Genomic DNA, 55014 nt, shown 5'->3' on the forward strand with positions numbered 1-55014 from the left:
TGGTGCTGAAGGATGAGGTGGACATCAGCCGCGGCGATCTGCTGGTCGACGCCGGCGAAAGCCTGCAGGCGGCGCAGAGCGCGCTGGTGGACGTGGTATGGATGGCCGAGCAGCCGCTGGTGCCGGGCCAGAGCTACGACATCAAGATCGCCGGTAAAAAGACCCGCGCCCGCGTGGAGAGTATCCGCCATCAGGTGGAGATCAATACGCTGGCGCAGCACCCGGCAGACACGTTGCCGCTTAACGGCATCGGTCTGGTGGAGCTGACCTTCGACGAGCCGCTGGTGCTGGACAGCTATCAGAGCAATCACGACACCGGCGGGCTGATCTTCATCGATCGCATGAGCAACGTCACGGTAGGCGCCGGTCTGGTGCGCGAAACGCTGCAGGCCACCCCGGCGGCGCACGGCGAGTTCAGCGCCTTCGAGCTGGAGCTGAATGCGCTGGTGCGTAAGCACTTCCCGCACTGGGGCGCACGTGATCTGCTCGGTGGTCGATAAGGTGGCCGCTGAACTGAGGGCGACCGGGCCGGACGATGAGAACGTGGTTTGGCATCCGCACGCCGTGACGCGCGCGGATCGCGAAGCGCGCAACGGCCATCGCGGCGTGGTGCTGTGGTTTACCGGGCTGTCCGGCTCGGGCAAATCCACCGTCGCCGGCGCGCTGGAGCAGGCGCTGCACGGGCTCGGCGTCAGCACCTATCTGCTGGACGGCGATAACGTGCGCCACGGCCTGTGCCGCGATCTCGGCTTCTCTGACGAGGATCGGCGCGAGAACATCCGCCGGGTGGGGGAAGTGGCCAAACTGATGGTGGATGCCGGGCTGGTGGTGCTGACCGCGTTCATTTCGCCGCACCGCGCCGAGCGGCAGATGGTGCGCGAAATGCTCGGCGCCGATCGCTTTATCGAAGTGTTCGTCGACACGCCGTTGGCGATCTGCGAGGCGCGCGATCCGAAGGGATTGTATAGAAAAGCGCGCGCCGGCGAACTGCGCAATTTCACCGGTATCGACGCGGTTTACGAGGCGCCGCAGCAGCCGGAAATCCACCTTGATGGCCAACAATTGGTAACAAATTTGATTGCGCAATTGTTAGACGTGTTGCGTGGTCAGGCTATTATCAAACCCTGAATTCAAAAAAAGCGTGTGGCGTTTTTCGCCATGCGCTTTTTACTCTAAGCCGCCGCAGAGCGAGCCGAATAACCAGGGATCACTATGCAAAATGTCACGCCTATCTTGATCGACTCCAAGCAGTCAAAACAGGAGAGAGAGGAGCCTTCTTATTCTTTCCTGGGCGGCGTCAGCGGCTTTGTTTTCTACTGGCTGGCGTTCGCGTTGCCGTTCCTGGTTTACGGTTCCAACACGCTGTTTTTCCTGCTCTATACCTGGCCGTTCTTCCTGGCGCTGATGCCGCTGTCGGTGCTGATCGGCATCACCCTCAGCATGCTGTTGCGCGGCCGTCTGATCCTGACGCTGCTGCTGACCGGCGCCATCGTGCTGTGCCTGTTCTGGCTGGTGTTTAGCTTCTTGACCGGGTGGTGAGAGAGCGGGCGCCGATGCCGGCGCCCGAAGGATTGCAAAGCGGTGCCGAAGGTTACAAAACTTTGCTCAGAAACGCCTGTGTGCGCGGATTAGCCGGATGGCTGAAGATCTGCTGCGGCGCGCCTTCCTCCTGAATGATCCCCTGATCGATAAACAGCACTCGATCGGCCACCTCGCGGGCAAAGCCCATCTCATGCGTGACCACCACCATGGTCATGCCCTCGTGTGCCAGCGATTTCATCACCGCCAACACTTCGCCCACCAGCTCCGGATCGAGCGCGGAGGTGGGTTCGTCAAACAGCATGATCTTCGGCTCCATCGCCAGCGCGCGGGCGATCGCTACCCGCTGCTGCTGGCCGCCGGAGAGGCTGTTGGGGTAGGCGTCTATCTTGTCGAGCAGCCCGACCTTGTGCAGCAGCTGCTCGGCTTGCGCGATGGCTTCGGCGCGCGGCCGTTTCTTCACGCTCACCGGTGCCATGATGATGTTTTCCAACACCGTCATGTGCGGGAACAGGTTGAAGCGCTGGAACACCATACCCACGCTTTCACGCATCTTGTTCAGGTCGGTTTTTTGATCGTGGACGGCGAAGCCGTTGACCTCGATCTCGCCGCCGGAGAGCGTTTCCAGCGCGTTGATGCAGCGCAGGAAGGTGCTCTTCCCGGAGCCGGAAGGGCCGATGACGCACACCACTTCGTTGGCGGCGATCCGGCAGGAAATGCCGCGCAGCACGTGGCTCTCGCCGAACTGTTTTTGCAGGTTATGTACGCGAATCACTTTTACCGAACCTCTTTTCCATGTGTTGCACCAGCAGCGAGAGCAGGAAGGTGATGACCCAATAGACCAGCGAAATGGTCAGGTAGGGCTCCCAATAGGTGGCGTAGGCGCCGGAGACGGTGCGGGCGGCATAGGCCAGATCCGCCAGGCCGATGGCGGAGGCCAGCGACGAATCCTTGACGATGGCGATGGCGTTGTTGCCCAGCGGCGGCAGCATGCGGCGGAAGGCCTGCGGCAGGATCACCTGGCGCATGGTCTTGCCGTAGCTCATGCCCAGCGAGCGCGAGGCCTCCATCTGGCCGCGGTCAATCGACTGGATCCCGGCGCGGAAGATCTCCGACACATAGGCGCCGGCGTTGAGCGTGATCGCCACTACGCAGGAGAGAAAGGCACCGTAGTCGGCGCGCAGCGCGCGGGCAAAATCGACGCTCATCAGGCCGCTGGTGACCAGCAGGCCGTCGCGCGGGTTGATGAACAGCGGCACCAGCGCGAAGTGTACCACCATGATCTGCACGAACAGCGGCGTGCCGCGAAAGGCGCTGATGTAAATGCGCACCGGCCACTGAACGCCGTAATGCAGGATGGGTTTCCAGATGCCGTGCGGCGCCTGCGCCAAACGGCCCAGACCGAGGATCAATCCCCAGGTGGTGCCCAGCAGCACGCAGATGATGGTGCATTTGATGGTCATCCAGGCACCTTCCATAAACAGCGGCGCGTATTCCTGGATGATCTCCCAGCGGAAGTTCAAAAGGTATTCCTTCTTGGTAGGCTGAAACGGTGGTGCGCCGACGGCCTGGTGGGCGCCGGCGACAGGGCATTATTCCGCCGGCAGCGTCGGTACGTTGCTGTCGAACCAGGTTTGGTAAATCTTGGCGTAGGTGCCGTCGGCGACGATTTTCTTCAGGCCGGCGTTGATCTTGTTGCGCAGTTCGTCGTTGCCTTTGGCGACGGCGATGCCGAAATACTGGCGCTCGAACTTGGCGTCGGGCACCAGCTTGAAGGCTTTCTCAGGGTGGGTTTTGATATAGAACTTGGCCACGCCGACGTCGCCGACCGCCGCGCCGATGCCGTCTTCATACAGCTCCTGCAGCATCAGCGGGGTATTGTCGAAGCGCTTGATGGCGGTGCTGTTTTTGCCCAGCACGTCGGACACCACGATGTCGCCGGTGCTGGAGTTCACCACGCCGACCTTCAGCGCTTTCAGCGCGGCGATGGAGTCTACCGTCGAGTCCTGCGGCACCACGATAGCCTGCTCGGCCGGGAAGTAAGGCGCCGAGAAATCAACCATTTGTTTGCGCTTGTCGGTGATGGTGATGCCGGAAATGATGATGTCGCGATCGCCGGAATTCAACGTGGCGAAGATCCCTTCCCACGGCGTATTGATCAGTTTGATCTGGAAGCCTTCGGCCTTGGCCACCGCTTTGATGATGTCGATGTCGAAACCTTCCAGCTGTTTTTGGCTGTTTTCAAATTCGAACGGCCGATAGGTGCCGCCGGAACCGACGACGTAGGTAGGTTCAGCCGCCAACGCGGCGGTGGAGAAGGTGGCGGCCAGGCAGGCGCCGATCAGAACTAAACGTTTTAACATCGCGATCCCCGATAATGAAAGGTTATATATTGGAATTATTTATGCACTAGTAGTGCATAAAAATAAGCTTCAATGAATGAAAGTACAACCCCTGCATAAGGATTATTCTTTCTATGGTGGTAAATATTCACTTTTTGCATTGTGGCGGAGTAAGCGATGGGGCAGAAAGCGGCGGTGCAGTGGTTCTTGCTGCATAATGGGTGAAGGGCAGTGTGTGCCTCATTGGAAAACGCGTCGTGCGCATCCGGTGTAAGGGGCTTTTTTTGCCGCTTTCGCCGCGGAATTGGGCGATAAACTCGGGAACCCTTCATCCGTATTCTGAATTTGGCGTTGAAATGCCGCTCTCAGTGTGGAGTCCAACGAAAAGTTGTGGGATGATTGGTCGGTTTTTCAGGGGGCGGAGATGGGAAAACTTACGCTGCTATTGCTGGCATTGCTCGGTTGGTTACAGTATTCACTGTGGCTGGGCAAAAATGGTATTCACGATTACGTGCGAGTCAATGAAGACGTTGCGGTCCAACAGGGCAACAACGCCAAGTTGAAAGCGCGTAACGATCAGCTGTTTGCCGAAATCGATGATTTGAACGGCGGTCAGGAAGCGATCGAAGAGCGAGCGCGTAATGAGCTGGGCATGATCAAGCCCGGTGAGACTTTCTATCGTCTGGTTCCTGACCAATCCAGACGCAACGCGGCGTCTTCCTCGCAAAATAACGCACAAAAATAACGCATGAATCACTCCGCAGGCACCTTTCCCTCGGTGATTGCCGTCCTGCCCGCTGCCGGTATCGGCAGCCGCATGCAGGCGGAATGCCCGAAGCAATATTTAACCATCGGCCGGCACAGCATCGTCGAGCACGCCATCCATGCCCTGTTGCGTCATCCACGCATCGAGCGGGTGATCGTGGCGATCGGTCCGGAAGATCGCCAGTTCGAACAGTTGCCGATCGCCCAGGATCCGCGGGTGATCGTCACCGAGGGCGGCAGGCAGCGCGCCGATTCGGTGATGGCCGGGCTGAAGCTGGCGGGCGATGCGGACTGGGTACTGGTGCACGACGCTGCACGTCCCTGCCTGCACGCCGACGATCTCGAGCGCCTGCTGGCGATCACCGCACACAGCAAGGTCGGCGGCATTCTCGCCGCCCCGGTGCGCGACACCATGAAACGCGCCGAACCCGGCCGCGAAACCATCGCCCACACCGTCGAACGCCAGGATCTGTGGCACGCGCTGACGCCGCAGCTGTTTCCGCTGCCGCTGCTCAAGCAGTGCCTGCAGCGCGCGCTGGATGAAGGTGCGAACGTCACCGACGAAGCCTCGGCGCTGGAGCATTGCGGTTATCATCCGCAGCTGATCGCCGGCCGGGCGGACAACATTAAAGTAACGCGGCCGGAGGATTTGGCGCTGGCGGCGTTCTATTTGACTCAGTTGGACAATTAAGGAGCGCATCATGCGTATCGGTCACGGTTTTGACGTACATAAATTCGGCGGCGAAGGCCCGCTGGTGATCGGTGGCGTTCGCATCCCTTACGACAAAGGTTTGCTGGCCCACTCCGACGGCGACGTCGCGCTGCATGCCGCGACCGACGCCCTGCTGGGCGCGGCGGCGCTGGGCGATATCGGCAAGCTGTTCCCCGATACCGATCCGGCGTTCAAAGGCGCCGACAGCCGCGAACTGCTGCGCGAAGCCTGGAAACGCATCCGCGCCAAAGGGTACCGCCTCGGCAACCTCGATATCACCATCATCGCTCAGGCGCCGAAAATGGCGCCGCACATCCCGCAGATGCGCGTCTTCCTGGCGGAAGATCTGCAGTGCCATATGGATGACGTCAACGTGAAGGCCACCACCACCGAGCAGCTCGGTTTCACCGGGCGCGGCGAGGGCATCGCCTGCGAAGCGGTCGCCTTGCTGATCAAGGAATAACCGCATGAATATGGCGAATCTGACCTGGCTGCATGGCCGGCCGCAGAGCACCGGGGTGTTGAAAGCCAATCCGGAAGATTTCGTGGTGGTGGAAGACCTGGGCTTTGCGCCGGACGGTGAAGGCGAGCACGTACTGGTGAACATCCGTAAAAACGGCTGCAATACCCAGTTCGTGGCCGATTATCTGGCGCGCTTCGCCGGTATTCACGCCCGTTCCGTCAGCTATGCCGGCTTGAAGGATCGCCACGCGGTGACCGAGCAGTGGTTCTGCCTGCATATGCCGGGTAAGGACACGCCGGATTTCTCCCGGTTTACGCTGGAAGGCTGCGAGGTGCTCTCGTACGCCCGCCATCTGCGTAAAATGCGCATTGGCAACCTGAAGGGCAACCACTTTACGTTGGTGCTGCGCCAGATTTCCGACCGGCAGGACGTGGAACGCCGCCTGCAGGCCATCGCCGCGCAGGGCGTGCCGAATTACTTCGGCAGCCAGCGTTTCGGCCGCGGCGGCAACAACCTGGTGATGGCGCGCCGCTGGGCGAATGACGAAATTCGCGTCAAAGAGCGCAGCAAGCGTAGTTTCTACCTGTCCGCCAGCCGCAGCGCGCTGTTTAATCAGGTCGCGAGCAGGCGCCTGGCCGACGGCCTGCAGCGCACCGTGCTGGAAGGTGACGCCCTGCAGCTGAGCGGCCGCGGCAGCTGGTTTGTCGCCAAAGCTGATGAACTGGAGACGCTGCAACAGCGCTTGGATGCCGGCGAGCTGGTTGTCACCGCGACGTTGCCGGGCGACGGCGAGCCGGGTACTGCCGGCGATGCGTTGGCATTTGAACAACAATGCTTGGCGGAGCAGCCGGAATTGCTTACGCTTTTAAAGCGCGAGCGTGTCGAACCCGCTCGTCGGGCCCTGCTGCTGCAGCCGCAAAATATGCTGTGGAACTGGTGGGATGACGTTACCGTGGAACTGCGCTTCTGGCTGCCGGCAGGCAGCTTCGCCACCAGCGTAGTTCGCGAGATCATGCAGCAGGATGACAGTGATGCGGATATCAGCGAGTAACGGAGAATAGCCGTTCGGGTTTTGACGGAGCCCGAAAAGCCCCGGCCAATCAGGCTGGGGCTTTTGCGTTTTATGCCAGCGCTTCCAACTGCGGTGGCGTCACGCCGCTCAGCTCGATAGACGGCGAGTTGTAGTGCATGTCCGCCACCGTTTGTTGCAGATCGCGGTTACCTAACGAGAAGACGATATCCTGGCTGTCAAAGCCGTGGTTGCCATTACTGTCGATGATGATATACAGCGCATTGCCCAACTTTATGGCACCGACTTCTGCCAGCGCATGTTCGCTGGCGCCACCGGTGGCTGTACTGAGCGCTGCGCTGAACAGGGATTGCGCATCTGCAGCGCCACCCAATGTGGAGAACAAGGCATTCAAATTGCTCGTATTGCCGTAGTCGCCATAGGAAACCAGTGATTTGCCGCCGGCCGCTGAGAACGTCCATTGTTGTGTGGTGTCGCCTGCATTGATCCGGTCGTTGGCCGCATGATAGTCGGTGATCTTGACCTGGCTGGAAATGGAGCTGTGCGCGAAGTTGATCGTGTCGCCGTGGAAACCCGAACCGTGTCCGGTGATGGTTGTGTTGCCGATGACGCTGAAGCTGTCGTCTTGCGAAGCGCCTTCTACCTCCAATTGCTTGCCGGCCAGCGTGTTGATGATGGCGCTGAACTGCCCGCTATTTTGCAGGCTACCCAGCGTATTATAAAAGTCGCCGCCGCCGGTGCCGCCGATCTCGCTGTGAATGTCCACGCTGATAGGCGCGAGATTGCCGTTCGGGTTGCTCAGTTCGCCCACGGCGATGCGGGCCAGCGAATCGGTAAAGCCCGCTTTGACATTGAGCTTCAGCACATAATTATTCGCACCGCCCAGGGCGAATCCGTTGAGGCTGATATCCGTGATGTGATTGCTTCCACCGGATAACGTTAATTCAGAATGGGTAAAGTTTGCGGTGATATTTAATATTTCCTTTGCCGGGGTGTTCGTGTAATGGCTGGTGACGGCGAAGGTGCCACCGTTGATTTTCTGGTTGCTATAGGCGGGGGGCGTATCGGTATAAGGGTTAAACTCTTTACCAATATCAATATTTAAATCTGTCGTGACATTTTTTCCCTGAACTTTCGCCAGCTCGACATGTAACTTACTGGCGGCCGTTGCGTCATCAAATATACGAATGGTTGTGGGAATATATTGCCCGGCCGAGTAAGAGGCGTTAGCATTAATTAAATGGACGTTGTCTGCAAATCCGCTAAGGGAAAAAGCGAGTGGCGCGCTGGGGAAGTAGGGAGATTGCGCGATGTTGCTGACATCAGCATAAGCGGTGTTGTTGATGATGGCGTTGCCGAAGATAATGCCGGCGTCAAAGGTGTGGGCGCCCTCGGTCGCTACGGTTTGTCCGTCAAGATGTATGCTGCCGGTGCCGACATAGCCTGCGAGATCGATGTAGCTGAATTGGTCGAAGTTGCCAATGTTACTGTTGATGATTGCGGATTTCGTGCCATTGGCGGCGGTCGCGATCAGGATATCTTTGGTGATGAAGTTGGCGGATAGAATCGTCGTGTTATTTGTGCCGAACTCAGCGCTGCCATTGGCGCGGAAATTGGCGCTGATAATGTTTGGTCCGCCGTTGGTCGAATTACCGGCCCAGCTCAGCATATTAAAACCGCTGCCTATCTTTATATGAGCTTTGGAAATGGTTAAGTCTGATGTTGGAGAGATAATTACATTGGTGTTGTTGATGTTGGTGAACGAAAGGTTTTCTGTTTCCGGTGTCAGTTCAACCGGATAATCCGTCATTGATAAGGTGGTCATAATGGCTTTTTCCTCAGTGAAGAATGGGCTTGAGTAATTAAATTTCAAGCCAATAAAATATAGATGGCAAACAGCAAACTAGCTAAGAAAGTTCTTTGGGTTTTGTTTTGTTTGGTTATTATTTAAATTTTATTTATTCTTTATGGACTGTATTGGGCGCGACAGGGTTCCCTCATGTTGTGCAGGTGTTGGCGAATGTAGACGCGTTTTATCGCCGCAGTGCTACAGACGCCGTTTCTGCAACGAGTTCGGATGCCGTCGGCATGAGTTCGACGCGCTAGTAACACAAGCAAGTTCGGTTATAATTCGGGGCAAAGTGAACCAGGGTGATCCAATGAATCCGCAACCGGACAATAACCGGATAACAAGAGTGCGGTTTTAAGTTTGCTTGTTATGACAACTAGGGGTTGAGTCTACAATGCGGATATTGTTGAGTAACGATGACGGCGTCAGCGCTCCGGGCATTCAGGTGCTGGCGGCGGCGCTGCGGGAATTCGCCGAGGTGCAGGTCGTGGCGCCGGATCGTAACCGCAGCGGCTCTTCCAATGCGCTGACGCTGGAATCGCCGCTGCGCACGCAGACGCTGGCCAACGGCGATATTGCGGTGCTGCAGGGGACGCCGACCGACTGTGTCTATCTTGGTGTCAACGCACTGATGTACCCGGCACCGGATATCGTGGTCTCTGGCATCAACGCCGGGCCGAATTTGGGCGACGATGTCATCTATTCCGGCACCGTCGCAGCGGCGATGGAGGGCCGGCATTTGGGGCTGCCCGCATTGGCGGTGTCGTTGAACGGCCACCAGCACTATGCGACTGCCGCTGCCATTACTTGCCGTATCCTGCGCGCGTTGCAGCGTGAGCCGTTGCGTACCGGAAAAATCCTGAATATCAACGTACCGGATCTGCCCCTGGCGGAGATTAGAGGCCTGCGCGTTACCCGCTGCGGCAGCCGCCATCCCGCCGACAAGGTGTTCTGCCAGCAGGATCCGCGCGGACAAAATCTCTACTGGATCGGGCCGCCTGGTGATAAATTTGATGTCGGGCCGGATACCGACTTTGCGGCGGTGGAACAAGGCTATGTGGCGATCACGCCGCTGCAGGTGGATTTGACCGCCTACGCGGCGCAGGAAGTCGTGAAAACATGGTTAACCAAGGCAGAGGTTAGCGGGGAATGGTGAACAAGCGTATGCAAACATTGCTGACGCAGCTGCGGCAGCAGGGGATCCGGGACGAAAAGCTGCTACGGGCGATCGAAGCGGTGCCGCGCGAGCGTTTTGTCGACGAAGCGCTGGATCATAAGGCCTACGAAAACACCGCGCTGCCGATCGGCTCCGGCCAGACCATTTCCCAGCCTTATATGGTGGCGCGGATGACCGAGCTGCTGAATTTGAAGCCCACTTCACGGGTGCTGGAGATCGGCACCGGTTCCGGTTATCAGACCGCTATCCTGGCACATCTGGTGCAACACGTTTGTTCCGTCGAGCGCATCAAGGGGCTGCAGTGGCAGGCCAAGCGCCGCCTGAAGCAGCTCGATCTTCATAATGTATCCACCCGCCACGGCGACGGCTGGCAGGGCTGGGCATCGCGCGGTCCGTTCGATGCGATCATCGTCACCGCCGCGCCGCCGGAGATCCCGCAGGCGCTGGTGGAACAATTGGACGACGGCGGCATTTTGGTGCTGCCGGTGGGCGAGCAGGCCCAAACCCTCAAACGCATTCAACGCCATGGCAACGAGTTCGTTGTCGATGCGGTGGAAGCGGTGCGCTTTGTCCCGCTGGTGAAAGGCGAATTGGCCTAGCGATTGTCTGATTTTTCGACCGTCTGCAAAATCTGTTGCACTTTCATCACGTCCGGATAAGGTTTTCTCGTTCCAATCAGGCTAATTTTCACTAGAATTGGCCTTTCTACGTAGTTGTCTTATGGTGCGGCAACGCCAATGTGGTTAGCATTGGCGCGCGTTTTGATGCTCCGGCGGGAGATGACCTGGCGTTCAGGGATCGGCCGGCGGCGCCTTTACATCGCAGGGACTGGGAAGTGGCAAAAGCTCGGCTACGATGTAAAGGGTATTTTGGATATATCACTGATATTGCTGTCATGGGGGAAGCATGAGCACGGGAAGCCCAATGATTACGTTACGCCGGGTAGCGGTGTGTACGATGGTAAGTTTGTGGTTGGCGGGTTGTACGAACAATGCCTCGACGTCGGCCCCTATCAGCAGCGTGGGTGGCGGCGGTGCCGTTCCATCCGGCAATAATAATGGCGGGGCGCAGCAGGTCAGCCCCGAGGGCCGCATTGTCTATAACCGCAGTTATAACGCTATCCCTAAAGGGAGCTACAGCGGCGGTGAAACCTACACGGTCAAGCGCGGCGACACGCTGTTTTATATCGCCTGGATCACCGGCAACGATTTCCGCGACCTGGCGCAGCGCAACAATATTCCCGAGCCATACAGCCTGAATGTTGGCCAAACCATTCAGCTTGGTAATGGTTCTGCCAACGGCGGCGGCGGCATGCTGGCGACGACAGATGCAACCAAAGGCGGCGTTCCGAAGCCACCTTCCAGCTCCCAGATCCAGACGGCAACGGTTGATTCTCAATCAACTAACGCGTATTCTGAAAACTCGGGTAAACAGAATGTAGGTAAGATGTTACCTGCAGCAGGTGCCGCAGCGGTTGGGACCGCGACTGCGCCTGTTACCGCACCGGAAGCCGCTCCACCCGTGAGCAGCACCGTCAGCAACAGTTCTCCGGTCAGTACCTGGAGATGGCCGACTGACGGTAAGATTATTGATAACTTTTCCTCATCAGAAGGTGGGAATAAGGGCGTCGATATCGCCGGTTCCCGTGGGCAGCCTATCTTCGCTACCGCCGATGGCCGCGTAGTGTATGCCGGCAACGCTTTACGGGGTTACGGTAATCTAATCATCATCAAACACAATGATGATTACCTGAGCGCCTACGCTCATAACGACACAATGCTGGTCCGGGAACAACAAGAAGTGAAGGCGGGTCAAAAAATAGCCACCATGGGTAGCACCGGTACCAGTTCAGTACGTTTGCATTTTGAAATTCGTTACAAGGGGAAATCCGTAAACCCGCTGCGTTATCTTCCGCAGCGATAGATTGGGCAGAATACGCTGAGATTCTGCTCGCGGTATCACGGGTAGGAGCAGCATATGAGCCAAAATACGCTGAAAGTTAACGAGTTACATGATGATGCGGATTTCGACGAGAATGGAGCTGAGGCTGAGTCGTTTGATGAAAAAGCGCTGGTAGAAGAAGAGACCAGCGAGAACGATTTAGCGGAAGAAGAGCTGTTGTCTCAAGGCGTTACGCAACGCGTATTGGATGCGACGCAGCTCTATCTGGGTGAGATCGGTTATTCACCTCTGCTGACCGCAGAGGAAGAAGTCTATTTTGCGCGGCGTGCTCTGCGCGGTGACGTGCCGTCCCGCCGCCGCATGATTGAAAGCAACCTGCGGCTGGTGGTGAAAATCGCCCGCCGCTACAGCAACCGCGGTCTGGCGCTGCTGGATCTGATCGAAGAGGGTAACCTCGGTCTGATTCGCGCAGTGGAAAAATTCGACCCGGAACGCGGTTTCCGCTTCTCCACTTACGCAACCTGGTGGATCCGTCAGACGATTGAACGGGCGATCATGAACCAAACCCGTACCATTCGTTTGCCTATCCATATCGTCAAAGAACTGAATGTCTATCTGCGCACCGCGCGCGAGCTTTCCCACAAGCTGGATCATGAACCGAGCGCTGAAGAGATTGCCGAGCAACTCGACAAGCCGGTGGATGACGTCAGCCGCATGCTGCGTCTGAATGAGCGCATCACCTCGGTGGATACGCCGCTGGGCGGGGATTCGGAGAAAGCGCTGCTGGACATTCTGGCCGACGAGAAGGACAACGGGCCTGAAGACACCACGCAAGACGACGATATGAAGCAAAGCATCGTCAAATGGTTGTTCGAACTGAACGCCAAACAGCGTGAAGTGTTGGCGCGTCGTTTCGGCCTGCTGGGCTATGAAGCGGCGACGCTGGAAGACGTAGGCCGGGAGATTGGCCTGACGCGTGAGCGCGTTCGTCAGATTCAGGTTGAAGGCCTGCGCCGCCTGCGTGAGATTCTGCAGATGCAGGGCCTGAGCATTGAGGCGCTGTTCCGCGAATAACGCCGGTTGTTGAACCGCATCAAATAAAAACGGTGAGCATGATGCTCACCGTTTTTTTATGCCCGCGTTTGGCGCCAGACTACACCATATTTTTCAGCCGGTAGATCCATTCCAGCGCCTGGCGTGGCGACAGGGAATCCGGATCCAGCGCCTCCAGGGCTTCTACCGCCGGCGAGGTCTCTTCCTGCAGCAGCGTCATCTGGGTGGCATCGACGCTGCCCGAGGCGGTGTGGCTGGAGATAGACTCCAGCTCGCGCAGCTTCTGACGGGCGCGCTTGATGACGTCGCGCGGCACGCCGGCCAGCGCGGCGACCGCCAGGCCATAGCTTTTGCTGGCAGCCCCGTCCTGCACGCTGTGCATGAAGGCGATGGTATCGCCATGTTCGAGCGCGTCCAGATGCACGTTGACCACGCCTTCCATTTTCTCCGGTAGCGTCGTCAGCTCGAAGTAGTGGGTGGCGAACAGCGTCATCGCCTTGATGCGGTTGGCCAGGTTCTCGGCGCAGGCCCAGGCCAGCGACAGGCCGTCGTAAGTGGAGGTGCCGCGGCCGATTTCATCCATCAACACCAGGCTGTGCTCGGTGGCGTTGTGCAGGATGTTGGCGGTTTCGGTCATCTCCACCATGAAGGTAGAGCGGCCGGAAGCCAGATCGTCCGCCGCGCCGACGCGGGTGAAGATGCGATCCACCGGGCCGATAGTGGCCTTGGTGGCCGGCACGTAACTGCCGATGTGCGCCATCAGCACGATCAGCGCCGTTTGCCGCATATAAGTGCTTTTACCGCCCATGTTCGGGCCGGTGATGATCAGCATGCGGCGCTGTGGCGACAGGGTGAGCGGGTTGGAGATAAACGGCTCACTCAGCACCTGCTCTACCACCGGGTGGCGGCCTTCGGTAATGCGGATCCCCGGCTGTTCACTCATGGTTGGGCAAGCGTAGTTCAGGGTATCGGCGCGCTCGGCCAGGTTGGCCAGCACGTCCAGCTCGGCCAGTGCGGCGGCGCTTTGCTGCAGTTCCGCCAGGTGCGGCAGCAGCAGATCAAACAGCTCGTCGTACAGGCTTTTCTCGATCGCCAGCGCCTTACCCTTGGAGGTGAGCACTTTGTCTTCGTACTCTTTCAATTCCGGGATGATGTAGCGCTCGGCGTTTTTCAGCGTCTGGCGGCGCACATAGTGGATCGGCACCAGGTGGCTTTGGCCACGACTGACCTGAATGTAGTAGCCGTGTACGCCGTTAAAACCGACCTTGAGCGTATCCAGCCCCAGTTTTTCACGCTCGCGGATCTCCAGCCGATCGAGGTAGTCGCTGGCGCCGTCGGCCAGTGCGCGCCACTCGTCCAGTTCGCTGTTGTACCCGGGGGCGATCACGCCGCCGTCGCGCACCAGCACCGGCGGCGATTCAATGACCGCGCGTTCCAGCAGCTCACGCAGCTCGTCGAACTGGCCCACCTGTGACAGCAGCTGCTGCACGTGCGGGGTGTCCACGTCTTGCAGCAGCGCGCGGATGTCCGGCAGTTGCTGGAAAGCATGACGCATGCGCGCCAGATCGCGCGGCCGCGCGGTGCGCAGCGCCAGACGCGCCAAAATTCGCTCCTGATCGCCCACCTGACGCAGAGAAGGCTGCAGATCGGTGAGCAGGTCCTGCAATGCGCCGATCGCCTGTTGGCGGGCGGTGAGAACCTTGATATCGCGGGTCGGCATGTGCAGCCAGCGTTTCAGCATGCGGCTGCCCATCGGCGTGACCGTGCGATCGAGGATCGCCGCCAGCGTGTTGTCGCTGCCGCCGGACAGGCTTTGCGTCAGCTCCAGATTGCGGCGGGTCGCGGCGTCCATGATGATGCCGTCCTGCTGGCGCTCCATGGTGAGGCCGCGAATGTGCGGCAGCGAAGTGCGCTGGGTATCTTTGACATACTGCAGCAGGCAGCCGGCGGCGCGCAGCGCCTGGTGCGCCTGCTCGACGCCAAAGCCGGTCAGATCGCGGGTGCCGAACTGCAGGTTGAGCTGCTGACGCGCGGTCTCAAGCTCGAATTCCCACAGTGGGCGGCGGCGCAGGCCGTGGCGCTGTTCTATGAGCGCCATTTGTTCGAAGGTTTCCGGGTAGAGCAACTCGGCCGGATTGGTGCGCTGCAGCTCGGCGGCCATGGTTTCCAGATCCTGCGGCTCGGCGACGCGGAAGCGGCCGGAGCTGACGTCCAGCGTGGCGTAGCCGAAGCCGCGCGCGTCCTGCCAGATCGCCGCCAGCAGGTTGTCCTGGCGCTCTTGCAGCAGCGCTTCGTCGGTGATGGTGCCGGGGGTGACGATACGCACCACTTTGCGTTCGACCGGCCCTTTGCTGGTGGCCGGATCGCCGATCTGCTCGCAGATGGCGACGGACTCGCCGAGCTGCACCAGCTTGGCCAGGTAGTTCTCCACCGCGTGGTGCGGCACGCCGGCCATCGGGATCGGTTCACCCGCCGAGGCGCCGCGTTTGGTCAGCGAGATATCCAGCAGTTGGGAAGCGCGCTTGGCGTCGTCGTAAAACAGCTCGTAGAAATCGCCCATGCGGTAGAACAGCAGGATTTCAGGATGCTGGGCCTTGAGGCGCAGGTACTGCTGCATCATTGGCGTGTGCGAATCGAGTTTATCGGTGCTATTCATGCGATTATTTTTCCAATCCATTGAATGTAAAGGTCACTGTGATTTTCATTGTCATCATTCGCTATCACATTGTTTCAGCAGGCGCCGCCCCATTTAGCGCTTGCCGGGCGGCGCAAATCAAATCATCAAAACGCCAGACGGCGCGCTCAAACCCGAGGTTTGCACAGACGCTTATACTAGCCTAGCGGGCAATCGGCTGTCACAGGTAAAAATGGGAAGCGCTGCGCAAGGCCGGTTTGTAACGCAGCGAGATTGTTGTTCGCCTGCGGGCAACAACGCAAGTCGCCGCCCGCAGTGGTGGTGGAAAGGTTATTGCGCGGCGGTGAGAGGCAAAGGCAGTTGATAGAGGCGGAAGCTGTCGGGCACTTCGGTTTCATGGCCGGGCAGCAGGCGGTGGCGGATGCGCGATTCGCTGACGAAGGCGCAGCCTTGTGGCGTGATAGTCAGGTTGACCGGCGATTCCATGCCTTCGCGCAAGATCTCAATCCGGTGCATGCCTGCCGCCTTGGGGGAAGGGATCCGCAGGATCCGCCCCTGGCCGCTCTGGATCCCGTTTTCCAGCACGATCAGCGCGCCGTCCGGTGCCAACCCCATCCCGTCCGGGTTTTCGATGAGGCGCGGCAGCTGCATTTCCGTCAGCTGCGGCTTTGGATCGTTATAGCTGAGGGCGTAGAGCTTACCGGTGCCGAAATTGGCGACTGCCATCAGCCGGTCGTCGAGCAGCACGATCCCGGCGGCCCCCAACCCGCTGGGAGCCGCCAATTGCGGATCCCGATACAGCGTACTGAATGCCGTTTCGCCCGGCCGCAGGCGCAGGATGCCGCCGCCGCGGGTTTCCGTCACGTACACCGTGCCGTCTGCGCCAAGCACGATATCGTTGCCCATTTCCCCCGCCGGCAGCGCCAGGCTGCGGTTGAGGGTGCCATCCGCGACGTTCAGCGCATAGATGCGGTTGGCGCGCGTTTTGCCGCCGGAGAGAAAGTCTGGCGAGTTCCCCCACAGCAGCCCGCGCCGTTCGTCCAGCCGCAGCGCGTTTGAGGCGAACACCGTGTCAGCACCGGGGAAGAAGGTTTCCCACGCCTGCCCCGGCCGTTTGCGCAGCACGTTGCCGCTGGTGATCAGCCCGACATACAGCGTACCGTCCGCCGCGCGGGCGATGCCGTTGGGGTAACGTGCGCCGGGCGGCAGCGTTATGCTGCTTTCCGTGCAGTCTGCGCTGACGGCGGCCTGCGCCGGCGCGCTAAGGGTGAATGCGGCAGCGAGGGTGAACAACGCCGCTCGCGCGGTAACAGCGTATGACATGTTTCTCTCCGGGAATGAGGGAAAGGGGGCTACCAGCGCTCGGGGCGGGCAGCGTGTGCCATTGGCGCCTCCAGCGCGGCCACGTCTTCCGGCGATAGCCTGAGGTCGAGCGCCGCCAGCGCATCCTGCAGATGGTGTGGCTTGGACATGCCCACCAGCGGCGACGCTACGCCGGGTTTGGCCAACAGCCAGGCCAGCGCGATCTGCGCCGGTGGAACGCTGTGCACGGCCGCCACCTCCGCTACGGCAGCGACGGTGCATTCCACCTCGTTTCTGCCGCCGTACCAACGGGGCGCCTGTTCGTCGGTGGCGGCGCGCAGCGTGCCGCCACTGGCGGAGCCGGCCAACACGCCGCGGGCCAGCGGCGACCAGGGCGTCAGGCCAAGACCTTCCTCCAGGCACAGCGGGATCAATTCTTCTTCGTCTTCACGCGTCACCAGGTTGTATTGGCTTTGCAACGAAATAAACGGCGCCAGGCGGTGCTGACGTTGAAAGGCCAGCATTTTCATCAGGCGCCAGGCGTGCAGTGAAGACGCGCCGAGATAGCGGATCTTGCCCGCCCGCACCAGGCCGTCGAGGGTGTCGGCAGTTTCTTCGATCGGCGTTTCGGTGTCGAAGCGGTGCAGGACGAACAAATCGAGGTAATCCGTTCCCAGCCGCTGCAAGGAGGCGTCGACGCTGTGCAGCAGGTGCTTGCGCGACAGCCCGCGGCTGTTCGGCTGCGCGTCCATCGGAAAGTAGGCTTTGGTGGCGATCACCACGTCTTCACGACGGGCGAACGCCTTCAGCGCGCGGCCGAGAATGCGCTCGCTTTCTCCGCCGGAGTAAATGTTGGCGGTATCGAAAAAGTTGATGCCCGCCTCCAGCGCCTCGCGGATAAAGGGGCGCGCTTGCTCTTCTTTCAGCACCCAGGGCCGCCAGGCCGGATCGCCGTAGGTCATGCCGCCCAGACAAAGGCGGGACACCTGCAGGCCGCTGTCGCCAAGCCGAACGTAGTTCATGGCGTCGCCCCCTCAGCGCATGCCGGCGATGGTGTAGCCGCCGTCCACCAGCAGGCTTTGGCCGGTGATGAAGCGGGCTTCGTCCGTCGCCAGCCACAGTGCCACATCGCCGATGTCTTCCGATTCGCCCAGGCGGCCGGCGGGCGTGTGGGCGATAAAGGGCGCAAACGCCGCGCTGTCGGCCACGCTGCCGCGCGCCATCGGCGTGTCGATGATGCCGGGGTTGATGTTGTTGACGCGGATGCCCTGGCCGCTGTATTCGAGCGCCACCGCGCGGATCATCGCATCGAGCGCGCCTTTGCTGGCGGAATAGCTGGATGAGCCGGCGAGCGCGCCGTGGGTCAGCCAGGAGGAGGTGTTAATGATCACGCCGCCTGAATGTTGCGCCAGGAAGGTTTCAATCTCGTATTTCATCGCCAGCCAGACGCCACGGAGGTTAATGGCGATCACGCGGTCAAAATCCTCGCTGCTCTGTTCGGTGATGGGGGCGAAGTTGCCGATGATGCCGGCGTTGTTGAAGGCGACGTCGAGCCGGCCGTAGTGGGCGGTCACCGTGGCGAGCAGCCTGCGGATGTCGTTTTCCTGGGAGACGTCGGCCACGATGGGCAGGGCGTCGCCGCCGGCGAGCGCGATGTCGCGCGCCGTGGCTTCAATTTCCGCCGCACGCCGGCCGGCCAGCGCCACTTTTGCGCCTTCGCGGGCATAGGCCAGCGCGGCTGCGCGGCCGATACCGGTGCCGCCGCCGCTTACCAGCACGACTTTGTCAGCCAGACGGCGCGGCGTTTCATGAGTTGGGGCTGTAGTATTAATCATCGCATCGATACCTGGTAATGGGTTCGATCGCAATGCTATGTTGTTAGATGACGGATAACTATCCGCTAAAAATTCATCTCACTATTAGATAATTTATATTAATAGCATGAAGAAACCCGAATTGTCCGGCCTGGCGGCCTTCGTGGCTATCGCCAGTGAACGCAGCTTCCGCCGCGCCGCCGCCCGACTGGGCGTGACGCCGCCGACGCTGACCCACACCCTGCGCGAACTGGAAGCGCAGGTGGGCATTCGCCTGTTGAACCGCACCACCCGCAACGTCTCGCCGACGGAGGCCGGTGAGCATCTGTTGGCACAGCTGGTGCCGGCCTTTACCGACATCGACGCCGCGCTGGAGAGCCTGAATGCGTTTCGCGAAGGGCCACGCGGCCTGGTGCGCATCAACGCGCCGCGTTCGGCGATCGATCTCGCCATCGTACCGCATCTGGGGCGGTTGGCCAGCGAGTACCCCGGCATTACGCTGGAGGTAGTGGCGGACGAAGGGTTTGCCAACATCGTCGAGCAAGGCTTTGACGCCGGTATTCGGCTCGGCGAGGATCTGCACAACGATATGCGTGCGGTGCGCCTGACGCCGGATCTGCGTTTTGCCATCGTCGCCACGCCGGACTATTTTCAACGGCACGGCGAACCGACGCATCCACAGGATTTGCTGCAGCACCGCTGCATCGGTTGGCGCAAGGCCTCTTCGGGCGAGCGCTACAAATGGGCATTTCAGCAGGGCGAGCAGCGATTTTCCGTGGCGGTCAACAGCCCGCTTATCGTGGATGACGCCAGGCTGTTGCTGCAGGCGGCGTTGGCGCACGTCGGCATCGCTTTCGCCATCGAACAGGAGGTGGAAGAACACCTCGCTAGTGGGCGGCTGCGGCGGGTGTTGGCCGACTGGTGCGCGCCGTTTCCCGGTTTTTACCTCTATTATCCCAACCGCAGGAATCATTCCGTGGCGCTGACCACGGTGATCGAGTTGCTGCGTCTGCCCACCTAATCTTCTTTACCGGCCATCGCGTTCGGATGGCAAGTAAGCGAATCAAGCTTGAACTATTTTTATTCCCTCTTCGTTTGTTCGGGCGCAAATAATCCCTTAAATTCCCGGCGAGTTTATAACTGGCTGTTTATAATTGTTATTTGAGTATTAATTGCGAATATTCCGAGTTTTTATCGGTTATTTGAGAGCCCGGTCACACTATTTTTTTATGTGAAATGTGAAGGGGGTCAAGCCAGCTGGTCAAGGAGAGACGGTTATTATCCCCGCTGGCTTACCGATCCGTTTTTCATGCTCCGTATACTGTCTGCAACCAGGGCAACGTGACGGAAATTTTCATAAGGAATGTGCGTGAAGCAATCGTGATTGCATCTGGCATACAAATAACACGGGGTTTTTTTGATTATCTGAGGTGCTTGGTATGGAAAAGAAAAAAATCTATCTGTTTTGTTCTGCCGGTATGTCCACTTCCCTGTTGGTATCAAAAATGAAGGCGCAGGCCGAGAAATACGAAGTACCGGTGATCATCGCCGCCTATCCGGAGGCGCTGGCCGCGGAGAAAGGCATTGAAGCGGATCTGATCCTGCTGGGGCCGCAGATCGCCTACACCTTGCCGGAAGTGCAAAAACAGCTGCCCAACAAACCTGTTGAAGTCATCGATCCGCTGCTGTACGGCAAGGTCGATGGGCTGGGGGTGCTGAAGGCCGCGGTGGCCGCCATCAAGAAAGCCAATCAATAACAGGAGGCCGCCGTGAATACCCTCATTGCCTCGCTCGAGAAGGTTATCCTGCCTTTCGCCGTAAAAATCGGTAAGCAGCCCCACGTCAACGCCATCAAGAACGGCTTTATTCGCCTGATGCCGCTGACCTTGACCGGGGCGATGTTCGTGTTGATCAACAACGTGTTCCTGAGCTTTGGCGAAGGATCGTTCTTCTATTCGCTGGGCGTGCGCCTGGATGCCTCCACCATCGAGACGCTGAACGGGCTGAAGAGCATCGGCGGCAGCGTTTACAACGGTACGCTGGGGATCATGTCCCTGATGACGCCGTTCTTTATCAGCATGGCGTTGGCCGAAGAGCGCAAGGTCGATCCGCTGGCTTCGGCGCTGCTGGCGGTGGCGGCCTTTATGACCGTCACGCCGTTCAACGTCGGCGAAGCCTATGCGGTGGGCGCTAACTGGCTGGGCGGCGCCAACATCATTTCCGGTATGGTGATCGGGCTGGCGGTGGCCGAGATGTTTGCTTTCATCGTGCGGCGCAACTGGGTGATCAGCCTGCCGGACAGCGTGCCGGCTTCGGTGTCGCGCTCCTTCTCGGCGCTGATCCCCGGTTTCATCATCCTCTCCATCATGGGGTTGGTGGCGTTCGCGCTGGCGCACTGGGGCACCAACTTCCACCAGATCATCATGGACGGCATTTCGGCGCCGCTGGCCAAGATGGGCAGCGTGGTGGGCTGGGTGTACGTGCTGTTCTCTTCGCTGCTGTGGTTCTTTGGGGTGCACGGCTCCATGGCGCTGGCGGCGCTGGACAGCGGCATCATGACGCCGTTCGCGCTGGAAAACGTGGAGCTGTATAACAAATACGGTTCGGTCGAAGCGGCGGTGGCTGCGGGGAAAGAGTTCCACATGTGGGCGAAGCCGTTCGTCGACTCCTACATTTACCTCGGCGGCACCGGTTCGACGCTGGGCCTGATCATCGCCATCTTCATCGCCTCGCGCCGCGAAGATTACCGCCAGGTCGCCAAGCTGGCGACGCCGTCCGGCATCTTCCAGATCAACGAACCGATTCTGTTCGGCCTGCCGGTTATCATGAACCCGGTGATGTTCATTCCGTTCATCCTGGTGCAGCCGGTGCTGACCATCATCACCTCGCTGGCTTATTACTCCGGGCTGATCCCGCCTATCACCAACATCGCGCCCTGGACCATGCCGGTCGGCCTGGGGGCGTTCTTCAACACCAACGGCAGCATCATGGCCCTGTTGCTGAGCCTGTTCAACCTGGCGGTCGCCACCGTGATTTATCTGCCGTTCGTGGCGATCTCCAACAAGGCGCAGAGCCAGATCGACGCGGCGACGGAAAGCGAAGAAGACATCGCCAAGGCGCTGAAATTCTAACAGTGGAACGGGGCGGCGTGGCCGCCCCGCGAGGGACGCGAGTATGGAATATCAATTTGCCGACGGGTTCTGGTGGGGCAGCGCCACCTCCGCGCCGCAGTCTGAAGGGGCGGCCGCACGGGACGGCAAGAGCCGCAACATCTTCGACTATTGGTACGAGATCGCGCCCGAGCGCTTTCACGATCGGGTGGGGCCGGGCGAGGCCTCAACCTTTTACGACCATTTCCGTACCGATATCGGGCTGCTCAAAACGTTGGGCCACAATACCTTTAGAACGTCGATCTCGTGGTCGCGGCTGATCCCGGACGGCGACGGCGAGGTGAACCCGCAGGCGGTGGCTTTCTATAACGCGATGATCGACGAACTGCTGGTGCAGGGCATCACCCCGTTTATCAATCTCTACCACTTCGATATGCCGCTGTGCATGCAGCAGCGCGGCGGCTGGGAAAGCCGGGCGGTGGTCGAAGCCTATGCGCGTTACGCCGATACCTGTTTCGGTCTGTTTGGCGATCGGGTCACCCACTGGTTCACCTTCAACGAGCCGATCGTGCCGGTGGAGGCCGGCTACCTGAATGACCTGCACTACCCTTGTGTAGTGGACTTCAAACGGGCGGTCACCGTGGCGTATCACAGCGTACTGGCGCATGCCATGGCGGTGCAGCGTTTCAGAGCGCGGGAGCTGCCGGGCAATATCGGCATTATTTTGAACCTGAGTCCGACCTATTCGCGTTCCGATGCGCTGGAGGATCGGCAGGCCGCGCACGATGCCGATCTGCTGCTCAACCGCAGTTTCCTCGATCCGGTCGCCAAAGGGCGTTATCCGGCGGCGTTGCTGCAGCTGCTGGAGCGGCATGGGCTGATGCCCCACTGCGAGCCGCAGGATGCGCAGCTGATTGAAGACGGCGTGGTGGACATCCTCGGCGTCAACTATTACCAACCGCGCAGGGTGCAGGCGAAAGAGGGGCGCCGTGCCGAGGGGCCGATCGCATCGCCGGAGGATTTGTTCAGTTACTATGCAATGCCGGGCCGCAAAATCAATCCGCACCGCGGCTGGGAGATCTACGAAAAGGGGCTGTACGACATCCTGATGGATCTGAAAGAGAACTACGGCAATCTGCCTTGTTATATTTCGGAAAACGGCATGGGCGTTGAAGGCGAAGAGGCGTTTATCGGCGTCGATGGGCGGGTGGAGGACGATTACCGCATCGACTTTATTCGCGAGCACCTGAAATGGCTGCACCGCGCGCTGGCGGAAGGCTCGCAGTGCAAAGGCTATCATCTGTGGACCTTTATCGACTGCTGGTCCTGGCTGAACGCCTACAAGAATCGTTATGGGCTGGTGCGGCTGGATCGGGCGGATCAGCGCCGCACCATCAAGAAAAGCGGCTACTGGTTTGCCGAGGCGGCCAGACGCAACGGATTTGACTAACGGGAGGCCGGCGCCGTGTCCGACAACCGAATTTCGCTGAGTGCGAACGACGTGAAGCTGATTCGCGAGCAGGATTTTTTTAACTGCAAAGATTTTCACCTGTTTATCTACAACAAGGTGGAAAGCGCCACCGGGCTGCATCAGCACGACTATTACGAGTTCACCATCGTACTGAGCGGCAAGTGCTACCAGGAGATCAACGGCAAGCGGGTGCTGCTGGAACGCGGGGATTTCGTCTTTATCCCTATCGGCTCCTACCACCAGAGCTTTTACGAGTTCGGCGCGACGAAAATCTTCAACGTGGCGGTCAGCAAAGCGTTCTTTGAAGAGCACTATTTGCAGCAGCTGCCGCGCTGTTTCGTCGCCTCGCAGGCCTACAGCCTGAGGAGCGAGTTTTTGGCCTATATCGAATCGGTGGTGAGTTCGCCGCAGTTTCGCGAGGATGATTTCGCCGAATTTCTCGAAACGCTGACTTTCTATGTGATCAGCCGCATTCGTCACTATAAGGAAGAAAACGACGGCGGCGATGATATCCCGCAGTGGCTGAAGAACACCCTGGCCGGCATGCATGACAAGGCGATGTTCGGCGAAAGGGCGTTGGCGAACATGGTGGCGCTGTCGGGGAAGACCCAGGAGTATCTGACCCGGGCGATGCGGCGTTACTACCATAAGACGCCGATGCAGGTGATCAATGAGATCCGTATCAATTTCGCCAAGACGCAGCTGGAGGTCACCAACTCTTCGGTTTCCGATATCGCCTTTGATTCCGGCTATGGCGATGTCAGCCTGTTCATTAAGAACTTCAAGCGGCTCACCGACGTGACCCCAGGCAACTACCGAAAAAAGTGCTACGGCCCTCTTTAGGGCCGCTCCCGATCAGTATCAACGCCGATATGCCGATGAGCTTCAGGCCGCCGGCCGGTTAATCATTCGATTTTTACCTTAGCGAAGGGGAATGCCGCGTCGGTCGGTCGGGCTTCCCTTGCCAAAAATCCATCTCGCGGGAGCCATTATGGAAAAACTACTGATCGTGAATGCCGACGACTTCGGCCTGAGCAAGGGGCAAAACTACGGCGTCATCGAGGCGTATCAGCATGGCGTGGTTTCCTCTACCACGGCGATGGTGAACGGCGGCGGCGCCCAGCACGCGGCGGCGCTCAGCCGGCAATATCCGGGGCTGCCGATCGGGCTGCATTTCGTTTTGACCCATGGCAGGCCGCTGGGCGCCATGCCTTCGCTGGTCAACGAGCATGGCGAACTGGGTAAATGGCTGTGGTGCCGCGCCGAGGCCGGCGAGCTGCAGCTGGACGAGATTCAGGAGGAACTGCAGCGCCAGTTCGCGCGGTTTGTGACGCTGTTCGGCAGGCCGCCGACGCACATCGACAGCCACCACCATGTGCATATGCAGCCGCAGATTTACCCGCTGGTGGAGGCGTTTGCGCAGGCGCAGGGTCTGCCGCTGCGTCTCGATCGCGAAGAGGCGAAGCGGCGCGATATTACGTTGCAGACGCCCTGCAGCACCGACGCGTTTGACGCGGGATTCTACGGTGAAATGATTTCCGAAGCCTTGTTCCTGCAGCGGTTGACGCGCGCCGACGAGCAGGGCGCCGAGTCATTGGAAATGATGTGCCACCCGGCGTTCCTCGACGCGACGATCCTGCAGAGCAAATATTGTCACCCGCGCCTCGTCGAGCTGGAGGTGTTGACCGCGCCGACGCTGAAAGCGGCGATCGCCGAACGCGGTTTCATGTTGGGCTCCTTCCTGGATCTGTAGCGCTGCCGTTTACAGCATGGCGTGCGCCTTTTTCAGGCCGGTATCCTCTTGCGGATCGGCCCCCTGAGGCAGGGGCTCCGCCTCCTGTTCCTCGGGCTGCGGCTCGTCGACATCGGGCGCCGCTTCCGGCGGCGGCATGGTGTCGTGAATGATCTGCTCATCGAAGGTCGGATTGAGCGCCGGCGACAGCGGCGAACTGGTGAGGCTGTCCGGCAGCGGAATATGCGGCACCGGTGCGTCCTGCGCCAGCTGAGGTTCCTCCGCTTTCGCCGTGCGGCTGAGGGCCGCCAGCAGCACGCCGCACAGGGCGAAGAAGGCGTACAGGATATTACCGCCAAGCGGCTCGATCAGCGCGCCGACCGCCAAGGGCCCGATGCTGGCGCCGACGCCGAACGCCATCAGCAGGCAGGCGGCCAGTGAGACGCGGCGCTCCGGCTCAATCAGATCGTTGGCCAGCGCCACTACCAACGGGTAGAGCGTAAACTGCAGCATGCTGACGACAAAGCCCACCGCCAGCAGCAGCGGGAAATCGATGTGCGGCAGCAGCGCCAGCGGCAGCGCCGCCACGATCAGGAAAATAGCGTTGAGTCGCATCAGCAACGGGCGGCTATAGCGATCCGACAGCCAGCTGAGTGGGAACTGCGCCACCAGCCCGGCGAAGATGGCCAGTGCCATGAACAGGCCGGTTTGTTGAGTGGTTAAGGACTGCAGGCTGGCATAGACCGGCGCCAGGCCGTAAAACGAGCCCACCACCATGCCGATCACCAACGTGGTGGCCAGCACCTTGGGAATGGCGCCGACAAAGTAGCGCAGCTCCATCGGCGCCGGCGACATGTGGCGCGCATTGGTGCGGGTGGTGAGGGCGATGGGCACCAGACAGAGCGCGAAGCACAGCGCGATCACCAGCAGCGTGGTGATGCCCAGGTTGCTTTGCAGCATCAGCACGATCTGGCCCAGCGACATGCCGAGATAGGTCGCCGCCATATAGAAGCCGAACACCATGCCGCGCTGGTTGGATTCCGCCTGGTCGTTCAGCCAGCTTTCCAGCACCATGTACTGACACATCATGCACAGCCCGATCACCAGGCGCAGGGCGACCCAGGCGGGAATGAACTCCGTTAGGCCGTGCCCCAGCACCGCAGCGGTAATGATGCCGGCGCAGGCCACGTAGGCGCGGATATGCCCGACGCGGGCGATGAGAAAGTGGCCGACCTTGCCACCGATCACCAACCCGATGTAGTTGGCGGCGATGATGGCGCCGATCAGCGCGCTGCTGACGTGGATGGAGGCCAGCCGCAGCGAGACGTAGGTGGTGAGCAGGCCCGAGCCCAACAGCAGCAGCAGGGTGGTGGTGTACAACGGCAAGAATACGCCCAACGTTTTTTTCACGCTATCATCCTAATCTCTTCTGGTGCGCCCTGAGGCAGCCGCCGCAGCGTGCCGCCTCCGTGATGTTCCTTGTGCTGGTGCGCCGCCGCTCGCTGGGGCGCTTCTTTTGATACTAGCAGTTTGGCTGGGCGCTTAAAACCGCACCTCCTGCGAGGCGCTGCGCATTTCCACGCGTCGGCCGCCGCATCGCCTTGATAAATGCTACTATCGGGCGCATATACCTGAATTCGCGAGGGAGAGGTTATGAGTGAAAACCAACTGCGCCGGCTCAGCGTGCTGGTGGGGGAAAAACTGAAGGCACAGGGCCGCTGGATCACCTGTGCGGAATCCTGCACCGGCGGCGGTATTGCCAAGGCCATTACCGATATCGCCGGCAGCTCCGCCTATTTCGATCGCGGTTTCGTCACCTACAGCAATGCGGCGAAGCATGACCTGCTAGGGGTGAGAGAAGCCACGTTGGCGGCGCACGGCGCGGTCAGCGAAGAGGTGGTGCGTGAGATGGCGATAGGGGCGCTGCGGGCGGCGCAGGCCGATCTGGCGCTATCGGTGAGCGGCATCGCCGGCCCGGACGGCGGCAGCGCGGAAAAGCCGGTCGGTACCGTGTGGTTCGGCTTCGTCGGCAGCGATGGCCGGGGGCTGTCGCGCATGATGCAATTCGAGGGCGACCGCGACGCGGTGCGGCTGCAGGCGACGATTTTCGCGCTGCAAACCGCCATCGACGAATTTTTGTAAATTAGGCTTGATACTGTATGACCATACAGTATAATTAGTGACATTTCCTGCACAACATACATTCAGTGGCAGTGTGGGGTAACACCGGCATTGCGAAACGAAGGAGCAAAAATGGCTATTGATGAGAACAAGCAAAAGGCGTTAGCTGCGGCACTGGGCCAGATTGAGAAACAGTTCGGCAAAGGCTCCATCATGCGCCTGGGTGAAGACCGCTCCATGGACGTGGAAACGATCTCCACCGGCTCACTGTCACTCGATATCGCTCTGGGCGCCGGCGGCCTGCCGATGGGCCGCATCGTTGAAATCTACGGCCCGGAATCCTCTGGTAAAACTACCCTGACGCTGCAGGTGATCGCCGCTGCGCAGCGCGAAGGCAAAACCTGTGCGTTCATCGATGCCGAGCACGCGCTGGATCCTGTCTATGCGAAAAAGCTGGGCGTCGATATCGACAACCTGCTGTGCTCCCAGCCGGACACCGGCGAGCAGGCGCTGGAGATCTGTGATGCGCTGACCCGCTCCGGCGCGGTTGACGTCATCATCGTCGACTCCGTGGCGGCGCTGACGCCGAAGGCGGAAATCGAAGGTGAAATCGGCGATTCGCACATGGGCCTGGCGGCACGCATGATGAGCCAGGCGATGCGTAAGCTGGCCGGCAACCTGAAAAACGCCAATACCCTGCTGATCTTCATCAACCAGATCCGTATGAAAATTGGTGTGATGTTCGGCAACCCGGAAACCACGACCGGCGGTAACGCCCTGAAGTTCTACGCTTCGGTGCGTCTGGATATCCGCCGCATCGGCGCCATCAAAGAGGGCGACGAAGTGGTGGGCAGCGAAACCCGCGTGAAAGTGGTGAAGAACAAAATCGCTGCGCCGTTCAAGCAGGCTGAGTTCCAAATCATGTACGGCGAAGGCATCAACAGCCGTGGCGAGCTGGTCGATCTGGGCGTGAAGCATAAGATGATCGAAAAAGCCGGCGCCTGGTACAGCTATAATGGCGAGAAGATCGGTCAGGGCAAGGCGAATGCCTGTAACTTCCTGAAAGAAAACCCGGCTATCGCCGCTGAGCTGGATAAGAAGCTGCGTGACCTGCTGCTGCACAGCGGCGGTGAACTGGTGGCCGCTTCCGGTGACGACTTCGAAGACGACGAAGCGGAAACCAGCGAGCAGTTCTAATCGCTGAAGATATGCGCCGCCGTTCGTGTGGCGCATATCCCATAAATTCAGGCTTGAATGATGAATGACTTGCTAAGCCGCGCCATGCGCCTGCTGTCGCAACGCGATCATAGTGAAGCTGAACTGCGCCGCAAACTTGCGGCGCAGCCGTTTGTGGCGAAAGCCCGTTTTGGCGGCAAGGGGCCACATGCGCCGGCATCACCGCCGGTGGCTGAAGAGCCGGTGGATCCTGCGCTGATCGAGCAGGTTATTGCCTACTGTTACCAGCATAATTGGCTAGACGATAAGCGTTTCGCTCACAGCTACATCGGCAGCCGCAGCCGCAAAGGTTACGGTGCGCAGCGCATCCGCAGTGAGCTGATGCAAAAGGGCGTCGACAAAGCGCTGGTGCAGGACGCGTTGGCGGAATGCGACATCGACTGGTGCGAACAGGCGAAACAGGTGGCGCAGCGAAAATTTGGCGATGCGTTGCCAACCGACTGGAAAGAGAAAGCCAAAGTGCAGCGCTATCTGCTCTATCGCGGCTTCTTCCAGGAAGAAATTCAGTCAATTTACCGTGATTTTGCGCAATGAGCGCACACGGGGTTTTACTTCCCTCTGAAGAAAATTTATCTTATCCCCACTTTTTGTTCGTGAGCTGGTTGTCATCGTCGGGATGACGCGTCACCGGCTCACGTGTCGTTATTCTAGCCTTTCCAGGAAAATTATGAGCAAGAGCACCGCTGAGATCCGTCAAGCGTTTCTCGATTTCTTTCATAGTAAGGGTCACCAGGTTGTAGCGAGCAGCTCCCTGGTGCCTAACAATGATCCGACATTGCTGTTTACCAATGCCGGCATGAACCAATTTAAGGATGTTTTCCTGGGGCTGGACAAACGCGCCTATTCCCGTGCCACCACCTCGCAGCGCTGCGTGCGCGCAGGCGGCAAGCACAATGACCTGGAAAACGTCGGCTATACCGCCCGTCACCACACCTTCTTTGAAATGCTGGGCAACTTCAGCTTCGGCGATTACTTCAAGCATGACGCGATCAGCTACGCGTGGGAACTGCTGACCGGTGAAAACTGGTTCAACCTGCCGAAAGAGCGACTGTGGGTCACCGTGTATGAAACCGATGACGAAGCGTTCGACATCTGGCAGAAGCAAATCGGCGTACCGGCCGAGCGCATTATTCGCATCGGCGACAACAAGGGCGCGCCTTTCGCTTCCGACAACTTCTGGCAGATGGGCGACACCGGCCCATGCGGCCCGTGCACCGAGATTTTCTACGATCACGGCGATCACATCTGGGGCGGCCCTCCTGGCAGCCCGGAAGAAGACGGCGACCGCTACATCGAGATCTGGAACATCGTTTTCATGCAGTTCAACCGCCAGTCCGACGGCACCATGCTGCCGCTGCCGAAACCTTCGGTGGATACCGGTATGGGGCTGGAGCGCATCGCGGCGGTGTTGCAGCATGTGAACTCCAACTACGAAATCGATCTGTTCCGTACCCTGATCGCCGCCGTGGCAAAAGTGACCGGTGCAACCGATCTGGACAACAAATCCCTGCGCGTTATCGCCGACCACATCCGTTCCTGCGCCTTCCTGGTGTCGGATGGCGTGATCCCGTCTAACGAAAACCGCGGCTACGTGCTGCGCCGCATCATTCGTCGCGCGATCCGCCATGGCAACATGCTGGGCGCGAAAGACACCTTCTTCTACAAGCTGGTGGCGCCACTGATCGAAGTGATGGGCCCGGCGGCCGACGAACTGAAACGCCAGCAATCGTTGGTGGAGCAGGTGCTGAAAACCGAAGAGGAGCAGTTTGCCCGCACGCTGGAGCGTGGCCTGGCGCTGTTGGACGAAGAGCTGGCCAAGCTGCAGGGCGATACCCTGGACGGCGAAACCGCTTTCCGTTTGTACGATACCTACGGCTTCCCGGTCGATCTGACCGCTGACGTCTGCCGCGAGCGCGGTCTGAAAGTCGATGAAGCGGGCTTTGAAGAAGCGATGGAAGCGCAGCGCCGCCGTGCGCGCGAATCCAGCGGTTTCGGCGCCGATTACAACAGCCTGATCCGCGTGGACGGCAGCAGCCAGTTCAGCGGTTACGATCACGACGAGCAGCAGGCAACTGTCATCGCGCTGTTCCGCGACGGCCAGCCGGTCGATCGGATCAACGCCGGCGAAGAGGCGGTGGTGGTGCTGGATGAGACGCCGTTCTACGGTGAATCCGGCGGCCAGGTCGGCGATAAAGGCGTGCTGAAAGCCGCCGGCGTAGAGTTTGTGGTCAACGACACCCAGAAATACGGCCAGGCTATCGGCCACCAGGGCAAACTGGCGCAGGGCTCGCTGAAGCTGAACGATCGCGTGGATGCGCAGATCGACGCTGAGCGCCGCAACAGCATCCGTCTGAACCACTCCGCGACTCACTTGCTGCACGCCGCGCTGCGCCAAACGCTGGGCGACCACGTCGCGCAGAAAGGCTCGCTGGTTAACGACAAATATCTGCGTTTCGACTTCTCGCACTTCGAAGCGATGAAGCCGGAGCAAATCCGCGCGGTGGAAGATCTGGTGAACCAGCAGGTGCGTCGTAACCTGCCGGTACAGACCGAGCTGATGGCGTTGGAAGATGCCAAAGAGAAGGGCGCGATGGCGCTGTTCGGCGAGAAGTACGATGACAACGTGCGCGTACTGACCATGGGCGACTTCTCCACCGAGCTGTGTGGCGGTACTCATGCCAGCCGCACCGGCGATATTGGCCTGTTCCGCATTCTGAGCGAGTCGGGCACCGCGGCGGGCATTCGTCGTATTGAAGCGGTGACCGGCGCAGGCGCTATCGCCACGCTGCACCAGCAAAGCGATTTGTTGCAAGACGTTGCGCAGCTGGTTAAGGGCGACAGCAACACCCTGACCGATAAAGTGCGCTCGGTGCTCGATCGCACCCGCGCGCTGGAAAAAGAACTGCAGCAGTTGAAAGATCAGCAGGCGGCGCAGGAAAGCGCGTCGCTGTCCAGCCAGGCAAAAGTGGTTAACGGCGTGAAGCTGTTGGTCAGCCAGTTGGACAATGTCGAAGCCAAAATGCTGCGCACCATGGTGGATGACCTGAAAAATCAATTGGGTTCAGCCATCATCGTGTTGGCAACGACGGCTGATGACAAAGTCAGCCTGGTTGCAGGCGTGACCAAGGATCTGACTGACCGCGTGAAAGCCGGCGAGTTGATTGGCAACGTGGCGCAGCAGGTAGGCGGCAAGGGCGGTGGTCGCCCTGATATGGCGATGGCGGGGGGGACGGATATCAACGCCCTGCCAGCGGCGTTAAACAGCGTAGAAGCCTGGGTGGCCTCGAAGCTGTGAACATAAATAAATAGCACGCACAAACGCCATAATACTTTGTTGATTATGGCGTTTTCATACTGTGCTAACACAATTTAGTTACAATTGCGGGAACAAAGTTTTTCAGGTCGGCTAAACTTACCATTATCTGAGGTGGGACCAAGTCTGCTTACACTTATTGTGGGTTGCGCGGCTTACGTTTTCACCACATATGATGGATAATGACGGGGAAACTGAGAGACCCGACTCTTTTAATCTTTCAAGGAGCAAAGAATGTTAATTCTGACTCGTCGAGTTGGTGAAACCCTCATGATTGGCGATGAGGTTACGGTCACTGTGCTAGGGGTAAAAGGCAACCAGGTGCGTATTGGTGTGAACGCCCCCAAAGAGGTTTCGGTTCACCGTGAAGAAATCTATCAGCGCATTCAGGCAGAGAAGTCTCAGCAGACGACTTACTGATTCCGAAGCAGCGTCTCGTTGCCAGACGAGACGCTACTGCATCGTTTTACCCACTTCTTTCGTTCTCCCCTCTCTTTTTCGTGATTATTTTCCCGGTTAGTTTTCTGCTTTGTTGCTACAGACGCTGCGGTTGCCTGTTGATAAAACGCCCTTTTTGCCGTGAAATCGCCCATGTTGGGTGCGAATTGTGCAAACGCGCATGAGTTGGGAAAAATTGTTTGACTTAAAAGTCGGAGAAAGTAATATGTGCGCCACGCAGTGCCGATGAGCTTCTCTAAAGCAAGTTAGGCGCAATTCGAAAGAAGCGTTTGGTGAGGTGGCCGAGAGGCTGAAGGCGCTCCCCTGCTAAGGGAGTATGCGGTCAAAAGCTGCATCCGGGGTTCGAATCCCCGCCTCACCGCCATTTGCATCCGTAGCTCAGCTGGATAGAGTACTCGGCTACGAACCGAGCGGTCGGAGGTTCGAATCCTCCCGGATGCACCATTCTTTAAGTCTGGCTTCATTAGCGAAGCAGGCAAGCAGTAAAAATAGTAATGCATCCGTAGCTCAGCTGGATAGAGTACTCGGCTACGAACCGAGCGGTCGGAGGTTCGAATCCTCCCGGATGCACCATCTAAGAGAAACCCGCTTCGGCGGGTTTTTCGCTTTTCAGCATTTAGCCATTCTCTCTCCCCCGTCCTCCTTTGCGCCCGATCGGGCACAGCACATTCCGTTATGACGCAGTCAGCGACAACCCAACGGCTTTACGCTAAAGTAGTTTTCTTTCCTCAACGATCATGGAGTAACGATGTACGACCGCTATCAGGGTCTTATTTTCGACATGGACGGCACGATTCTGGACACCGAGCCAACGCACCGCAAAGCGTGGCGTGAAGTGCTGTCCCGTTATGGCATGACGTTTGATGAAGCGGCCATGGTGGCGCTGAGCGGTTCACCGACCTGGCGCATCGCCCAGGCGATTATCGCCAGCCATCAGGCCGATCTCGATCCCCATCACCTGGCCGCGGAGAAAACCCGCGCGGTGGAAGCGATGCTGTTGGACAGCGTGCGTCCATTGCCGCTGATCGAGGTGGTGAAGTCCTATCACGGCCGCCGTCCGATGGCGGTCGGTACCGGCAGCGAGCACCGCATGGCGGAAATGCTGCTGCGTCATCTCGGCCTGTTCAACTGCTTCGACGCGATCGTCGGTGCGGACGACGTGCAGCGCCACAAACCGGAGCCGGACACCTTCTTGCGCTGTGCCGAACTGATCGGCGTGCCGCCGGAAAAATGCCTGGTGTTTGAAGACGCCGATTTCGGCATTCAGGCGGCGAAAAGTGCCGGTATGGCTGTGGTAGACGTCCGTACGCTGTGAGTAGTACGCTAGCCGTAATATCGTTATTTGGCAGTAGCTTCCTCAGTGCGACGCTGCTGCCGGGAAATTCAGAAATCGTTCTGGTCGCCTTGCTGACCCAGAGTCGCGTCTCGCCGGAGTTGCTGGTGCTGGCCGCGACTCTGGGCAACACGCTGGGTGGCTTGACCAATGTCATTATCGGGCGCCTGTTACCGGCGTTGAAACCACAGCGGGGGCTGGCAACGGCGCTTGGGTGGCTGCAACGCTTCGGCCCGGCTGCGCTGCTGCTCAGCTGGGTGCCGGTGGTGGGCGATTTGTTGTGCGTGTTGGCAGGTTGGCTGCGCATGCCCTGGGGCTCTGTCGCGCTGTTTCTGTGTATCGGAAAGGCGCTGCGTTACATCGTTTTGGCTATGATAACGGTACAGGGCATCGCCTGGTGGCAGTAACCAAGTGAATATAACTCAATATTCTCTCGGGTGCGGATTCAGTATGCTTACGAGTTATTGTTTTTAGAAGCGGGAGGTCAATTTGATCCCGGACGTATCACAGGCGCTTTCTTGGTTGGAAGCCCATCCCCAGGCATTAAAAGGTATTCGTCGTGGCATCGAGCGTGAAACGCTGCGGGTCACGCCGAACGGCACCTTGGCGACCACCGGGCATCCGGAAAAGCTGGGCGCGGCATTGACGCACCACTGGATCACCACGGATTTCGCCGAAGCGCTGTTAGAGTTCATTACGCCGGTTGATGACAACATCGATCACCTGCTGACGTTCCTGCGCGATATTCATCGTTACGTGGCGCGCAATATCGGCGATGAGCGCATGTGGCCGCTCAGCATGCCGTGCTTTATCGAAGCCGAGCAGGATATCGAGCTGGCGCAGTTTGGTTCGTCGAACATCGGCCGCATGAAGACGCTGTACCGCGAAGGGCTGAAGAATCGCTACGGCGCGCTGATGCAGACCATTTCCGGCGTGCACTACAACTTCTCGCTGCCGCTGGAGTTTTGGCAGGCCTGGGCCGGGGTGCAGGACGCAGAAAGCGGTAAAGAGCAGATCTCGGCGGGGTATTTCCGCCTGATCCGCAACTATTACCGTTTCGGTTGGGTGATCCCGTATCTGTTCGGCGCATCGCCGGCCATTTGTTCTTCGTTCCTCAAAGGGCGTGAGACCAATCTGCCGTTCGAGCGCACCGAGCAGGGGATGTGCTACCTGCCGTACGCCACCTCGCTGCGTCTGAGCGACCTGGGTTACACCAACAAGTCGCAGAGCAATTTGGGTATCACCTTCAACGATCTGCACAGCTATGTGGCCGGTCTGAAGCGGGCAATTGCGACGCCTTCTGAAGAGTTCGCCAAGCTGGGCGTGAAAGAGGGCGATCGCTACCTGCAGCTGAACAGCAACGTGCTGCAAATCGAGAACGAGCTGTATGCGCCGATCCGGCCGAAGCGCGTGACCCAAAGCGGCGAGACGCCGTCGGACGCGCTGCTGCGCGGCGGCATCGAATACATCGAAGTGCGTTCGCTGGATATCAACCCGTTCTCGCCAATCGGCGTGGACGCGGTGCAGGCGCGTTTCCTGGATCTGTTCCTGGTGTGGTGCGCGCTGGCCGATGCGCCGGAGATGAGCAGCGATGAACTGCTGTGCACGCGCAAGAACTGGAACCGGGTGATTCTGGAAGGGCGTAAGCCGGGCCAGACCATCGGCATCGGCTGTGGCGCCAGCCATGAACCGCTCGAAAAAGTGGGTAAGGCGCTGTTCGCCGATCTGCGTCGGGTGGCGGAAGTGTTGGACGGCGAAGCCGGCAACCGTCAATACCAGCAGGTGTGTGATGAGCTGGTTGCCGCGTTCGACGATCCTGAGTTGACCTTCTCTGCGCGCATTCTGAAGGCGATGAAGGCGGAAGGCACCGGGCGCGTCGGGTTGCAGCTGGCGGAGCAGTATCGTCAGACGTTGCTGGAAGAGCCGTTGGAAATCCTGAACGAAGCCGAGCTGGATAAAGAGCGGGAAGCCTCGTGGCAGCGCCAACGCGACATAGAAGCCAATGATACGCTAAGCTTTGAAGCGTTCCTGAAGCAAAACGGCGGAAGCTGAAAAAGAAAAAGGCCACATCAATGTGGCCAAATATGCATCTCTGATGACAGGGATGATGATAACAAATGCGCGTCTTTCACATACTCAGACTCGCAGGGTTAGAAAAGGTTTCCCGGTTAGGAAAAAAAGTTTCGAAATAAATGCTCTTTTACGAGGAGGTAGCGAAATGCCATTGCTGGATAGCTTTACCGTCGATCATACCCGTATGGCAGCTCCGGCTGTCCGCGTTGCGAAAACCATGAAAACGCCTCATGGCGATACCATCACGGTGTTTGATCTGCGCTTTTGCCGCCCGAACCTGGAAGTGATGCCCGAGCGCGGCATTCACACGCTGGAGCACCTGTTCGCCGGCTTTATGCGTGACCACCTGAACGGCCAGGGCGTGGAGATTATCGACATCTCCCCGATGGGCTGTCGTACCGGTTTCTACATGAGCCTGATCGGCGTGCCGGAAGAGCAGCGCGTAGCCGATGCGTGGAAAGCGGCGATGGCCGACGTGCTGAAAGTGACCGACCAGCGCAAAATCCCTGAGCTGAACGAATACCAGTGCGGCACTTACCATATGCACTCGCTGGAAGAAGCGCAGGAGATCGCCAAGCACATCCTGGATAACGACGTGGTGGTTAACCACAACGACGAGCTGGCGCTGCCGAAAGAGAAGCTGCAGGAACTGCATATCTAGCCGCGAGTTTCCCGCAGAGATAAAAAAAGACGCGATTTCGCGTCTTTTTTACTTTCAGGCCGGCGGTCAGTGGTGGCCGACGCTGGATTGCAGCGAGGTGATCGGCGTGACCCGCACCTGTTTGATCATGTTGCCCTGCACGTCGAGAATGTCGATATCGTAATGGCCGATACGCACCCGGGTGCCGGTTTCAGGGATCTCTTCCAGCTCTTCGAGCAGCATGCCGTTGACGGTGCGGGCCTCGCTGGCCGGCAGGGTCCAGTTGAAGGCCTTGTTCAGTTCGCGCACGTTGGCGGTACCGTCGATCAAGACCGAGCCATCGCTCTGCGGCGTGACCTCTTCCGCCAACGTTGGTGACATCGAGGTGGTGAAGTCGCCGACGATCTCTTCGAGAATGTCTTCTACCGTGACCAGGCCCTGAATGTCGCCGTACTCGTCGACCACGATGCCGACCTTCTCTTTGTTGCGCTGGAACTTCACCAGCTGCACGTTGAGCGGCGTGCCTTCAGGCACGAAGTAGATCTCATCGGCGGCGCGCAGCAGGTTCTCTTTGTTGAACTCTTTTTTCTCGGTCATCAGGCGGTAGGCTTCGCGCACGCGCAGCATGCCGATCGCGTCGTCCAGCGAGCTGCGATACAGCACGATGCGGCCGTGCGGCGAGTGGGTCAGCTGGCGCATGATCGACTTCCAGTCGTCGTTGACGTCGATGCCGACGATCTCGGTGCGCGGCACCATGATGTCGTTAACCGTCACCTTTTCCAGATCCAGCACCGAAATCAGCATGTCCTGGTTGCGTCGGGAGATTTGCGACTGGGATTCGCGCACGATAGTGCGCAGCTCATCCTTGCTGACGGCGTCGCTGATGCGCACGTTGGTGCGGATGCCGAACAGGCGCAAGGTCAGGCTGGTGATGCCGTTGAGCAGCCAGACCAGCGGGAACATCACCTTTTGCAATGGCGCCAGCAGGACGCTGCTGGGGAAGGCAATACGTTCCGGATAGAGGGCGGCGAAGGTCTTTGGCAGCACTTCGGCGAACAGCAGCACGGCGAAGGTCAGTATGCCGGTCGCGATCGCCACGCCGAGATCGCCATACAGCCGCATGCCGACGATGGTCGCCAGCGCCGAGGCGAGGATGTTGACCAGGTTGTTGCCGATCAGCACCAGGCCGATCAGCCGATCCGGTTTTTGCAGCAGCTTCTCCACCCGACGCGCCGAGCGGTTGCCCTGTTTGGACAGGTGACGCAGGCGATAACGGTTGAGCGTCATCATGCCGGTTTCGGAAGCGGAGAAGTAAGCGGAGACCACGATCATGATCACCAGGATAATGATGAGGGTCCCCGTCGACACATGCTCCAATGCAGTATTCCTTATAGAGAGGGAGAATTGAGCCGGGCTGGCTTAGCGCACCATCACCTGCTGAATCAGACGGCTGCCGAAGTAGGCGAGCGTCAGCAGGAAAGCGCCGGCGAAGCTGAACCAGACGACGCGGCGGCCGCGCCAGCCTTCATGGTAATGGCCCCACAACAGCACGATATACACGAACCAGGCCATGATCGACAGCACGGCTTTATGCACGTTCTCTTTGCTGAACAGATTATCCATGTACAGCAAGCCGGTGCACAGGGTGAGCGTCAGCAGCACCACGCCGATCTGGGTGATATGGAACATCTTGCGCTCGATGCTCATCAGCGGCGGCATGTCGGCGCTAAAGGTCAACTTCTTGTTTTTCAGAAGGTAATCGAGCCAGGCGAGCTGCAAGGCGTAGAGCGCGGCGATGATCAGGGTAGCGTAAGAGAACAGCGCCAGGCCGATATGCACCATCAGTTCCGGGCTGGCTTCCAGGTGAGTGATGAACTCGCCGGGCATGAAGCTGGCGAAGGCCAGGTTGATCATCGCGAAGCTGTAGACGATCGGCAGCAGGAACCAGCCGCGGTCGCGCGAGGCGACGAAGGTCATCACCGAGCAGATGATCAGGCTGACGATGGAGCCAATGTTCAGCAGGCTGAGATTCTGCCCGGCGCTGACGTCAAAGATGCGCTGCTGCAGCGCGATGGCATGGCAAATCAGCGCCACCACCGCCGAGACGAGGGCAAGCCGACGGTATGCGCTGTTCTTCCGCAACAAGCTGGGAATGATCAGTCCAAGGCTGAGCAGGTAGGCCATCAAAGCCACAATGGAGAAAACTGGCATAGCGTTTAATTTTGCTTCGGCGTGGTTAATTGGAGTGTCAGTATAACGTTGCGCGCGTTTCACTCCAACCTATCTCCAACGCTGAGGCAGAGATCCGCCGCGCTTCGTGTTATCATCGGCGCAATTGTGTCGCCGGAGCGGCCTGTCATTACACGTTGAGCATGAGACGATGTTTGAAAATTTAACCGATCGATTGTCGCGCACGTTGCGCAATATCAGCGGCCGCGGGCGGCTGACCGAAGAGAATATCAAGGAAACCCTGCGTGAAGTGCGCATGGCATTGCTGGAAGCGGACGTTGCGCTGCCGGTGGTGCGCGACTTCATCAACCGCGTCAAAGAGAGCGCGGTCGGCCATGAAGTCAACAAGAGCCTGACGCCGGGGCAGGAGTTCGTCAAGATCGTCAAAGGCGAGCTGATCGCCGCGATGGGCGAAGTCAACACCGAGCTGAATCTGGCGGCCCAGCCGCCGGCGGTGGTGCTGATGGCGGGCTTGCAGGGTGCCGGTAAAACCACCAGCGTCGGTAAACTCGGCAAATTCCTGAAAGAAAAACAGAAGAAGAAAGTGTTGGTGGTTTCCGCGGACGTTTATCGCCCGGCGGCGATCAAACAGCTGGAAACGCTGGCGGAAGGCGTCGGCATCGATTTCTTCCCGTCTGACGTCAAAGAAAAACCGATCGACATCGTCAATCGCGCGCTGCAACAGGCCAAGCTGAAGTTCTACGACGTACTGATCGTCGATACCGCCGGCCGTTTGCACGTTGACGAAGCGATGATGGACGAGATCAAACAGGTGCACGCGGCGATCAAGCCGGTGGAAACCCTGTTCGTGGTCGACGCCATGACCGGCCAGGACGCCGCCAATACCGCCAAGGCGTTTAACGAAGCGCTGCCGCTGACCGGCGTGGTGCTGACCAAGGTCGACGGCGACGCGCGCGGCGGTGCCGCGCTGTCCATCCGTCATATCACCGGCAAGCCGATCAAATTCCTCGGCGTGGGCGAGAAGACCGAAGCGCTGGAGCCGTTCTACCCGGATCGCGTGGCATCGCGCATCCTGGGCATGGGCGACGTGCTGTCGCTGATCGAAGATATCGAAAGCAAGGTCGACCGCGAGCAGGCGGAGAAGTTGGCCAACAAGCTGAAGAAGGGTGACGGTTTCGATCTGACCGACTTCCTGGAGCAGCTCAAGCAGATGCGCAACATGGGCGGCATGGCCAACATGCTGAGCAAGCTGCCGGGCGCCGGCCAGCTGCCGGACAACGTCAAGTCGCAGATGGACGATAAAGTGCTGGTGCGCATGGAGGCGATCATCAACTCGATGACGCTGAAAGAGCGCGCCAAACCGGAAATCATCAAGGGCTCGCGCAAGCGCCGCATCGCGATGGGGGCCGGCATGCAGGTGCAGGACGTCAACCGCTTGCTGAAGCAGTTCGACGAAATGCAGCGTATGATGAAGAAGATGAAGAAAGGCGGTATGGCGAAGATGATGCGCGGCATGAAAGGTATGATGCCGCCGGGCTTCCCAGGCCGCTGATGGGCCTCCGCACGCCGAGTGCGGGCGCTTTCAGCATTCGCCGTTCGCGGTGAAAACCGCCCGAAATTTGACAGGCTGCAAAAGTTGTCCCCTGCGATCGACGCTTTAGATTGCTTTTTGCGCCAAAATGAGTAAAATTTTCGGGCTTTTTATATTGCAACCGGGCCCCGTCCCTCAATGGGGCCCGGCTGTTTTATTAACTAAAGAGGATGTTATGGTAACAATTCGTTTGGCACGTGGCGGCGCTAAAAAGCGTCCGTTCTATCAAGTAGTAGTGACCGACAGCCGCAACGCTCGTGATGGTCGTTTCATCGAGCGCGTAGGCTTCTTCAACCCGATCGCTTCCGGTCAGGCTGAAGCACTGCGTCTGGACCTGGACCGCATCGAGCACTGGGTTGGTCTGGGTGCAACCGTTTCTGATCGCGTTCACGCGCTGATCAAAGACGCTAAGAAAGCAGCTTAATCTGTCGCGGTGGTGGCAATGAGCAAGCAACTCAAACCGGTAGCGCCTAAGCAGCCGATTGTACTCGGTAAAATGGGGTCCGCTTACGGCATTCGTGGTTGGCTCAGAGTGTTTTCATCCACCGAGAACGCCGAAAGCATTTTTGACTATCAGCCGTGGTTTATCCAGCAGGCGGGTCAGTGGCAGCATATCGAGTTGGAAGACTGGAAGCGCCACAGTCAGGATCTGATCATCAAGGTCAAAGGCATTGACGATCGGGACGCGGCGAATCTGCTGACTAATCGCGAGATTATGGTGGATTCTGAGCAACTTCCTCCGCTGGAGGGTGACGATTACTACTGGAAAGACCTGATGGGCTGCCAGGTAGTCACCACCGCCGGCTACGAGCTGGGTAAAGTCATCGATATGATGGAAACCGGCTCGAACGATGTGATGGTTGTGAAAGCGAACCTGAAAGATGCGTTCGGCATGAAGGAGCGGTTGATTCCGTTTCTTCATGGGCAGGTTATCAAGAAAGTCGATCTCACTGCCCGCGTGATTGAGGCAGATTGGGATCCTGGTTTTTGACCCCCGGATCAAACGGTCGAAGCAAGTGGAATAACGGTAAGGGGATTGGCTTGTGTTCATCGGTATTGTAAGCCTGTTTCCTGAGATGTTCCGCGCTATCACCGATTACGGGGTGACTGGCCGGGCAGTAAAAAATGGCCTGCTGAGCGTGCAGTGTTGGAGTCCTCGCGACTTCACCTACGACCGGCATCGCACCGTGGACGATCGCCCTTATGGCGGCGGCCCGGGAATGCTGATGATGGTGCAACCTTTACGGGAAGCCATTCATGCGGCGAAAGCAGCGGCAGGCGAGGGAGCAAAGGTGATTTATCTGTCACCTCAGGGGCGCAAGCTGGATCAAACCGGCGTGTGCGAACTGGCGGCCAATCAGAAGATGATTCTGGTGTGCGGCCGTTACGAAGGGATAGACGAGCGCGTAATCCAAACCGAAATTGACGAAGAGTGGTCAATCGGCGATTACGTTCTCAGCGGCGGGGAACTGCCGGCGATGACCCTGATTGATTCAGTCGCCCGTTTCATACCGGGTGTGCTGGGCCATCAGGCCTCAGCGGAGGAAGACTCCTTCGCCGACGGATTGCTGGACTGCCCGCACTATACCCGCCCAGAGGTGTTGGAAGGGATGGAAGTACCGCCGGTTCTACTGTCGGGCAACCATGCCGAGATACGTCGCTGGCGCTTAAAGCAGTCGCTGGGCCGAACCTGGCTTAGAAGACCTGAACTTCTAGAAAGCCTAGCTCTGACTGACGAGCAAGCGGTGTTGCTGGCTGAGTTCCAACGGGAACATCAGGCCAGGCAACAGGACTATGAAGGAAACGTCTGACATCAGACGGGACCGATATATCAGTTTACCTAGGGTAAGAGACATATTATGAGCAACATTATTAAGCAACTTGAACAAGAGCAGATGAAACAAGACGTACCTGCATTCCGTCCGGGTGATTCCGTGGAAGTGAAGGTATGGGTCGTTGAAGGTAGCAAAAAACGTCTGCAGGCATTCGAGGGCGTGGTTATCGCTATCCGTAACCGCGGTCTGCACTCTGCATTCACTGTTCGTAAGATTTCCAACGGCGAAGGTGTTGAGCGCGTATTCCAGACTCACTCCCCAGTAATCGACAGCATTACTGTTAAACGTCGTGGTGCCGTTCGTAAAGCTAAACTGTACTACCTGCGTGAACGTACTGGTAAGGCTGCTCGTATCAAAGAGCGTCTGAACCGCGTTAACTAACGCTGCATCCAAAAGTTAATAGTTATCAGGGGTTGGCCTATGCCAACCCCTTTTTTTATCTGAAAATCCGGCTGCCTTGCATTTGCGAGATTTGGCCACGTTGTAGCGACATTAAAAAGCCTGCATCAGCAGGCTTTTTGCATTACAGCGCGGCGGCGCTTTGTTTATGCTGATTCTCCGGCGGGTGCGGCTGCGCCGGGACAATGTCATCGCCGGGCTTGACGATCACCCGTGCAACGGATTCGTGCGTGGCGAACGTGCAGCTGCAGTTGATGTTGCGGCATTGATGGTAACGCTCTTTGGTCGATTCGCTCAGATAGCGACTGGAGCGAGTGTGGGCCACGTGACCGCATAGTGGACAGTGCATCATAAGAACCCCCCTTGAACAAATTAAGTGAAATTGTTGTGGCATCACCACTTAGGCGAGCGAGCCCGTCATGATGAGGCAATGCCTTGCAAGCACAGTGCGCGTTCCGTGGCGCGTCGCTGTTCCAGCCCCTTGTTTTTCTTTCCGTTTACGTAAACCCAACGTGGCAACTGATCGCAAGCCTGTTGCCACTGGCGCTGTTGCAGCAGCGTGACCAGCGTGGAGTGGCAGGCGGCGCTGATGCCCACGTTGAAGGCGAAGGCGATCACCGCGTCATAGGTTTCTTGTGGGAGCGTTTGCGGCAGGCAGGCGGCCATGCCACGCTCGGTGCGGCGAACATCGTCTACCAAATCCACAGCGGCTTGCCGCTCATCGATAGCCTGGCCCGGGATGACGCCGGCGGTGTGTCCAATGCCCTGTGTCCACACTCCGGCGCTGCACTGGTAAGGCGACAGGCGGCAACCTTCGAGATCGGCGATCAGCCTGAGGCCGGCTTCTGAGGTTTGCAGCTCGCCAAATGACGGTAACAGCACGGCGATGGCCAAAACGGCGGCGACGCTGCAGCGCTTAACGATTGCACTCATCGTAAATTTTCCTCCGTGATGCCGCATTGCGCTCAATAGCCTTCAAGATCTGCAGGCTTTTACGTCGGTAGTACCAGTTCACCAGAAACGTGCCGATGCCTACCGCCGCACCGACTAAAAAGGCAATGTCCTGCGGAGAGAGCCTGCCGAGCCAGGCGAGAAACAGCGCCATGGCGTAGGTGATGAATGAGGTGATTTTCTCCATAGCTTATGCTCACTTTGTTTACAGTCTCTCGGAGCTGGGGGTTATCGATGCGTTGTTGGCCACTCGCTATCGAAATCCATCATGCCACGAGGCTGTATAATAATTACTGTATATGCATACAGTATTAAGCTATTTGCTAAAGTCGTCAATGGGCGAGATGAATATTTTTAGCAGATTGTGCAAGAGAGAGCGGCGGGTATAAAAAAAGCCCATCGATGATGGGCTTCGAGAGATTCTGGGCGGGGGGAGGTTACAGGCCGTAGACCAGCGTGACCGAGGTGGTGGTATCGGTGTTTTTCGGTGCGGAGGCCGGCGGTTTGCTGTTGTAGGTCACGGTGTAGGCCACGCGCAGTGAGAAGCGATCGTTGATCGCCACGTTCAACGCGCTTTCCGAGTTCAGCGTGGTTTCCTCGTTCGCCAGCGCGGAAACGCCCTGAATGAACTTGGTGTTGTCGGTCAGCTGATAGGAATAGTTGGCCGCACCGTAGGCCAGCCCTTTGGTCGAGCGGCCGCCGCCGTGGTATTCGTCATGGCGTACGCCGGGACCAAATTCCACCCGCAGATCGCTGAGCGGCCCGTTGAGGAGTTGGCGGCCGTAACCGCCGGTCAGCGTGGAGCGCGAGTCATAACCGTTGAAACGGTCGCTCAGCCAGCTGGCCTGGCCGAACAGGTAGTTGCGATCGGTCAGGTTATAGCGCGTACGGCCACCGGCCTGGTACTTTTCGGACGAGCGCACGTTGGAGGAGGTGGTGTTGTTGGCCGCCCCCCACAGGCTATATGCCGCGTCGGTATTGAACCAGGTCATATTGGTGTTGGCCAACAGGGTGGAGCTTTGCGAGTTGCCGGACTGGGCGTTGTAGCCCGCCTGCACGTTGCCTTCGAACGGTTTCTTGGCGGTGGCCGGATCGTCCATCGCGGTGAAAAGCGTATTGTCGGCAAGGGCTGAAACACTGGTGAAAGTCGTTAAGCAACAAATATACAGCGGAAAAGCGCGACGAGCGCGAGAAGAGAGCATCTTGGATCCAGTTGTTAAGGGTGGTTATTGTTGATGACGGTCACATTATATCGGTTCACTTCGGCGACAAAAATAGCCGCCATTAGCTTAAGTTTTTAATTTTTATTCCTCATTTATTCGCTTTTCTTCTACTTAAATTCATCGCTTTCGGCGGCATTTCGTGCTGAGCCTGACGGTATCCGCTACTGTCCGTTCGTGGGCGCCGAGACGGGCGGTGTATCTTCCCTGTAAAACTAATTGTACAAATGTGTTTACGATTGGGTGTTTTGGTTCGCAGGGTGCCTAGGCGCGTTTTGATGATCCTGTAATTTTATTATATTATTGATTTAAATGAATTTAATTGTATTTTACTGATGTTTTTATACATGTTTTTTTATAAGAAAAAGCACGGTAATTTTTTATTTACGGAAATTGGATTGAAAACTTTACATTGCGTGATAAGGTAGAGCCCTGAAACGCTCAATGTTCCATTTCAACGCATAACGCCAAACGACAGGAATAGCATCATGCAAAAAGACGCGCTCAATAACGTACACATCAGTGCAGAACAGGTTCTCATCACGCCGGAGGAGCTGAAGAACCAGTTCCCGCTTAGCGCCGACGACGAAAATGAAATCGCCACCGCGCGCAACACCATCGCCAACATTTTGCAGGGGCGCGATCATCGCCTGTTGGTGGTGTGCGGGCCTTGTTCGATCCACGATCCGGATGCGGCGCTGGACTACGCCCGTCGTTTGAAAACCCTGGCGGCTGACTTGAGCGATCAGCTGTATATCGTTATGCGCGTCTATTTTGAAAAACCCAGAACCACTGTCGGCTGGAAAGGTTTGATCAACGATCCGTACATGGACGGTTCGTTTGACGTTGAAGCAGGCTTGCATATCGCGCGTCGCCTGTTGCTGGATCTGGTGGGCATGGGCTTGCCGTTGGCTACCGAAGCGTTGGATCCGAACAGCCCGCAGTACCTGGGGGACTTATTCAGCTGGTCGGCGATCGGCGCGCGCACCACCGAATCGCAGACCCACCGCGAAATGGCTTCCGGCCTGTCGATGCCGGTCGGGTTCAAAAACGGCACCGACGGCAGTCTGGGCACCGCCATCAACGCCATGCGCGCCGCCGCTATGCCGCACCGCTTCGTCGGCATCAACCAGGCGGGCCAGGTTTGCCTGCTGCAGACGCAGGGCAACCCGGACGGGCACGTGATCCTGCGCGGCGGCAAAACCCCGAACTACAGCGCCGAGCACGTTGCGGCCTGTGAAAAACAGATGCTCGAGGCGGGACTCCATCCGTCCTTGATGATAGATTGCAGCCATGGCAACTCGAATAAAGACTATCGCCGTCAGCCGGCGGTGGCCGAGTCCGTGGTGGAGCAGATCAAAGCGGGCAACCGTTCGATCACCGGCATTATGCTGGAGAGCCATCTGCATGAGGGCAATCAGTCTTCCGAACAGCCGCGTGCAGACATGCGTTACGGTGTGTCCGTCACCGACGCCTGCATCGACTGGGAGAGCACGGAAACGCTGCTGCGTCATATGCATCAGGAACTCGGCGCTGCGCTGACGGCACGCACGGGAGAAAAGTAAGTTATGGTGGCAGAACTGACCGCGCTGCGCGATCAAATCGACGAGGTGGACAAAGCGTTGCTGGATCTGCTGGCAAAACGCCTGCATCTGGTAGCGGAAGTGGGGGAGGTGAAAAGCCGCCACGGTTTACCGGTTTATGTGCCGGAGCGCGAGGCGGCGATGCTGGCCTCGCGCCGTCAGGAGGCGGAAAACCTCGGGGTGCCGCCGGATTTGATTGAGGACGTCTTGCGCCGCGTGATGCGCGAATCATACGTCAGCGAGAACGATAAAGGCTTTAAAACTCTGTGCCCACAGCTGCGGCCGATCGTCATCATCGGCGGCAACGGCCAGATGGGCCGGCTGTTCAACCGTCTGCTGACGTTGTCGGGTTATCAGGTCAGGGTATTGGATCAGGAAGATTGGCCGCAGGCGGAACAGCTGTTGGCCGACGCCGGCATGGTGATCGTCAGCGTGCCGATTCATGTGACAGAGCAGGTGATAAGCCGCCTGCCAACGTTGCCCGACGACTGTATTCTGGTGGATTTGGCGTCGGTGAAGAACCGTCCGCTGCATGCGATGTTGGCGGTGCACAACGGCCCGGTGGTGGGGCTGCACCCGATGTTCGGCCCGGACGTGGGCAGCGTGGCGAAGCAGGTAGTGGTTTACTGCGACGGCCGCCAGCCGGAGGCTTACCAGTGGTTGCTTGAGCAGCTGCAGGTGTGGGGCGCGCGGCTGCATCGCATCAGCGCGGTCGAACACGATCAGAACATGGCGTTTATTCAGGCGCTGCGGCACTTCGCCACCTTCGCCTACGGGTTGCACCTGGCGGAAGAGAACGTGCAACTGGAGCAGTTGCTGGCGCTCTCCTCGCCGATCTACCGGCTGGAGCTGGCGATGGTTGGCCGCCTGTTTGCGCAGGATCCGCAGCTGTACGCCGACATCATCATGTCGTCGGAGGAAAATGTGGCGCTGATTAAGCGTTACTACCAGCGCTTCGGCGAGGCGATAAAGTTGTTGGAGCATGGCGACAAACAGGCGTTTATCGACAGTTTCCGCAAGGTGGAGCACTGGTTCGGCGATTACGCCCAGCGCTTCCTGGTGGAGAGCCGCACGCTGTTGCGGCAGGCTAACGACAGCCGGCAGTAAAACGCGGGTGGTAAACGTAAAGGTAAGGGGTTCGGCTTGGCCGAACCCCTTTTTTTATGGTTTCAGGATGGGTTGACCGGCACCACGGTGTCGCTCGGGTAACAGCCCAGTACCTTCAGCGAGCGGGTGATTGGTGCCAGATCGCGCAGCGCTTTTTGCATCGCGTCGGCACGCAGATTGGCCTGCACATCGATATAAAACATCTCTTCCCACGGATTGCCGTTGATCGGGCGTGACTCCAGCTTGGTCATGATGATGCCGTTGTCGCGCAGAACCAGCAGCGCTTCGACCAGTGCGCCGGATTGCTGGCCGGTCGCCATGATCAGCGTGGTTTTGGCCGGCACCTGTTCGGAGACGTCAATCGCTTTACGCGCCAGGACGATAAAGCGGGTGATGTTCTGCTGCTGGTTGGCAAGGTTGTGTTCCAGCACCTGCAGCCCGTACAGTGCGCCGCCGGCTTCGCTGCCCAGCGCCGCTACCTTCGGTGAATTCAGCTTGGCGACTTTCTCCATCGCGGCGGCGGTGCTTTCGGTGTATTCGATTTTCCAGTGCGGGAAGCGGTTCAGGAACTGGCTGCACTGCTGGAACGGCTGCGGGTGACTGTAGACGGTTTCAATCTGGCTCAAATCACTGTCGCCGGCAATCAGAACGCAGTGGTTGATCGGGTTAGTCAGCTCGCCGACGATCGACAGACTGGTGTGTTGCAGCAGATCGTACACCTCGTTAATCGAGCCGGAGCTGGTGTTCTCGATCGGCAGTATCGCGTAGTCCGCCTGGCCGGTTTCCACCTGGGTGAAGATATCCTGAAACTTCTGGCAGCCGCATTCGATCAGCTGATCGAAATGGCGGGCGGCGTATTGACGCGCCGCCAGATGTGAATAAGAGCCTTTCGGGCCGAGGAAGGCGATGCGGGCGGAGTGCTGGCTGACGGGGTTGAGCTGGTGCTGCAGCAGCGCCTGTTGGGTCAGAACGGAGTCTTCAATGATCAGTTGGAACAGGCGGGTGACGTAGAAGCCGTCCAGATCGTAAGGTTTGGCGGCGGCGATCAGCGCGTCCAGCAGGTCGCGCTCGCGTTCTTTATCGCGGATCGGGCGGTGAGAGTGCAGCTTGGTCTTGCCGACTTCGATCGCCAGCTCACGGCGTTCCGCCAGCAGGGCCAACAGTTTCAAGTCCAGTGCGCTGATGCGCTCGCGCAGCACCAATAACGGGTTGTCAGTCATAATCAGCTTCCGCCTTCAGTTCTTATTCGTTGTAAAATAGCCATAAAAAAAGCCCCCTGTTTCCAGGAGGCCTTGTTGTTCGTCTTCGCATTCTTTCTCACACGACGAAACGCCTCCCAGTCAGGGGAAGGTAAAAAAGAATGCGAAGAAAAACGGTGTGCGTGGCATGGTCTACCTAAGGTTAATGTGATCAGGTTTTAAAGTAACCGCTGGCCTTTACCCCGTCAACAAAAATACCCGACAAAAAACGCGCCCTCGGGCGCGTTTGATGCGGCAATCGCTGTCGGACGGTTATTCTTGCTCTTGCGTGACTTCCGGCACGATGTCTTTCACGCTGGCATTGCAGCGGCGCGCTTCGCCTTTGTGCTGCACCTTGTTCAGCTGGCGCTCCAGCTTGGCGATCAGCTCATTAACGGCGGTGTACATGTCATCATGTTTGGCGCTGGCGACCAGCGGGCCGTTAGGCGTGGTAATGGTAGCGTCGGCGACAAACCCCTGCGGTTCTTTAGATAAGACGATATGTGGGTTTATCAGCTGGGTCTGCCATTTTTCCAGTTTGGTGAGACGGTCTTCGACGTGATTGCGGATTGCGGGAGTGATATCCATTTGTTTGCTGGTAATGTTCAATGTCATATAACTTACCTCTCTGTCTTTCCGTCTTGGTGAATCCAGCATACCCCGCTTTTTGTTTAAATGCGTGATGTAAATCACGATTTTTTGTCACTTTTTGCAAAGTTAGTTCAATCTGTGATTCAGCATCTGAATTGGTTATCTAATGCTTGAGAGTTGCCGCCGGATGGCGCATTATCGATGAGTTGACCGGTGAGGGGCGCTAGCTAACACCGTGTTTTTACTTGTGTATTTCTCCAGTAAAAAACCGGTCCACGCCAATGAAAACGGCAGCCGAGGCTGCCGTTTTGTTTTTCTGTCGTTGCCGACACGCGGTTATTGCGGGTTGGCGGCGATCACTTTGGCCACTTTGTCAGCCTGGCCGTTCAGCTGCAGCTGCTTGTAGGCATTTTCCATCAGCGGCAACACGTCGTGCGTTGCTTTGGTATCCGGGAATTCACGCAACATCTGCTCGCCGCGATTAACGACCGCGACGTAAGCACCGCGTTTAGTGTAGTATTCCGCCACCGAAAGCTCATACTTGGCCAAACGGTCTTTCAGATACACCAAACGCTTGTTGGCGTCGGTCGCGTATTGGCTGTTCGGGTATTGCTGAATCAACTGGCTGAAGTCGCGGAACGCAGCGCGAGCGTGCTGAGGATCGCGGTCAGAACGGTCAACCCCGAAGAAGCCCTGCAGTGCGCTGTCATCGAGCGCCATGTCGGTCAGGCCGCGCATGTACATCACGTAATCGATGTTCGGGTGCGTCGGGTTCAGACGCATGAAGCGATCGATGGATGCCTGAGCCATCGGCAAGTCGGCAGCCTTATAGTAGGCGTAAATCAAATCCAGCTGGACCTGCTGGGAATACGGCCCGAAAGGATAGCGGTTATCTAACGCTTCGAGTTGCGTAATCGCGCCCTTGAAGTTACCGTCCTGCAGTTTTTGCTGCGCGGTAGCATAGATTTCCGAAGGTGGGTTGTCGGGAACCGCATCCTTGGATGTGGAGCAACCTGCCAGCGCCAGGCTCAACGTGGCTGCCGCCACCAGATATTTCATACGCGTCATGACGTTTTGATTATCCTCAGGGTGTTATTCCGGGAGACTGTCCGTTAAGCTCCCGACAAAGACCAGGTACAATAGCACATTATATTAAACGGCATCGCCGTGAAAACCCAACGTTAACGAAGAAGCTGCATATGGCACAACAAGTACAACTCACCGCAACGGTGGCCGAATCTCAACTCGGACAACGTTTAGATCAGGCTTTGGCCGAATTGTTCCCTGATTATTCACGATCTCGCATAAAAGAGTGGATCCTGGGCGATCGGGTGAAGGTCAATGGCAAAACGTCAAATAAACCGAAAGAGAAGGTGCTGGGCGGAGAGACCGTCGCCATCGATGCACAGATTGAAGAAGAGGCGCGTTGGGAGCCACAGGATATCGCGTTGGATATCGTCTATGAAGACAGCGACATCCTGGTGATCAACAAACCGCGCGATTTGGTGGTGCATCCTGGCGCCGGTAACCCGGACGGCACGGTGCTCAATGCGTTGCTGCATCATTACCCGGAAATCGCCGACGTGCCGCGTGCCGGCATCGTACACCGTCTGGATAAAGACACCACCGGCCTGATGGTGGTGGCGAAAACCGTGCCGGCGCAAACCCGGCTGGTGGAAGCGCTGCAGGTGCGTGAAATTACCCGTGAATACGAAGCGGTGGCGATCGGCACCATGACCGCCGGCGGCACGGTAGAAGAGCCTATCGCGCGTCACTCTACCAAGCGCACCCACATGGCGGTGCACCCGATGGGTAAACCGGCGGTGACGCACTACCGCATTATGGAACACTTCCGTGCGCACACCCGCCTGCGCCTGCGCCTGGAAACCGGCCGTACTCACCAGATCCGTGTACACATGGCTTACATCAGCCATCCGCTGGTGGGCGATCCGCTGTACGGCGGCCGTCCACGTCCGCCGAAAGGCGCTTCGGAAGCCTTCATCAACACGCTGCGCGGCTTTGACCGCCAGGCGCTGCACGCCACCATGCTGCGTTTGTATCATCCGATCAGCGGTATCCAGATGGAGTGGCATGCGCCGCTGCCGCAGGACATGGTCGATCTGATCAACGCGCTGAAGGCGGACACCGAAGAATTCAAAGATCAGATGGACTGGTAATGAATTCACTCATTCTGCCCGACTGGCCGTTGCCTCCCGGCGTTAAGGCCTGCAGCACCACGCGCGGCGGCGGCATCAGCCTGCCGCCTTATGACTCGCTGAACCTCGGTGCCCACGTCGGTGACGAGGAGCAAGCGGTGAAGCGCAATCGGGAGCGGTTGGTTACCGCCGCCGGCTTGCCGCAGATGCCGGTGTGGCTCGAGCAGGTGCACGGCACCCGCGTGGTGACGTTGACGGGGCAAACGCCCGCCGATCTGCGGGCGGATGCGGTGTACAGCAACGTGCCGGGGCAGGTGTGTGCCGTGATGACGGCGGATTGTCTGCCGGTGCTGTTCTGCTCGCAGAACGGCGATGAAGTGGCCGCCGCCCACGCCGGCTGGCGTGGGTTATGCCACGGCGTGCTGGAACAAACCGTGGCGGCGTTCAGCGCCGCACCGGGCCAGATCCGCGTCTGGCTGGGGCCGGCGATTGGCCCGCAGCAGTTTGAAGTCGGGCCGGAGGTGCGTGCCGCCTTTATGGCGGAAGACGCCGAAGCCGCGGCGGCGTTTATGCCGCACGGCGATAAGTTTTTGGCTAATATCTACTTACTGGCGCGCCAACGTTTGTTGCGGGCAGGCGTGCAGGCCATCTATGGCGGCGACCGCTGCACGGTTAACGAAAAGAGTCATTTTTTCTCCTATCGACGCGATGGAATAACCGGACGTCTGGCAAGTTTAATCTGGCTGATATAACCTATTGAATTAGGACGATCCAACGACGCATGGCGTTGTACCGAAAATTTAGCGTCGAGATAACCTTGAAAATTTGAGGGATGACCTCATTTAATCTCCAGTAGCAATTTCGACCCATCTTGGAGGTGTTATGCGTCTGGATCGTCTTACCAACAAATTCCAGCTTGCCCTCGCCGATGCCCAGTCACTAGCCCTTGGGCACGACAACCAGTTTATTGAACCGCTACATCTGATGAGCGCCCTGCTCAATCAGGAAGGGGGCACGGTTCGTCCACTATTAACTTCCGCAGGTATCGATGCCGGGCGCGTGCGCACCGAAATCGAACAGGCGCTGTCCCGTTTACCGCAGGTAGAAGGCACCGGTGGCGACGTTCAACCGTCCCACGAGCTGGTGCGCGTCTTGAACCTGTGCGACAAGCTGGCGCAGAAGCGCGCGGACAAATTCATTTCTTCCGAGCTGTTTGTGCTTGCGGTGCTGGAAGACCGCGGCTCGTTGACCGACTTGTTGAAAGCGGCCGGCGCAACGGCCGACAAAATCAGCAAAGCCATTGAACAAATGAGAGGCGGTGACAGCGTGGAAGACCAAGGCGCCGAAGACCAACGGCAAGCATTGAAGAAATACACCATCGATCTGACCGAACGCGCCGAACAGGGTAAGCTTGACCCGGTAATCGGCCGTGACGAAGAGATCCGCCGCACCATCCAGGTGCTGCAGCGCCGTACCAAAAACAACCCGGTGCTGATCGGTGAGCCTGGCGTGGGTAAAACCGCCATCGTCGAAGGCCTGGCGCAGCGCATCATCAACGGCGAAGTGCCTGAAGGGCTGAAGCACAAGCGCGTATTGTCCCTCGATATGGGCGCCTTGATCGCCGGCGCCAAGTACCGCGGCGAGTTTGAAGAGCGCCTGAAAGGCGTGCTCAACGATCTGGCCAAGCAGGAAGGCAGCGTTATCCTGTTTATCGACGAACTGCACACCATGGTCGGCGCCGGTAAGGCGGATGGCGCGATGGATGCGGGCAACATGCTCAAACCAGCGCTGGCGCGCGGCGAGCTGCACTGCGTCGGCGCGACTACGCTCGACGAGTACCGTCAGTATATAGAAAAGGATGCGGCGCTCGAACGTCGTTTCCAGAAAGTGTATGTGGCGGAGCCGAGCGTGGAAGACACCATCGCTATCCTGCGCGGCTTGAAAGAACGTTACGAACTGCACCACCACGTGCAGATCACCGACCCGGCCATCGTGGCGGCGGCAACGCTTTCGCACCGTTATATCGCCGATCGTCAATTGCCGGACAAGGCTATCGACCTGATCGACGAAGCGGCGTCCAGCATTCGTATGCAGATGGATTCCAAGCCGGAATCGCTCGACAGGCTTGAACGCCGCATCATTCAGTTGAAGCTGGAACAACAGGCGTTAAATAAAGAGTCTGACGACGCCAGCAAGAAACGCCTGGACATGCTCCGCGACGAGCTGGGGCAGAAAGAGCGCGAATATTCGGAGCTGGAAGAAGAGTGGAAAGCGGAAAAAGCCTCGCTCTCCGGTACTCAGAACATCAAGGCCGAACTCGAGCAGGCCAAAATCACTCTGGAGCAGGCGCGCCGCGTCGGCGATCTGGGGCGGATGTCGGAACTGCAGTACGGCAAAATTCCTGAGCTGGAGAAACAGCTCGCCGCCGCCACGCAGGCCGAAGGCAAGAGCATGAAGCTGCTGCGCAACCGGGTGACCGATGCGGAGATTGCTGAAGTGCTGGCGCGTGCGACCGGGATCCCGGTTGCCAGAATGCTGGAAGGGGAGCGTGACAAACTGCTGCGCCTGGAGCAAGAGCTGCATTCGCGGGTTATCGGCCAGGACGAAGCGGTCAGCGCGGTCTCGAATGCTATTCGCCGCAGCCGCGCCGGATTGTCCGATCCTAACCGGCCGATCGGTTCGTTCCTGTTCCTGGGCCCGACCGGGGTGGGGAAAACCGAGCTCTGCAAAGCGCTGGCTTCGTTCCTGTTCGACAGCGACGACGCCATGGTGCGTATCGATATGTCCGAGTTTATGGAGAAACACTCCGTTTCTCGTCTGGTCGGCGCGCCTCCGGGTTATGTCGGCTATGAAGAGGGCGGTTACCTCACTGAGGCCGTGCGCCGCCGGCCTTATTCGGTGATTCTGCTGGATGAAGTCGAGAAAGCGCACCCGGACGTATTCAATATTCTGTTGCAGGTGTTGGATGACGGCCGACTGACCGATGGTCAAGGTCGTACCGTCGATTTCCGCAATACCGTGGTGATCATGACGTCCAACCTGGGCTCCGATCTGATCCAGGAGCATTTCGGTCAGATGAACTATGCACAGATGAAAGAGTCGGTGATGGAGATGGTGAGTCACCACTTCCGTCCGGAGTTCATCAACCGTATCGACGAAGTGGTGGTGTTCCATCCGCTGGGCGAGAAACACATTGCTGCAATTGCCAAGATTCAGCTGTCGCGTCTGTACAAGCGTTTGGAAGAGCGCGGTTACGAAGTGACCATGACCGAACCGGCCCTGGCGCTGTTGAGCAAAACGGGTTACGACCCTGTATATGGTGCGCGTCCGTTGAAACGCGCTATTCAGCAGGAGATCGAGAACCCGCTGGCGCAGCAAATCCTGTCCGGTAAACTGATCCCCGGCAAGCTGGTCACGTTGGATGTGGAAAACGACCATATCGTTGCACGCCAATAACGGCAATCGAGCGTAATAAAGATGAAAGGGAGCGGGCGACCGCTCCCTTTTCTTTATCTTCGTTTGTCCCTATTTACAGGGTTTGCCGCTATTACTGTGCTAAAAGTGGTATTTTTTGACTAATAAACATCCTAAAAAGGCATTTCGGGTGATTATTTGAGCGATTGAAAGGTTTTTTGCAATTAGGGGTTGCGGCCCGCCGAGAACTCCCTATAATGCGCCTCCACTGACCGGGAACAACGACTGACAAGCCGCCGGGTCAGTGAGAAGAAAGCGAAATAAACGCTTGACTCTCCGGGTGAAAAGCGTAATATACGCAGCCCGCGCCGATGAGTTTCTCGGCACTGCTCTTTAACAATTTATCAGACAATCTGTGTGGGCACTCCACAAGACGATATCCAGCATCTTCGGATGCAAAAAAAATATCAAGTCTTGAAGAGTGACTAACTGAAGTAAAATTCATGCAGTAAATCTTTGAGCATCGCTTCTCGAGTGGAAGCAAATCAAGCTTTTAATTGAAGAGTTTGATCATGGCTCAGATTGAACGCTGGCGGCAGGCTTAACACATGCAAGTCGAGCGGTAGCACAAGAGAGCTTGCTCTCTGGGTGACGAGCGGCGGACGGGT

Annotated in this window: 56 protein-coding genes, 3 tRNA genes, 1 rRNA gene and 1 other annotated feature (1 of these 61 only partly in view); of the genes, 40 read left to right on the plus strand and 20 right to left on the minus strand. The window is 58.3% G+C overall.

Features of this window, described 5'->3' with window-relative positions; genetic code table 11:
- From cysN to QOL81_RS14280, 3 genes are all read left to right on the plus strand, one after another.
- A protein-coding gene (cysN, locus tag QOL81_RS14270; protein ID WP_055316082.1) for a sulfate adenylyltransferase subunit CysN crosses the window boundary here: on the plus strand, positions 1–500 show its 3' portion. It extends 928 nt beyond the left edge of the window; the window shows 500 of its 1428 coding nt (coding positions 929–1428); the start codon falls outside the window, past its left edge; its stop codon occupies positions 498–500.
- A complete protein-coding gene (cysC, locus tag QOL81_RS14275) occupies positions 439–1128 on the plus strand; it encodes an adenylyl-sulfate kinase (protein WP_080432955.1) in 690 nt (229 codons plus the stop codon). The genes cysN and cysC overlap by 62 nt, the downstream gene beginning before the upstream one ends.
- A gap of 84 nt (positions 1129–1212) precedes the next feature.
- On the plus strand, positions 1213–1539 hold the full coding sequence (locus tag QOL81_RS14280; protein WP_004932611.1) for a DUF3561 family protein: 327 nt from the start codon (positions 1213–1215) through the stop codon (positions 1537–1539).
- 52 nt (positions 1540–1591) lie between these two features.
- On the opposite strand, the gene QOL81_RS14285 is transcribed toward QOL81_RS14280, so the two are convergent.
- The 3 genes from QOL81_RS14285 to QOL81_RS14295 all read right to left on the minus strand — a co-directional run bounded on the left by QOL81_RS14285 (position 1592) and on the right by QOL81_RS14295 (position 3902).
- Positions 1592–2314: an amino acid ABC transporter ATP-binding protein gene (locus QOL81_RS14285; protein ID WP_038871895.1), complete on the minus strand. Its 723-nt coding sequence runs from the start codon at positions 2312–2314 to the stop codon at positions 1592–1594.
- Positions 2298–3017 (minus strand): amino acid ABC transporter permease, encoded by a 720-nt coding sequence (locus QOL81_RS14290; RefSeq protein ID WP_042706788.1) that lies wholly within the window; start codon positions 3015–3017, stop codon positions 2298–2300. Before QOL81_RS14290 ends, QOL81_RS14285 begins: the two co-directional genes overlap by 17 nt.
- A gap of 114 nt (positions 3018–3131) precedes the next feature.
- Positions 3132–3902 carry a basic amino acid ABC transporter substrate-binding protein gene (locus tag QOL81_RS14295; protein WP_039568898.1) on the minus strand — a complete coding sequence of 257 codons (771 nt, stop codon included), beginning with the start codon at positions 3900–3902 and terminating at the stop codon, positions 3132–3134.
- A 403-nt stretch (positions 3903–4305) separates the two neighbouring features.
- Between QOL81_RS14295 and ftsB the strand changes: the two genes are divergently transcribed.
- The 4 genes from ftsB to truD are packed head-to-tail and all read left to right on the plus strand — an operon-like array spanning position 4306 to position 6872.
- The gene (gene ftsB / locus QOL81_RS14300) at positions 4306–4626 is read left to right on the plus strand and encodes a cell division protein FtsB (RefSeq protein ID WP_016929043.1); all 321 of its coding nucleotides are present in this window, start codon (positions 4306–4308) and stop codon (positions 4624–4626) included.
- A gap of 3 nt (positions 4627–4629) precedes the next feature.
- Positions 4630–5337 carry a 2-C-methyl-D-erythritol 4-phosphate cytidylyltransferase gene (gene ispD, locus QOL81_RS14305; RefSeq protein ID WP_060422529.1) on the plus strand — a complete coding sequence of 236 codons (708 nt, stop codon included), beginning with the start codon at positions 4630–4632 and terminating at the stop codon, positions 5335–5337.
- A gap of 10 nt (positions 5338–5347) precedes the next feature.
- On the plus strand, positions 5348–5821 hold the full coding sequence (gene ispF, locus QOL81_RS14310; RefSeq protein WP_004932594.1) for a 2-C-methyl-D-erythritol 2,4-cyclodiphosphate synthase: 474 nt from the start codon (positions 5348–5350) through the stop codon (positions 5819–5821).
- 4 nt (positions 5822–5825) lie between these two features.
- Positions 5826–6872 carry a tRNA pseudouridine(13) synthase TruD gene (truD, locus tag QOL81_RS14315; RefSeq protein WP_060422533.1) on the plus strand — a complete coding sequence of 349 codons (1047 nt, stop codon included), beginning with the start codon at positions 5826–5828 and terminating at the stop codon, positions 6870–6872.
- Between the two features lie 70 nt (positions 6873–6942).
- On the opposite strand, the gene QOL81_RS14320 is transcribed toward truD, so the two are convergent.
- The gene (locus QOL81_RS14320; protein ID WP_148045838.1) at positions 6943–8676 is read right to left on the minus strand and encodes a hypothetical protein; all 1734 of its coding nucleotides are present in this window, start codon (positions 8674–8676) and stop codon (positions 6943–6945) included.
- Positions 8677–9094: 418 nt separating this feature from the next.
- Here QOL81_RS14320 and surE point away from each other — a divergent pair, with 418 nt between their 5' ends.
- From surE to rpoS, 4 genes are all read left to right on the plus strand, one after another.
- Positions 9095–9856, plus strand: coding sequence for a 5'/3'-nucleotidase SurE (gene surE / locus QOL81_RS14325; protein WP_169318053.1), 762 nt, complete (start codon positions 9095–9097; stop codon positions 9854–9856).
- Positions 9850–10476, plus strand: a complete 627-nt coding sequence (locus QOL81_RS14330) for a protein-L-isoaspartate(D-aspartate) O-methyltransferase (protein ID WP_047728898.1) — start codon at positions 9850–9852, stop codon at positions 10474–10476. Before surE ends, QOL81_RS14330 begins: the two co-directional genes overlap by 7 nt.
- Before the next feature lie 325 nt (positions 10477–10801).
- Positions 10802–11800, plus strand: a complete 999-nt coding sequence (gene nlpD / locus QOL81_RS14335) for a murein hydrolase activator NlpD (RefSeq protein ID WP_038871876.1) — start codon at positions 10802–10804, stop codon at positions 11798–11800.
- Between the two features lie 54 nt (positions 11801–11854).
- Positions 11855–12853, plus strand: coding sequence for an RNA polymerase sigma factor RpoS (gene rpoS / locus QOL81_RS14340; RefSeq protein WP_004932578.1), 999 nt, complete (start codon positions 11855–11857; stop codon positions 12851–12853).
- Positions 12854–12932: 79 nt separating this feature from the next.
- On the opposite strand, the gene mutS is transcribed toward rpoS, so the two are convergent.
- From mutS to QOL81_RS14360, 4 genes are all read right to left on the minus strand, one after another.
- The gene (gene mutS / locus QOL81_RS14345) at positions 12933–15488 is read right to left on the minus strand and encodes a DNA mismatch repair protein MutS (RefSeq protein ID WP_197757196.1); all 2556 of its coding nucleotides are present in this window, start codon (positions 15486–15488) and stop codon (positions 12933–12935) included.
- 309 nt (positions 15489–15797) lie between these two features.
- Entirely contained in the window at positions 15798–16790 is a 993-nt protein-coding gene (locus QOL81_RS14350) for a Vgb family protein (RefSeq protein ID WP_060425312.1), read from the minus strand.
- A gap of 29 nt (positions 16791–16819) precedes the next feature.
- On the minus strand, positions 16820–17791 hold the full coding sequence (locus tag QOL81_RS14355) for an aldo/keto reductase (protein WP_060425313.1): 972 nt from the start codon (positions 17789–17791) through the stop codon (positions 16820–16822).
- A gap of 12 nt (positions 17792–17803) precedes the next feature.
- Entirely contained in the window at positions 17804–18604 is an 801-nt protein-coding gene (locus tag QOL81_RS14360; RefSeq protein WP_060425314.1) for an SDR family NAD(P)-dependent oxidoreductase, read from the minus strand.
- Positions 18605–18710: 106 nt separating this feature from the next.
- Between QOL81_RS14360 and QOL81_RS14365 the strand changes: the two genes are divergently transcribed.
- The 6 genes from QOL81_RS14365 to chbG all read left to right on the plus strand — a co-directional run bounded on the left by QOL81_RS14365 (position 18711) and on the right by chbG (position 24917).
- Complete coding sequence (locus tag QOL81_RS14365) at positions 18711–19604, plus strand: LysR family transcriptional regulator (protein WP_060440751.1); 894 nt, start codon at positions 18711–18713, stop codon at positions 19602–19604.
- Between the two features lie 418 nt (positions 19605–20022).
- The gene (locus tag QOL81_RS14370; protein WP_033641898.1) at positions 20023–20340 is read left to right on the plus strand and encodes a PTS sugar transporter subunit IIB; all 318 of its coding nucleotides are present in this window, start codon (positions 20023–20025) and stop codon (positions 20338–20340) included.
- Positions 20341–20352: 12 nt separating this feature from the next.
- Entirely contained in the window at positions 20353–21714 is a 1362-nt protein-coding gene (chbC, locus tag QOL81_RS14375; RefSeq protein WP_060425316.1) for a PTS N,N'-diacetylchitobiose transporter subunit IIC, read from the plus strand.
- Positions 21715–21757: 43 nt separating this feature from the next.
- Positions 21758–23143: a 6-phospho-beta-glucosidase GmuD gene (gene gmuD / locus QOL81_RS14380; protein WP_102985433.1), complete on the plus strand. Its 1386-nt coding sequence runs from the start codon at positions 21758–21760 to the stop codon at positions 23141–23143.
- Positions 23144–23158: 15 nt separating this feature from the next.
- Entirely contained in the window at positions 23159–24007 is an 849-nt protein-coding gene (gene chbR, locus QOL81_RS14385; protein ID WP_060425318.1) for a transcriptional regulator ChbR, read from the plus strand.
- A 148-nt stretch (positions 24008–24155) separates the two neighbouring features.
- Positions 24156–24917, plus strand: coding sequence for a chitin disaccharide deacetylase (chbG, locus tag QOL81_RS14390; RefSeq protein WP_060425319.1), 762 nt, complete (start codon positions 24156–24158; stop codon positions 24915–24917).
- A gap of 9 nt (positions 24918–24926) precedes the next feature.
- Here the strand turns inward: chbG and QOL81_RS14395 are convergent, their stop codons facing one another.
- The gene (locus QOL81_RS14395) at positions 24927–26306 is read right to left on the minus strand and encodes an MFS transporter (protein WP_038871834.1); all 1380 of its coding nucleotides are present in this window, start codon (positions 26304–26306) and stop codon (positions 24927–24929) included.
- A gap of 243 nt (positions 26307–26549) precedes the next feature.
- Between QOL81_RS14395 and pncC the strand changes: the two genes are divergently transcribed.
- From pncC to recX, 3 genes are all read left to right on the plus strand, one after another.
- Complete coding sequence (gene pncC / locus QOL81_RS14400) at positions 26550–27038, plus strand: nicotinamide-nucleotide amidase (protein WP_087762911.1); 489 nt, start codon at positions 26550–26552, stop codon at positions 27036–27038.
- A 111-nt stretch (positions 27039–27149) separates the two neighbouring features.
- The gene (gene recA, locus QOL81_RS14405; protein ID WP_060425321.1) at positions 27150–28214 is read left to right on the plus strand and encodes a recombinase RecA; all 1065 of its coding nucleotides are present in this window, start codon (positions 27150–27152) and stop codon (positions 28212–28214) included.
- Positions 28215–28274: 60 nt separating this feature from the next.
- Complete coding sequence (gene recX / locus QOL81_RS14410) at positions 28275–28787, plus strand: recombination regulator RecX (protein ID WP_043135802.1); 513 nt, start codon at positions 28275–28277, stop codon at positions 28785–28787.
- Between the two features lie 40 nt (positions 28788–28827).
- On the opposite strand, the gene QOL81_RS14415 is transcribed toward recX, so the two are convergent.
- Positions 28828–28971 carry a hypothetical protein gene (locus tag QOL81_RS14415; protein ID WP_162091232.1) on the minus strand — a complete coding sequence of 48 codons (144 nt, stop codon included), beginning with the start codon at positions 28969–28971 and terminating at the stop codon, positions 28828–28830.
- Between QOL81_RS14415 and alaS the strand changes: the two genes are divergently transcribed.
- From alaS to luxS, 9 genes are all read left to right on the plus strand, one after another.
- Positions 28921–31548 carry an alanine--tRNA ligase gene (alaS, locus tag QOL81_RS14420; RefSeq protein WP_060425322.1) on the plus strand — a complete coding sequence of 876 codons (2628 nt, stop codon included), beginning with the start codon at positions 28921–28923 and terminating at the stop codon, positions 31546–31548. The two genes, QOL81_RS14415 and alaS, sit on opposite strands and share 51 nt — an antisense overlap.
- A 252-nt stretch (positions 31549–31800) precedes the next feature.
- Positions 31801–31986 (plus strand): carbon storage regulator CsrA, encoded by a 186-nt coding sequence (gene csrA, locus QOL81_RS14425; protein ID WP_004091602.1) that lies wholly within the window; start codon positions 31801–31803, stop codon positions 31984–31986.
- Positions 31987–32296: 310 nt separating this feature from the next.
- A tRNA-Ser gene (locus QOL81_RS14430) sits at positions 32297–32389 on the plus strand.
- A gap of 3 nt (positions 32390–32392) precedes the next feature.
- Positions 32393–32469 (plus strand) — tRNA-Arg (locus QOL81_RS14435).
- A 52-nt stretch (positions 32470–32521) separates the two neighbouring features.
- Positions 32522–32598: transfer RNA gene (locus tag QOL81_RS14440), tRNA-Arg, on the plus strand.
- A gap of 175 nt (positions 32599–32773) precedes the next feature.
- Positions 32774–33340 (plus strand): fructose-1-phosphate/6-phosphogluconate phosphatase, encoded by a 567-nt coding sequence (yqaB, locus tag QOL81_RS14445; protein WP_060425323.1) that lies wholly within the window; start codon positions 32774–32776, stop codon positions 33338–33340.
- Positions 33337–33765 (plus strand): YqaA family protein, encoded by a 429-nt coding sequence (locus tag QOL81_RS14450; RefSeq protein ID WP_004932520.1) that lies wholly within the window; start codon positions 33337–33339, stop codon positions 33763–33765. Before yqaB ends, QOL81_RS14450 begins: the two co-directional genes overlap by 4 nt.
- A gap of 82 nt (positions 33766–33847) precedes the next feature.
- Complete coding sequence (gshA, locus tag QOL81_RS14455) at positions 33848–35410, plus strand: glutamate--cysteine ligase (protein ID WP_049200284.1); 1563 nt, start codon at positions 33848–33850, stop codon at positions 35408–35410.
- Between the two features lie 166 nt (positions 35411–35576).
- The gene (luxS, locus tag QOL81_RS14460; protein ID WP_019455133.1) at positions 35577–36092 is read left to right on the plus strand and encodes an S-ribosylhomocysteine lyase; all 516 of its coding nucleotides are present in this window, start codon (positions 35577–35579) and stop codon (positions 36090–36092) included.
- A gap of 66 nt (positions 36093–36158) precedes the next feature.
- Here the strand turns inward: luxS and QOL81_RS14465 are convergent, their stop codons facing one another.
- Both QOL81_RS14465 and QOL81_RS14470 read right to left on the minus strand, forming a co-directional pair.
- Complete coding sequence (locus tag QOL81_RS14465; protein WP_038871814.1) at positions 36159–37448, minus strand: HlyC/CorC family transporter; 1290 nt, start codon at positions 37446–37448, stop codon at positions 36159–36161.
- Between the two features lie 42 nt (positions 37449–37490).
- Positions 37491–38282 carry a cytochrome C assembly family protein gene (locus QOL81_RS14470; RefSeq protein ID WP_004932506.1) on the minus strand — a complete coding sequence of 264 codons (792 nt, stop codon included), beginning with the start codon at positions 38280–38282 and terminating at the stop codon, positions 37491–37493.
- 169 nt (positions 38283–38451) lie between these two features.
- On the opposite strand from QOL81_RS14470, the gene ffh reads away from it, so the two are divergent.
- From ffh to rplS, 5 genes are all read left to right on the plus strand, one after another.
- Positions 38452–39813, plus strand: coding sequence for a signal recognition particle protein (ffh, locus tag QOL81_RS14475; RefSeq protein WP_004932504.1), 1362 nt, complete (start codon positions 38452–38454; stop codon positions 39811–39813).
- 214 nt (positions 39814–40027) lie between these two features.
- On the plus strand, positions 40028–40276 hold the full coding sequence (gene rpsP, locus QOL81_RS14480; RefSeq protein ID WP_004932501.1) for a 30S ribosomal protein S16: 249 nt from the start codon (positions 40028–40030) through the stop codon (positions 40274–40276).
- Between the two features lie 18 nt (positions 40277–40294).
- On the plus strand, positions 40295–40843 hold the full coding sequence (rimM, locus tag QOL81_RS14485; protein ID WP_019455135.1) for a ribosome maturation factor RimM: 549 nt from the start codon (positions 40295–40297) through the stop codon (positions 40841–40843).
- A gap of 52 nt (positions 40844–40895) precedes the next feature.
- Complete coding sequence (gene trmD / locus QOL81_RS14490; protein WP_004932485.1) at positions 40896–41663, plus strand: tRNA (guanosine(37)-N1)-methyltransferase TrmD; 768 nt, start codon at positions 40896–40898, stop codon at positions 41661–41663.
- A gap of 48 nt (positions 41664–41711) precedes the next feature.
- Positions 41712–42068: a 50S ribosomal protein L19 gene (gene rplS / locus QOL81_RS14495; RefSeq protein ID WP_015376707.1), complete on the plus strand. Its 357-nt coding sequence runs from the start codon at positions 41712–41714 to the stop codon at positions 42066–42068.
- A gap of 142 nt (positions 42069–42210) precedes the next feature.
- On the opposite strand, the gene QOL81_RS14500 is transcribed toward rplS, so the two are convergent.
- The 4 genes from QOL81_RS14500 to QOL81_RS14515 form a co-directional block, all read right to left on the minus strand.
- Entirely contained in the window at positions 42211–42438 is a 228-nt protein-coding gene (locus tag QOL81_RS14500) for an ogr/Delta-like zinc finger family protein (RefSeq protein WP_016929021.1), read from the minus strand.
- Between the two features lie 65 nt (positions 42439–42503).
- Complete coding sequence (locus tag QOL81_RS14505) at positions 42504–43019, minus strand: lysozyme (RefSeq protein WP_038871806.1); 516 nt, start codon at positions 43017–43019, stop codon at positions 42504–42506.
- Positions 43003–43224, minus strand: coding sequence for an HP1 family phage holin (locus QOL81_RS14510; protein WP_038871804.1), 222 nt, complete (start codon positions 43222–43224; stop codon positions 43003–43005). Before QOL81_RS14510 ends, QOL81_RS14505 begins: the two co-directional genes overlap by 17 nt.
- A 250-nt stretch (positions 43225–43474) precedes the next feature.
- Entirely contained in the window at positions 43475–44239 is a 765-nt protein-coding gene (locus QOL81_RS14515) for a DUF481 domain-containing protein (protein WP_047728881.1), read from the minus strand.
- 506 nt (positions 44240–44745) lie between these two features.
- On the opposite strand from QOL81_RS14515, the gene QOL81_RS14520 reads away from it, so the two are divergent.
- Together QOL81_RS14520 and tyrA are read left to right on the plus strand one after the other, a co-directional pair.
- Positions 44746–45822, plus strand: coding sequence for a 3-deoxy-7-phosphoheptulonate synthase (locus tag QOL81_RS14520; RefSeq protein ID WP_038871801.1), 1077 nt, complete (start codon positions 44746–44748; stop codon positions 45820–45822).
- Positions 45823–45825: 3 nt separating this feature from the next.
- Positions 45826–46947 (plus strand): bifunctional chorismate mutase/prephenate dehydrogenase, encoded by a 1122-nt coding sequence (gene tyrA, locus QOL81_RS14525; protein ID WP_100396071.1) that lies wholly within the window; start codon positions 45826–45828, stop codon positions 46945–46947.
- Positions 46948–47009: 62 nt separating this feature from the next.
- Here tyrA and pheA read toward each other — a convergent pair whose 3' ends face one another.
- The 4 genes from pheA to bamD form a co-directional block, all read right to left on the minus strand.
- Positions 47010–48167, minus strand: a complete 1158-nt coding sequence (gene pheA / locus QOL81_RS14530; protein WP_060425327.1) for a bifunctional chorismate mutase/prephenate dehydratase — start codon at positions 48165–48167, stop codon at positions 47010–47012.
- Positions 48168–48209: 42 nt separating this feature from the next.
- Positions 48210–48336, minus strand: a sequence feature (Phe leader region).
- On the minus strand, positions 48288–48335 hold the full coding sequence (locus QOL81_RS14535) for a hypothetical protein (protein WP_101428074.1): 48 nt from the start codon (positions 48333–48335) through the stop codon (positions 48288–48290). (Overlaps the previous feature by 48 nt.)
- Before the next feature lie 122 nt (positions 48337–48458).
- A complete protein-coding gene (gene raiA / locus QOL81_RS14540; RefSeq protein ID WP_004932457.1) occupies positions 48459–48800 on the minus strand; it encodes a ribosome-associated translation inhibitor RaiA in 342 nt (113 codons plus the stop codon).
- A gap of 312 nt (positions 48801–49112) precedes the next feature.
- Positions 49113–49844, minus strand: coding sequence for an outer membrane protein assembly factor BamD (bamD, locus tag QOL81_RS14545; protein WP_089185496.1), 732 nt, complete (start codon positions 49842–49844; stop codon positions 49113–49115).
- Positions 49845–49975: 131 nt separating this feature from the next.
- On the opposite strand from bamD, the gene rluD reads away from it, so the two are divergent.
- The 4 genes from rluD to QOL81_RS14565 all read left to right on the plus strand — a co-directional run.
- On the plus strand, positions 49976–50953 hold the full coding sequence (gene rluD / locus QOL81_RS14550; RefSeq protein WP_283439894.1) for a 23S rRNA pseudouridine(1911/1915/1917) synthase RluD: 978 nt from the start codon (positions 49976–49978) through the stop codon (positions 50951–50953).
- On the plus strand, positions 50953–51684 hold the full coding sequence (yfiH, locus tag QOL81_RS14555) for a purine nucleoside phosphorylase YfiH (RefSeq protein ID WP_169318064.1): 732 nt from the start codon (positions 50953–50955) through the stop codon (positions 51682–51684). The genes rluD and yfiH overlap by 1 nt, the downstream gene beginning before the upstream one ends.
- Positions 51685–51814: 130 nt before the next feature.
- Entirely contained in the window at positions 51815–54388 is a 2574-nt protein-coding gene (gene clpB, locus QOL81_RS14560) for an ATP-dependent chaperone ClpB (RefSeq protein WP_169318065.1), read from the plus strand.
- 512 nt (positions 54389–54900) lie between these two features.
- Positions 54901–55014: ribosomal RNA gene (locus QOL81_RS14565) — 16S ribosomal RNA — on the plus strand; the annotation flags it as partial.

Origin of the sequence: Serratia sp. CC22-02 (genome assembly GCF_900182895.1) — a bacterium.
Classification (GTDB): domain Bacteria; phylum Pseudomonadota; class Gammaproteobacteria; order Enterobacterales; family Enterobacteriaceae; genus Serratia; species Serratia nevei.

What these genes read in the sequence shown, in the direction of transcription:
- QOL81_RS14320 (WP_148045838.1), bottom strand. Translation starts at nt 8,676, where the DNA reads ATGACCACCTTATCAATGACGGATTATCCGGTTGAACTGACACCGGAA.
- QOL81_RS14365 (WP_060440751.1), top strand. Translation starts at nt 18,711, where the DNA reads ATGAAGAAACCCGAATTGTCCGGCCTGGCGGCCTTCGTGGCTATCGCC.
- yqaB (WP_060425323.1), top strand. Translation starts at nt 32,774, where the DNA reads ATGTACGACCGCTATCAGGGTCTTATTTTCGACATGGACGGCACGATT.
- luxS (WP_019455133.1), top strand. Translation starts at nt 35,577, where the DNA reads ATGCCATTGCTGGATAGCTTTACCGTCGATCATACCCGTATGGCAGCT.
- rpsP (WP_004932501.1), top strand. Translation starts at nt 40,028, where the DNA reads ATGGTAACAATTCGTTTGGCACGTGGCGGCGCTAAAAAGCGTCCGTTC.
- ispF (WP_004932594.1), top strand. Translation starts at nt 5,348, where the DNA reads ATGCGTATCGGTCACGGTTTTGACGTACATAAATTCGGCGGCGAAGGC.
- truD (WP_060422533.1), top strand. Translation starts at nt 5,826, where the DNA reads ATGAATATGGCGAATCTGACCTGGCTGCATGGCCGGCCGCAGAGCACC.
- QOL81_RS14500 (WP_016929021.1), bottom strand. Translation starts at nt 42,438, where the DNA reads ATGATGCACTGTCCACTATGCGGTCACGTGGCCCACACTCGCTCCAGT.
- rpoS (WP_004932578.1), top strand. Translation starts at nt 11,855, where the DNA reads ATGAGCCAAAATACGCTGAAAGTTAACGAGTTACATGATGATGCGGAT.
- bamD (WP_089185496.1), bottom strand. Translation starts at nt 49,844, where the DNA reads ATGACGCGTATGAAATATCTGGTGGCGGCAGCCACGTTGAGCCTGGCG.
- ffh (WP_004932504.1), top strand. Translation starts at nt 38,452, where the DNA reads ATGTTTGAAAATTTAACCGATCGATTGTCGCGCACGTTGCGCAATATC.
- rplS (WP_015376707.1), top strand. Translation starts at nt 41,712, where the DNA reads ATGAGCAACATTATTAAGCAACTTGAACAAGAGCAGATGAAACAAGAC.
- mutS (WP_197757196.1), bottom strand. Translation starts at nt 15,488, where the DNA reads ATGAATAGCACCGATAAACTCGATTCGCACACGCCAATGATGCAGCAG.
- pheA (WP_060425327.1), bottom strand. Translation starts at nt 48,167, where the DNA reads ATGACTGACAACCCGTTATTGGTGCTGCGCGAGCGCATCAGCGCACTG.
- cysC (WP_080432955.1), top strand. Translation starts at nt 439, where the DNA reads ATGCGCTGGTGCGTAAGCACTTCCCGCACTGGGGCGCACGTGATCTGC.
- QOL81_RS14290 (WP_042706788.1), bottom strand. Translation starts at nt 3,017, where the DNA reads ATGGAAGGTGCCTGGATGACCATCAAATGCACCATCATCTGCGTGCTG.
- QOL81_RS14360 (WP_060425314.1), bottom strand. Translation starts at nt 18,604, where the DNA reads ATGATTAATACTACAGCCCCAACTCATGAAACGCCGCGCCGTCTGGCT.
- QOL81_RS14515 (WP_047728881.1), bottom strand. Translation starts at nt 44,239, where the DNA reads ATGCTCTCTTCTCGCGCTCGTCGCGCTTTTCCGCTGTATATTTGTTGC.
- rimM (WP_019455135.1), top strand. Translation starts at nt 40,295, where the DNA reads ATGAGCAAGCAACTCAAACCGGTAGCGCCTAAGCAGCCGATTGTACTC.
- QOL81_RS14415 (WP_162091232.1), bottom strand. Translation starts at nt 28,971, where the DNA reads ATGAAAGAAATCGAGAAACGCTTGACGGATCTCAGCGGTGCTCTTGCT.
- pncC (WP_087762911.1), top strand. Translation starts at nt 26,550, where the DNA reads ATGAGTGAAAACCAACTGCGCCGGCTCAGCGTGCTGGTGGGGGAAAAA.
- surE (WP_169318053.1), top strand. Translation starts at nt 9,095, where the DNA reads ATGCGGATATTGTTGAGTAACGATGACGGCGTCAGCGCTCCGGGCATT.
- QOL81_RS14280 (WP_004932611.1), top strand. Translation starts at nt 1,213, where the DNA reads ATGCAAAATGTCACGCCTATCTTGATCGACTCCAAGCAGTCAAAACAG.
- QOL81_RS14520 (WP_038871801.1), top strand. Translation starts at nt 44,746, where the DNA reads ATGCAAAAAGACGCGCTCAATAACGTACACATCAGTGCAGAACAGGTT.
- raiA (WP_004932457.1), bottom strand. Translation starts at nt 48,800, where the DNA reads ATGACATTGAACATTACCAGCAAACAAATGGATATCACTCCCGCAATC.
- gmuD (WP_102985433.1), top strand. Translation starts at nt 21,758, where the DNA reads ATGGAATATCAATTTGCCGACGGGTTCTGGTGGGGCAGCGCCACCTCC.
- QOL81_RS14505 (WP_038871806.1), bottom strand. Translation starts at nt 43,019, where the DNA reads ATGAGTGCAATCGTTAAGCGCTGCAGCGTCGCCGCCGTTTTGGCCATC.
- alaS (WP_060425322.1), top strand. Translation starts at nt 28,921, where the DNA reads ATGAGCAAGAGCACCGCTGAGATCCGTCAAGCGTTTCTCGATTTCTTT.
- QOL81_RS14295 (WP_039568898.1), bottom strand. Translation starts at nt 3,902, where the DNA reads ATGTTAAAACGTTTAGTTCTGATCGGCGCCTGCCTGGCCGCCACCTTC.
- QOL81_RS14350 (WP_060425312.1), bottom strand. Translation starts at nt 16,790, where the DNA reads ATGTCATACGCTGTTACCGCGCGAGCGGCGTTGTTCACCCTCGCTGCC.
- csrA (WP_004091602.1), top strand. Translation starts at nt 31,801, where the DNA reads ATGTTAATTCTGACTCGTCGAGTTGGTGAAACCCTCATGATTGGCGAT.
- nlpD (WP_038871876.1), top strand. Translation starts at nt 10,802, where the DNA reads ATGATTACGTTACGCCGGGTAGCGGTGTGTACGATGGTAAGTTTGTGG.
- QOL81_RS14355 (WP_060425313.1), bottom strand. Translation starts at nt 17,791, where the DNA reads ATGAACTACGTTCGGCTTGGCGACAGCGGCCTGCAGGTGTCCCGCCTT.
- ftsB (WP_016929043.1), top strand. Translation starts at nt 4,306, where the DNA reads ATGGGAAAACTTACGCTGCTATTGCTGGCATTGCTCGGTTGGTTACAG.
- ispD (WP_060422529.1), top strand. Translation starts at nt 4,630, where the DNA reads ATGAATCACTCCGCAGGCACCTTTCCCTCGGTGATTGCCGTCCTGCCC.
- chbG (WP_060425319.1), top strand. Translation starts at nt 24,156, where the DNA reads ATGGAAAAACTACTGATCGTGAATGCCGACGACTTCGGCCTGAGCAAG.
- clpB (WP_169318065.1), top strand. Translation starts at nt 51,815, where the DNA reads ATGCGTCTGGATCGTCTTACCAACAAATTCCAGCTTGCCCTCGCCGAT.
- yfiH (WP_169318064.1), top strand. Translation starts at nt 50,953, where the DNA reads ATGAATTCACTCATTCTGCCCGACTGGCCGTTGCCTCCCGGCGTTAAG.
- QOL81_RS14330 (WP_047728898.1), top strand. Translation starts at nt 9,850, where the DNA reads ATGGTGAACAAGCGTATGCAAACATTGCTGACGCAGCTGCGGCAGCAG.
- recX (WP_043135802.1), top strand. Translation starts at nt 28,275, where the DNA reads ATGAATGACTTGCTAAGCCGCGCCATGCGCCTGCTGTCGCAACGCGAT.
- recA (WP_060425321.1), top strand. Translation starts at nt 27,150, where the DNA reads ATGGCTATTGATGAGAACAAGCAAAAGGCGTTAGCTGCGGCACTGGGC.
- QOL81_RS14370 (WP_033641898.1), top strand. Translation starts at nt 20,023, where the DNA reads ATGGAAAAGAAAAAAATCTATCTGTTTTGTTCTGCCGGTATGTCCACT.
- tyrA (WP_100396071.1), top strand. Translation starts at nt 45,826, where the DNA reads ATGGTGGCAGAACTGACCGCGCTGCGCGATCAAATCGACGAGGTGGAC.
- QOL81_RS14470 (WP_004932506.1), bottom strand. Translation starts at nt 38,282, where the DNA reads ATGCCAGTTTTCTCCATTGTGGCTTTGATGGCCTACCTGCTCAGCCTT.
- rluD (WP_283439894.1), top strand. Translation starts at nt 49,976, where the DNA reads ATGGCACAACAAGTACAACTCACCGCAACGGTGGCCGAATCTCAACTC.
- QOL81_RS14510 (WP_038871804.1), bottom strand. Translation starts at nt 43,224, where the DNA reads ATGGAGAAAATCACCTCATTCATCACCTACGCCATGGCGCTGTTTCTC.